33 protein-coding genes and 2 pseudogenes (1 of these 35 running past the window's edge) are annotated in these 43,645 nt (G+C 62.9%); 29 read left to right on the top strand and 6 right to left on the bottom strand.

Features of this window, described 5'->3' with window-relative positions:
* Nucleotides 1-74: 74 nt before the first annotated feature.
* The 3 genes from MHX66_RS03515 to MHX66_RS03505 all read left to right on the top strand — a co-directional run bounded on the left by MHX66_RS03515 (nucleotide 75) and on the right by MHX66_RS03505 (nucleotide 2,148).
* A complete protein-coding gene (locus MHX66_RS03515; protein WP_012360778.1) occupies nucleotides 75-443 on the top strand; it encodes a recombinase family protein in 369 nt (122 codons plus the stop codon).
* 65 nt (nucleotides 444-508) lie between these two features.
* Nucleotides 509-1,312 (top strand): aminoglycoside O-phosphotransferase APH(3'')-Ib, encoded by an 804-nt coding sequence (gene aph(3'')-Ib, locus MHX66_RS03510; RefSeq protein WP_001082319.1) that lies wholly within the window; start codon nucleotides 509-511, stop codon nucleotides 1,310-1,312.
* Nucleotides 1,312-2,148: an aminoglycoside O-phosphotransferase APH(6)-Id gene (locus tag MHX66_RS03505; protein ID WP_000480968.1), complete on the top strand. Its 837-nt coding sequence runs from the start codon at nucleotides 1,312-1,314 to the stop codon at nucleotides 2,146-2,148. Before aph(3'')-Ib ends, MHX66_RS03505 begins: the two co-directional genes overlap by 1 nt.
* Nucleotides 2,149-2,253: 105 nt before the next feature.
* On the opposite strand, the pseudogene MHX66_RS03500 reads toward MHX66_RS03505, so the two are convergent.
* From MHX66_RS03500 to MHX66_RS03490, 4 genes and pseudogenes are all read right to left on the bottom strand, one after another.
* Nucleotides 2,254-2,352, bottom strand: a pseudogene (locus tag MHX66_RS03500) (IS481 family transposase); the annotation flags it as partial.
* The gene (cmx, locus tag MHX66_RS03495; RefSeq protein ID WP_011113071.1) at nucleotides 2,352-3,527 is read right to left on the bottom strand and encodes a chloramphenicol efflux MFS transporter Cmx; all 1,176 of its coding nucleotides are present in this window, start codon (nucleotides 3,525-3,527) and stop codon (nucleotides 2,352-2,354) included. The pseudogene MHX66_RS03500 and the gene cmx, both read right to left, overlap by 1 nt.
* 21 nt (nucleotides 3,528-3,548) lie before the next feature.
* Nucleotides 3,549-3,602: a chloramphenicol resistance leader peptide gene (locus MHX66_RS10600; RefSeq protein WP_011113070.1), complete on the bottom strand. Its 54-nt coding sequence runs from the start codon at nucleotides 3,600-3,602 to the stop codon at nucleotides 3,549-3,551.
* Between the two features lie 162 nt (nucleotides 3,603-3,764).
* Nucleotides 3,765-4,981 (bottom strand): IS3 family transposase gene (locus tag MHX66_RS03490; protein WP_143111770.1). Its coding sequence is split into 2 segments (ribosomal slippage): nucleotides 3,765-4,720 and nucleotides 4,720-4,981, totalling 1,218 coding nucleotides; the frame shifts between segments, so codons are not numbered across the junction.
* A 196-nt stretch (nucleotides 4,982-5,177) separates the two neighbouring features.
* On the opposite strand from MHX66_RS03490, the gene MHX66_RS03485 reads away from it, so the two are divergent.
* The 11 genes from MHX66_RS03485 (at nucleotide 5,178) to lysX (ending at nucleotide 21,514) form a co-directional block, all read left to right on the top strand.
* Nucleotides 5,178-5,390, top strand: coding sequence for an acetyl-CoA carboxylase biotin carboxyl carrier protein subunit (locus tag MHX66_RS03485; protein ID WP_239199917.1), 213 nt, complete (start codon nucleotides 5,178-5,180; stop codon nucleotides 5,388-5,390).
* Nucleotides 5,391-5,443: 53 nt separating this feature from the next.
* The gene (locus MHX66_RS03480) at nucleotides 5,444-6,013 is read left to right on the top strand and encodes an RsmD family RNA methyltransferase (protein ID WP_239199914.1); all 570 of its coding nucleotides are present in this window, start codon (nucleotides 5,444-5,446) and stop codon (nucleotides 6,011-6,013) included.
* A gap of 10 nt (nucleotides 6,014-6,023) precedes the next feature.
* Nucleotides 6,024-6,509, top strand: a complete 486-nt coding sequence (gene coaD, locus MHX66_RS03475; protein ID WP_034986378.1) for a pantetheine-phosphate adenylyltransferase — start codon at nucleotides 6,024-6,026, stop codon at nucleotides 6,507-6,509.
* A 59-nt stretch (nucleotides 6,510-6,568) separates the two neighbouring features.
* Nucleotides 6,569-7,324, top strand: a complete 756-nt coding sequence (locus MHX66_RS03470) for a DivIVA domain-containing protein (protein WP_239199911.1) — start codon at nucleotides 6,569-6,571, stop codon at nucleotides 7,322-7,324.
* Between the two features lie 18 nt (nucleotides 7,325-7,342).
* A complete protein-coding gene (locus MHX66_RS03465) occupies nucleotides 7,343-7,885 on the top strand; it encodes a DUF177 domain-containing protein (protein WP_239199908.1) in 543 nt (180 codons plus the stop codon).
* Between the two features lie 24 nt (nucleotides 7,886-7,909).
* On the top strand, nucleotides 7,910-8,644 hold the full coding sequence (rnc, locus tag MHX66_RS03460) for a ribonuclease III (RefSeq protein ID WP_034986375.1): 735 nt from the start codon (nucleotides 7,910-7,912) through the stop codon (nucleotides 8,642-8,644).
* Complete coding sequence (gene mutM / locus MHX66_RS03455) at nucleotides 8,637-9,503, top strand: bifunctional DNA-formamidopyrimidine glycosylase/DNA-(apurinic or apyrimidinic site) lyase (RefSeq protein ID WP_239199905.1); 867 nt, start codon at nucleotides 8,637-8,639, stop codon at nucleotides 9,501-9,503. The genes rnc and mutM overlap by 8 nt, the downstream gene beginning before the upstream one ends.
* Before the next feature lie 98 nt (nucleotides 9,504-9,601).
* On the top strand, nucleotides 9,602-11,077 hold the full coding sequence (locus tag MHX66_RS03450; protein WP_239199902.1) for a sodium:alanine symporter family protein: 1,476 nt from the start codon (nucleotides 9,602-9,604) through the stop codon (nucleotides 11,075-11,077).
* 20 nt (nucleotides 11,078-11,097) lie between these two features.
* The gene (gene smc, locus MHX66_RS03445; RefSeq protein ID WP_239199899.1) at nucleotides 11,098-14,586 is read left to right on the top strand and encodes a chromosome segregation protein SMC; all 3,489 of its coding nucleotides are present in this window, start codon (nucleotides 11,098-11,100) and stop codon (nucleotides 14,584-14,586) included.
* A 21-nt stretch (nucleotides 14,587-14,607) separates the two neighbouring features.
* Entirely contained in the window at nucleotides 14,608-18,243 is a 3,636-nt protein-coding gene (locus tag MHX66_RS03440) for a hypothetical protein (RefSeq protein ID WP_239199896.1), read from the top strand.
* A gap of 22 nt (nucleotides 18,244-18,265) precedes the next feature.
* Complete coding sequence (lysX, locus tag MHX66_RS03435; protein ID WP_239199893.1) at nucleotides 18,266-21,514, top strand: bifunctional lysylphosphatidylglycerol synthetase/lysine--tRNA ligase LysX; 3,249 nt, start codon at nucleotides 18,266-18,268, stop codon at nucleotides 21,512-21,514.
* Here the strand turns inward: lysX and MHX66_RS03430 are convergent.
* Complete coding sequence (locus MHX66_RS03430; protein ID WP_239199890.1) at nucleotides 21,483-22,778, bottom strand: alpha/beta hydrolase-fold protein; 1,296 nt, start codon at nucleotides 22,776-22,778, stop codon at nucleotides 21,483-21,485. The two genes, lysX and MHX66_RS03430, sit on opposite strands and share 32 nt — an antisense overlap.
* A gap of 114 nt (nucleotides 22,779-22,892) precedes the next feature.
* Here MHX66_RS03430 and ftsY point away from each other — a divergent pair, with 114 nt between their 5' ends.
* From ftsY to trmD, 8 genes are all read left to right on the top strand, one after another.
* The gene (gene ftsY, locus MHX66_RS03425; RefSeq protein WP_239199887.1) at nucleotides 22,893-24,350 is read left to right on the top strand and encodes a signal recognition particle-docking protein FtsY; all 1,458 of its coding nucleotides are present in this window, start codon (nucleotides 22,893-22,895) and stop codon (nucleotides 24,348-24,350) included.
* A gap of 204 nt (nucleotides 24,351-24,554) precedes the next feature.
* Nucleotides 24,555-25,937 carry an ammonium transporter gene (locus MHX66_RS03420; RefSeq protein WP_239199884.1) on the top strand — a complete coding sequence of 461 codons (1,383 nt, stop codon included), beginning with the start codon at nucleotides 24,555-24,557 and terminating at the stop codon, nucleotides 25,935-25,937.
* A complete protein-coding gene (locus MHX66_RS03415; protein WP_005295327.1) occupies nucleotides 25,934-26,272 on the top strand; it encodes a P-II family nitrogen regulator in 339 nt (112 codons plus the stop codon). The genes MHX66_RS03420 and MHX66_RS03415 overlap by 4 nt, the downstream gene beginning before the upstream one ends.
* Nucleotides 26,273-26,387: 115 nt before the next feature.
* Complete coding sequence (ffh, locus tag MHX66_RS03410) at nucleotides 26,388-27,986, top strand: signal recognition particle protein (RefSeq protein WP_239199881.1); 1,599 nt, start codon at nucleotides 26,388-26,390, stop codon at nucleotides 27,984-27,986.
* A 231-nt stretch (nucleotides 27,987-28,217) separates the two neighbouring features.
* A complete protein-coding gene (gene rpsP, locus MHX66_RS03405) occupies nucleotides 28,218-28,742 on the top strand; it encodes a 30S ribosomal protein S16 (protein ID WP_005295323.1) in 525 nt (174 codons plus the stop codon).
* 250 nt (nucleotides 28,743-28,992) lie between these two features.
* Nucleotides 28,993-30,336, top strand: a complete 1,344-nt coding sequence (gdhA, locus tag MHX66_RS03400; RefSeq protein ID WP_239199878.1) for an NADP-specific glutamate dehydrogenase — start codon at nucleotides 28,993-28,995, stop codon at nucleotides 30,334-30,336.
* 3 nt (nucleotides 30,337-30,339) lie between these two features.
* A complete protein-coding gene (gene rimM, locus MHX66_RS03395; protein ID WP_239199875.1) occupies nucleotides 30,340-30,903 on the top strand; it encodes a ribosome maturation factor RimM in 564 nt (187 codons plus the stop codon).
* 2 nt (nucleotides 30,904-30,905) lie between these two features.
* On the top strand, nucleotides 30,906-31,754 hold the full coding sequence (gene trmD / locus MHX66_RS03390) for a tRNA (guanosine(37)-N1)-methyltransferase TrmD (RefSeq protein WP_239199856.1): 849 nt from the start codon (nucleotides 30,906-30,908) through the stop codon (nucleotides 31,752-31,754).
* 34 nt (nucleotides 31,755-31,788) lie between these two features.
* Here trmD and betA read toward each other — a convergent pair whose 3' ends face one another.
* Entirely contained in the window at nucleotides 31,789-33,573 is a 1,785-nt protein-coding gene (betA, locus tag MHX66_RS03385; protein ID WP_239199839.1) for a choline dehydrogenase, read from the bottom strand.
* Nucleotides 33,574-33,817: 244 nt separating this feature from the next.
* On the opposite strand from betA, the gene betT (MHX66_RS03380) reads away from it, so the two are divergent.
* The 7 genes and pseudogenes from betT (MHX66_RS03380) to MHX66_RS03350 all read left to right on the top strand — a co-directional run.
* Nucleotides 33,818-36,019: a choline BCCT transporter BetT gene (gene betT, locus MHX66_RS03380; RefSeq protein WP_239199836.1), complete on the top strand. Its 2,202-nt coding sequence runs from the start codon at nucleotides 33,818-33,820 to the stop codon at nucleotides 36,017-36,019.
* A gap of 52 nt (nucleotides 36,020-36,071) precedes the next feature.
* Nucleotides 36,072-37,643: an aldehyde dehydrogenase family protein gene (locus tag MHX66_RS03375; protein ID WP_239199833.1), complete on the top strand. Its 1,572-nt coding sequence runs from the start codon at nucleotides 36,072-36,074 to the stop codon at nucleotides 37,641-37,643.
* Between the two features lie 6 nt (nucleotides 37,644-37,649).
* The gene (betT, locus tag MHX66_RS03370) at nucleotides 37,650-39,827 is read left to right on the top strand and encodes a choline BCCT transporter BetT (protein ID WP_239199812.1); all 2,178 of its coding nucleotides are present in this window, start codon (nucleotides 37,650-37,652) and stop codon (nucleotides 39,825-39,827) included.
* Between the two features lie 19 nt (nucleotides 39,828-39,846).
* Entirely contained in the window at nucleotides 39,847-42,135 is a 2,289-nt protein-coding gene (locus MHX66_RS03365) for a Tex family protein (protein WP_239199809.1), read from the top strand.
* Nucleotides 42,136-42,248: 113 nt separating this feature from the next.
* Entirely contained in the window at nucleotides 42,249-42,590 is a 342-nt protein-coding gene (gene rplS, locus MHX66_RS03360) for a 50S ribosomal protein L19 (RefSeq protein WP_005295302.1), read from the top strand.
* Nucleotides 42,591-42,675: 85 nt separating this feature from the next.
* Nucleotides 42,676-43,473 (top strand): signal peptidase I, encoded by a 798-nt coding sequence (gene lepB / locus MHX66_RS03355; protein ID WP_239199806.1) that lies wholly within the window; start codon nucleotides 42,676-42,678, stop codon nucleotides 43,471-43,473.
* A pseudogene (locus tag MHX66_RS03350) lies at nucleotides 43,474-43,645 on the top strand (ribonuclease HII) (its annotated part continues 482 nt past the right edge of the window); the annotation flags it as partial.

Below are 43,645 nucleotides of genomic sequence, written 5' to 3'. Positions count from 1 at the left end.
GCCTCAGCATTTTATTATGGTGATCCCCTGGGCGAAATGCGCCTGGTAAGCAGAGTTTTTGAAATGTAAGGCCTTTGAATAAGACAAAAGGCTGCCTCATCGCTAACTTTGCAACAGTGCCCGCTCAGATCGACACCACGACTGCGTCCGGTCGCATGGTGTTCGGAATCTTCGCCACCTTGGCCGAGTTCGAGCGGGATCTGATCCGAGAGCGCACCATGGCGGGTCTCGCCTCCGCGAGAGCGCGCGGTCGCAAGGGCGGACGAAAATTCGCGCTCACCAAAGCTCAGGTGCGTCTCGCGCAAGCCGCCATGGCCCAGCGCGATACTTCAGTTTCCGATCTCTGCAAGGAACTCGGCATCGAGCGCGTCACTCTCTACCGATATGTCGGTCCCAAAGGCGAGCTCAGAGACCATGGAAAGCATGTTCTCGGACTTACGTAGCAACTCGTTTCTTTTCGCAGGTTGAGCCACCTCCGCGCTTCATCAGAAAACTGAAGGAACCTCCATTGAATCGAACTAATATTTTTTTTGGTGAATCGCATTCTGACTGGTTGCCTGTCAGAGGCGGAGAATCTGGTGATTTTGTTTTTCGACGTGGTGACGGGCATGCCTTCGCGAAAATCGCACCTGCTTCCCGCCGCGGTGAGCTCGCTGGAGAGCGTGACCGCCTCATTTGGCTCAAAGGTCGAGGTGTGGCTTGCCCCGAGGTGATCAACTGGCAGGAGGAACAGGAGGGTGCATGCTTGGTGATAACGGCAATTCCGGGAGTACCGGCGGCTGATCTGTCTGGAGCGGATTTGCTCAAAGCGTGGCCGTCAATGGGGCAGCAACTTGGCGCTGTTCACAGCCTATCGGTTGATCAATGTCCGTTTGAGCGCAGGCTGTCGCGAATGTTCGGACGCGCCGTTGATGTGGTGTCCCGCAATGCCGTCAATCCCGACTTCTTACCGGACGAGGACAAGAGTACGCCGCAGCTCGATCTTTTGGCTCGTGTCGAACGAGAGCTACCGGTGCGGCTCGACCAAGAGCGCACCGATATGGTTGTTTGCCATGGTGATCCCTGCATGCCGAACTTCATGGTGGACCCTAAAACTCTTCAATGCACGGGTCTGATCGACCTTGGGCGGCTCGGAACAGCAGATCGCTATGCCGATTTGGCACTCATGATTGCTAACGCCGAAGAGAACTGGGCAGCGCCAGATGAAGCAGAGCGCGCCTTCGCTGTCCTATTCAATGTATTGGGGATCGAAGCCCCCGACCGCGAACGCCTTGCCTTCTATCTGCGATTGGACCCTCTGACTTGGGGTTGATGTTCATGCCGCCTGTTTTTCCTGCTCATTGGCACGTTTCGCAACCTGTTCTCATTGCGGACACCTTTTCCAGCCTCGTTTGGAAAGTTTCATTGCCAGACGGGACTCCTGCAATCGTCAAGGGATTGAAACCTATAGAAGACATTGCTGATGAACTGCGCGGGGCCGACTATCTGGTATGGCGCAATGGGAGGGGAGCAGTCCGGTTGCTCGGTCGTGAGAACAATCTGATGTTGCTCGAATATGCCGGGGAGCGAATGCTCTCTCACATCGTTGCCGAGCACGGCGACTACCAGGCGACCGAAATTGCAGCGGAACTAATGGCGAAGCTGTATGCCGCATCTGAGGAACCCCTGCCTTCTGCCCTTCTCCCGATCCGGGATCGCTTTGCAGCTTTGTTTCAGCGGGCGCGCGATGATCAAAACGCAGGTTGTCAAACTGACTACGTCCACGCGGCGATTATAGCCGATCAAATGATGAGCAATGCCTCGGAACTGCGTGGGCTACATGGCGATCTGCATCATGAAAACATCATGTTCTCCAGTCGCGGCTGGCTGGTGATAGATCCCGTCGGTCTGGTCGGTGAAGTGGGCTTTGGCGCCGCCAATATGTTCTACGATCCGGCTGACAGAGACGACCTTTGTCTCGATCCTAGACGCATTGCACAGATGGCGGACGCATTCTCTCGTGCGCTGGACGTCGATCCGCGTCGCCTGCTCGACCAGGCGTACGCTTATGGGTGCCTTTCCGCAGCTTGGAACGCGGATGGAGAAGAGGAGCAACGCGATCTAGCTATCGCGGCCGCGATCAAGCAGGTGCGACAGACGTCATACTAGATATCAAGCGACTTCTCCTATCCCCTGGGAACACATCAATCTTACCGGAGAATATCGTTGGCCAAAGCCTTAGCGTAGGATTTCGCCCTCTCCCGCAAACGACCCCATCTTTGCGGCGATCGTGGCCGGATAGCCGTCTTCGACAATCAGCCGAGCTAACCGGAGACGGGCACGAGGAGTGAGAAGAGCGTTCGGATGGGTCATCAATTGGCCTCCGCCGCGGTCTTCGTAAGCGCGCGTCTGGTGAGAAGCATGATGACGAGAGCGATCGCTGTCAGCACCGAAGCGACCCAAACCGGCGCGAGCAGCCCCAGCCCGGTCGCGAGCCCGAGCGCACCAAGCACGGGCCCCGCTGCAGCTCCGATATTCAATGCTGCGGTTGCGTACGAACCGCCCATCGTTGGCGCACCCGATGCTGCATACAGCACACGCGTGATCAGAGTACTGCCGACGCCGAACGACAGGAATCCCTGAACGAGGACGAGGACGATAAGCGCAACGGGATGAGATGCGACCACTGCCAACACGATCCAGCCTGTCAGCAATAGCGGTCCGCCGACTGCGAGCACGAGGCCAGGTCGTTGATCTGATAGTCGTCCTGCGATCGTGACGCCAAGGAACGATCCGATGCCGAACATCACCAGCGCGACGGACACCCACGCTTCGGCCAAGCCCGCGGTCTCGGTCACGATGGGTGCCAGGAAGGTGAATGCCGCAAAGGTCCCTCCGTTGATCAGCGCTCCGAGTGCCATGGCCAGGATGAGCCGCGGCGTCGCCAACTGGCTGAGCTCGACACGGAGCCTTGGTGAGGTCGCGCTAGTCTCGCTCCGACCAACATTGTTCGTGACGCCACGAATGACTCCAACGGCCGCGGGAATACAGAGGATGGCGATCGCCCAGAACGTCGTTCGCCAGCCCAGCGCTGTGCCGAGCAGTGCCCCGGCGGGGACGCCCACGACGGTTGCGATCGTCGTGCCGGAGAGCAGGATCGACAGTGCACGCCCCTTCTGGTTCGCTGGCACGAGGGTAGTGGCCGTGCTCAGTGCTACGGCGAGGAATCCTGTGTTTGCGAGAGCGCTGAGCACCCGGGTGATGAGCAGGAGAGAGAACACTGGTGTCATCGCTCCGATGACGTGGCTTCCCGCGAACACGAGAAGGCAAACGATCAATGTGAGCCGCGGTGGCCAACGGCGAGCGAATGCCGCCATCACTGGCGCGCCGACGACCATACCGACTGCGAATGCGGAGGTCAGCAGGCCCGCAGTGCCGACCGAGACGTCAAGTTCGGTCGCGATCGCGGGGAGCAATCCCGCGAGCATGAATTCTGAAGTGCCCATGACGAAGACCGCCAGGGCAAGCATGTAAAGGGCAAAAGGCATCGAGTACTCCGAGGTGTGAGATCAAGAAATGGTTCTTCTTGTCACCACGGCCAGCGCCCCGGGTACGCCAGACATACGCCCACACAGATCGTGGGCGTCGTAACTAGTGGTTCAAGGGGCTGGCGGTGTGACCGACAACCCCTGACCTGTCTGATTCGGGACTCGACATGCCCCAAACTCTAACATGCCTTTGGGGTTGCCCGCAAATCGTGGACACGTAGTGGGGCTACCTAGTGTTTAGGCAGCTATTTCTTTTCTACTGGTGGTTAGACCAATGTGGTTTTCGAAGTCGACGGGGCTGACCATTCCTAGTGCAGAGTGCCGGCGCCGACGGTTGTAAACGACTTCCATCCAGTAGGCAACGGCCTTGCGCGCAGCATCGCGGGTAGGCCAACGCTTACGGTCGTAGAACTCGGTTTTAAGCGTCGACCAGAACGACTCAGCCATCGCGTTATCAAAGCACACACCAGTACGCCCCACAGACTGAGCAATGCCCAGGTTATGGCAGACTTCCCAGAGCTTCTCGCTGGTAAATTGCGTTCCGCGGTCAGCGTGGAACACCAGCCCATCAGGAACGTCACCGCGCAGTGTATATGCCATCCGCAGGGCCCGTTCGACCAGGCATGTATCTTGAACGCTATCCATCGCCCAGCCCAGCACCCTGCGGGAATGGCCGTCGCGGACCGCACACAAGTACAACCATCCCTCGCTGGTGCGTAGGTAGGTAATATCCGACATCCACACTCGGTTGAGCTCACCAGTATCAAACATGCGCTTGACCAGGTCAGGAAGAGCTGACTTACGCTTGGATTGAATCGTTGTCACCGGGACAAAGGCACGCGGTGAAATCCCTTCAATGCCCATCATGCGCATCCGCTTAGCCACAGTCTTGCGATTCAGGGTGATCTGGTAGCGCTCGGTAAGTTCTGCGGTGATCCGCGGAGCACCATAAACCTCATCGGAGTCTTTCCAAATCTGATGAATCTTTCGGTCAACGCCATCGTAAAATGCAGCACGATCATTTTCGCCAGATAGTCGCTTCTGCTGCGTATCAGCCCATTTGTAGTATCCAGACCGAGACACTTTTAATAGCCGTGCCATGCGTTTGATGCTGTAGTTTGCCTTCTCCTGCTGCATCAATTCGAACTTTTCTGCTCGCGTTGCTTCGCGGCGAAGAAGGCTGTCGCTTTTGACAAAAACTCATTATCCATCTTGGCTTCCGCCAACTCACGGCGCAGACGAGCATTCTCAGCACGAAGATCCGCCTCACTCATCCCATCCGAGGCCCCTCGGCGTTCACGCTCGAGTTTGACCCACCGGCCTAAAAGCCCGGCGGAGACGCCAATCTCCTTAGCCACATGAGCGATCGGGCGCTCTGACTCGATTACCAGGTTCGCGGCTTCACGCCGGTACTCCGGCGTGTACTTCTTGCGCTGTTGACTCACAATGAACATCCTCTCCTACGGACACAAGATCCGCACAAATAGGGTGTCCACTAAACGAGGGTAACCTCACCTTCAATGGCAAGCGGTCTGGACAGATACTTCTTGAATCGGCACGGTGTCATTACGGGCGGGGGCCAGAACAACGTCCCTGGACATCACAGCTAGGGGAGAAGAACTCGCCGACCCAATTGCTAGACTCTGGGGCATGGAAATCTGTGCCCCATTCGCGGGAGTTGTGCACTTCCTCGTCGCCGACGGAGATGCCGTAAACACCGGCGACGCGCTGTGCACGGTGGAATCGTTAAAGCTGGAAGCGCCCGTGCTCGCGCCGGGGCCCGGGGTGGTGCGCAGGACGAACTCGCAGGACTACGTGGATGTGCACGGCGGGGACGTGATTCTGCGGGTCGAGGCCCAATAAGGCCGGCACTAGTAACAACCACGAGTAACGACTAGGCAGGACTGCTAAGCACAATGACACGCATCATCTCCGGAACCGCCCGCGGCCGCAGCATCAAGGTGCCCAGCGAAGGCACCCGCCCCACCTCAGACCGCGCCCGCGAGGGGCTGTTCTCCTCTCTGCAAGTCCGCTTCGGCTTCGTCGACGAGGTCGTGCTGGACCTCTTCGCCGGCTCGGGTGCCTTGGGGCTGGAGGCCGCGAGCCGCGGAGCCAAGGAGGTCACCCTGGTGGACAACAGCGACGCGGCGGTGAAGACGATCAAGGACAACGCGCGCGTCGTGCCCGAGGCGAAAGTACAGGTGGTGGAGGCGAAGGCGTCATCCTTCCTGGCCGGAGCCCTGCGCAACCACTACACGATGGTGCTAGCCGACCCGCCTTATGAGCTCGCTGACGAGGCTGTCGCCGAAATGGTGGAGGCGCTGATTCCTGTTCTTACAAGTGACGCCGTCGTGGTGGTCGAACGCAATAGTGCTTCACCTGAAACCGCGTGGCCGGAGGGCTTTGAGCCCACCGGGCAGAAGCTAAAGAAGCGCACCTACGGAATCGCCCGCTTCGACATGGCGATTTGGCGAGGCGAGGGTTAGGTTAGGTGCCATGCGAGTAGTTTGCCCCGGATCTTTCGACCCCATCACGCTGGGTCACTTGGATATCTTCACCCGCGCCGCTGCCAACTGGGAGGAGGTCGTGGTTCTGGTGACCTATAACCCGAACAAGAACGGCCTGTTCACCGCCGAAGAGCGCATCGAGCTGATCGAGAAGTCCATCGCCGCCATCCCCAATGGGCCGAAGAACATCACGGTCGACACGTGGGACAAGCTGCTGGTGGACTACCTGAACGAGAACAATATTCAGGCGATGGTCAAGGGGCTGCGCAGCTCCCTGGACTACGAGTACGAGCTGCCGATGGCGCAGATGAACCAGCGCCTGTCGGGCGCGGAGACGTACTTCCTGCTGACCTCCCCGGAGTACGGCTACGTGTCTTCCACCCTGTGCAAGGAGGTCGCGAAGTACGGCGGCGACGTCTCCGGGCTGCTGCCGGAGCCGGTTGTCGCGGCGGTGGAGGAGAAGTTCCGCGGCTAGCGCCCGTCAAGGCGTGTCTAAACCTGTAGTTGAGGTCAAGTGATGGCACAGTGGAGGCCATGTACAAGACATTCCAGGGTATGGATGACCTTCAGCAAATGGTGGAGCAGGCCTATGGCGTGCCCATGACCTCCAACTGCATGGTTCCGCGGCGCGAGGTGCTAGACATCCTCGACGAGATGCGCAATGCGATCCCGATCGAGATGGACGACGCGCAGGACGTCCTCGACCACCGCGATGACATCGTCGCCGACGCTCAGGACCAGGCCGACGCAACCATCTCCAGCGCCAACTCCGAGGCGGACGCGATCGTGCAGGACGCGCAGGAACGCGCCAACCAGATCCTCCAGGATGCACAGGATCGTGCAACTAACACCGTCGCCCAGGCCGAGGATCAGGCCGACCGCCTGGTCAGCGACGCCCGCCGTGAGTACGAGCAGGTCACCAGCCGCGCCGCCGACGAAGCCGACCGCCTGGTCAGCGAAGGTAACGCCAGCTACCAGCGCTCCGTCGACGAAGGCCTGGCCGAGCAGCGCCGCCTGGTTTCCGATTCCGAGGTTGTCCGCAACGCCGAGGCTGAGGCCAACCGCATTATTGAATCCGCCCACGCGGACTCCGACCGCCTGCGCACCGAGTGCGACCGCTACGTCGATTCCACCCTGGCCGAGTTCGAGGACACCCTCACCACCACGCTGCGTACCGTGAACCGCGACCGCTCCGCCCTGCGCAAGGGTGCCGGTGCCTCCGGATACCAGAACGGCACTGCCGGATACCAGAACGATTCCGACCCCCACGGTTACCGTCAGCAGCGATAGACGGGTAGAAAGAAGGGTATGAGTAACCCCTTCGTTCTTGCAGTCGGCGACATCCCTACTGGACTCAGCGAGCCGGTCGACGCCCAGGGGGCGTCCCCCGTACCGTGGGGCGGCAACATGCTGGGCGTGGCAGAGGGAGCACCCGTCGAAGTTCATGGAACCCTGGCGAACTTGGGCGAGGCAATCATGGCGAACCTGCAGGTCAGCGGCGAGGCCAAGGGAACCTGCTCCCGCTGCCTGCAGGAGCTTTCCACCACCCTGGAGTACTCCATCAGCGACGTCTTTGGCCTGACCCCGGACTTCATCACCGATGACAGCGCCGAGGGCGACGATGCTGAGGACGAGGAAGAGCCGCTGCTGGTGCAGGACAACGCCATCGACATCACCCAGCTGGTCATCGACGAGGCCGGCCTGAACGCGCCGTTCAGCCCCGTGTGTGCGGATTTCGGCGCCGAATGCCGCGAGGACACCCCGGCGCCGGACGGCATCAGCGAGGAAATCGAGGAAGAGGATCGCCCGGACCCGCGCTGGGCCGGCCTGGAGAAGTTTAAGAACCTCTAAAAAAGAAAGGCATCCCGAAACACAATGGCTCGTAAACGCCGACTGACCGGCGAGGCCGCCCTCAACGCCGCCTATGGCAAGTCTGACCACGCACCGCTGCTGGAGGCGTGGGGCGTGGAGCTGCCCGATGACCTGCTGCGACTGGCGCTGACCCATCGCTCCTTCGCCAACGAGAACGGCCACTTGCCGAACAACGAGCGCCTGGAGTTCCTGGGCGACGCAGTGCTGGGCCTGGCCGTCGCGGAGCAGCTGTACCGCCAGTTCCCGGAGCGCGCGGAATCTGACATCTCCAAGATGCGCTCCGGAGTGGTGAATATGTACGCCCTGGCGGATGTCGCGCGTCGTCTCGGGATGGGGGAGTACATCCTGCTCGGCCGCGGCGAGATGCTGACCGGTGGCAAGGATAAGCACTCCATCCTGGCGGACTCCGTGGAGTCCATGCTCGGCGCGATCTACCTGCACCACGGCTTCGAGGTTGCCCGCGCCACGGTGCTACGCCTGTTCGCAGACAAGATCACCGAGGCTCCCACCACCGGCCTGACGATGGACTGGAAGACCGTGCTGCTGGAGAAGCTCTCCGACATGAAGCTGCCCCTGCCCACCTATGAGGTGCGCGGCGAAGGCCCGGAGCACGACAAGACCTTCTACGCCACCGTCACCATCGAGGACCTGGTGACCCACGGCGAAGGCCACACCAAGAAGGTCGCCGAACACGCCGCCGCCAAGCAGGCCGTGCAGAAGCTCAACGAACGTGCCTGAGCTCCCCGAGGTTGAGGTCGTCCGCCGTGGCCTCGAAGAACACCTGGTCGGCCGCCGCTTTTCCGACGTCGAGGTTTGTCACCCGCGCGCCGTCCGCTCCGGGGACCCGGAAGTTCTTGTTTCTTTTCTTCGTGACGCCACCGTCTCCGCCGTGAAACGCCGCGGAAAATTTTTGTGGTTGGATTTCGGCGAGGACTTCCTACTGCAAGTGCACCTGGGCATGAGCGGTCAGATGCTCGTGGCCGAACCCGGCCAGGTGCAATCCCCGCATGTGCGCATCCGGGCGGGCCTATCCGATGGGCGCGAACTGTGCTTCGTGGACCAGCGAACCTTCGGCGAGTGGCGGCTGGAAAAGTCCGTGCCGGATCCTTGGGCAGTGGGGGACGGGGTGGCGTCACCAAAAAATTTTTTACCCCAGAACGTCAGCCACATTGCTGCCGATCCGCTAGAGGCCGCCTTCGATGCGCAGGCGGTGGTGGAGCGGATAAAGTCCAAGCGCGCGGCGGTAAAGACGGTACTGCTGAACCAGGAGGTTGTCTCCGGTATTGGCAACATCTACGCCGACGAGGCGCTTTTTCTGGCTGGAGTGCGTCCGCGGCGCAGCGCGGCGCTGTTGAGCAGGCCTACTTTGCACCGAGTGTTGCAGTCGGCGGCGGAAGTGATGGAGCGCGCTCTGGAGCAGGGCGGCACCAGCTTCGACTCGCTGTATGTGAACGTTAACGGTGCGTCGGGGTACTTCTCGCGCTCGCTGAATGTGTACGGGCGCGGTGGCGAGCCGTGTAAGAAGTGCGGGGCGCCGATCAAGCGGGTGGTCGTCGGTGGGCGATCGACGCACTACTGCGCGACGTGCCAGAAGTGACGGCGAAAACTTAAAGCTTCCTGAGCTGCATCGATAGGTGGGGAAAGCAAACATGTCGCATTTATTTTCTGGCACTAGTTTCCGGTAAATTTCTGCACATGGAAACAATTGAAAATTTCGTGGCGAATACGCTGAACGAAAATATTTGGAAGGTCATCCCCGTCTTCCTGCTCGCAGCCGGCGCATACTTTGGCATTCGCACCCTGGTAGTGCAGATCCGCATGGTGCCGGACATGTTCCGCTCGGTGAAGGAACCGGCGGTCGGCAAGAGTGGAGAGAACATCTCCGCATTCCAGGCATTCAGCATTTCGGCAGCGTCCCGCGTGGGCACAGGCAACGTGGTGGGCGTGGCTATCGCCATCACCCTGGGTGGCCCGGGCGCGGTGTTTTGGATGTGGATTGTCGCCCTCGTCGGCGGCGCGACTGCCTTCGTGGAGGCCACGCTGGCGCAGCTGTGGAAGTCCCGCGACAAGGATGGCTACGTCGGCGGCCCGGCCTACTATATGACCAAGGGGCTGGGCGCGAAGCCGCTGGCGCTGATCTTCGGCATCGCCATCACTATCACCTATGGCTTTGTGTACAACGCCGTGCAGACAAACTCGATCGCGGAGGCCGCAGGTTCGTCTCTGCACTCCCTGAACCCCAACATCGCACCCGATGCGACCTGGCTGAAGATCGCTACGGGCCTGCTGGTGGCTGCGCTGACCGCGCTGGTGATCTTCGGTGGCGTGAAGCGTATCGCTAACGCTACTCAGGTGATCGTGCCCGTCATGGCCAGTGCTTACATTCTGTTGGGCGTTTTCGTGCTGGCCATCAACATCAGCGAGGTCCCGGCGATGTTCGGCACCATCGTGGAGCACGCTCTGGGTATCAAGGAGATCGCCGGTGCCACCCTGGGGGCGGCGTTCATGAACGGCATGCGTCGTGGCCTGTTCTCCAACGAGGCTGGCCAGGGCTCCGCCCCGAACGCCGCCGCCACCGCTGCGGTATCCCACCCGGTCAAGCAGGGCCTGGTGCAGACCCTGGGCGTATATTTTGACACCCTGGTGGTTTGTACCATCACGGCCTTCATCATCCTGCTGTCCAACCCGGCCTATGGCGAGGGCGTGCAGACTGCCAACCTGACCCAGAGTGCCTTGTCTGCACAGGTGGGCGAGTGGGGAACCCACTTCATCACGATCATCCTGTTCTTCCTGGCGTTCTCCTCCGTGCTGGGCAACTACTACCTGGCCCAGGCGAACGTGGAGTACTTCACCAAGTCCAAGGCCAAGCTGAACGTCTTCCGCGTGCTCGTCGTCCTCTGTGTATTCGGCGGCGCCATCGGCACCGTCCCGCTGGTCTGGTCCCTGGCCGATACCTTCGCGGCCACGATGGTTCTGATCAACCTCTGCGCCATCGTCCCGCTGGGTGGCGTGGCCATCAAGCTGCTGCGGGACTTCTCCCAGCAGAAGGCCGCGGGTAAGGATCCGATCTTCCACCGCGACAGCCTGCCGGAGCTGAAGAACGTCGAGTGCTGGGACGGTACGGACCCGGAGTGCCAGCGCCGCGAGGCTCCCACCGGGGCAACCGCCTAGCTGTTTGATAGCATCAGGCAATGCACTTAAAGTCGTTGACGCTCAAAGGATTCAAGTCCTTCGCGTCCGCGACGACCCTGAAATTAGAGCCAGGCATCTGCGCCGTGGTGGGGCCGAACGGTTCCGGAAAATCCAACGTCGTGGATGCCTTGGCCTGGGTCATGGGGGAGCAGGGCGCTAAGACTCTGCGCGGCGGGAAGATGGAAGACGTCATCTTCGCCGGAACGGGGGACCGCAAACCACTGGGGCGCGCGGAAGTCACGCTGACCATCGACAACTCTGATGGCAAGCTGCCCATCGAATACTCCGAGGTTTCCATCACCCGCCGCATGTTCCGCGACGGCGCCTCGGAATACGAGATCAACGGAGCCAAGGCCCGCCTGATGGACATCCAGGAGCTGCTGAGCGACTCCGGCATCGGCCGCGAAATGCACGTGATCGTCGGACAAGGCCGACTATCGCAGATCCTGGAATCCCGCCCCGAGGAGCGCCGCGCCTTCATCGAGGAGGCCGCTGGTGTGCTGAAGCATCGGCGTCGAAAAGAAAAGGCGCAACGCAAGCTCGTCAACATGCAGGCCAACCTCGACCGCCTGCACGACCTGACCGACGAACTGCGCAAACAGCTCGGACCGCTGGCCCGCCAGGCAGAGGCCGCGCAGAAGGCCTCCGCCGTGCAGGCCACCATCCGCAGCACGCGCGTGCAGCTGGCCGCGCACAAGGTCAAGCAGTTATCCGAGGAGCTGAACGACTCCACGCGGCGCAGCGAAATGCTGGCCGAACAGCGCGCCGAACTGCAGACCGAGCTGGAAGAACACAGCGAGACCCTGGCCGTCACAGAGGAAGAACTGCGCACCGCCCTGGAGGAAGCCGAGGCGGCGAAGAACCTCTGGTACCGGCTATCCGCGGTGCAGGAGAAGAACTCCGCCACCCTGCGCATCGCCAGCGACCGCGCTGAGCAGGCGCAGGTCGCCGAATGGTCCGGCCCCGACCCACAGGAGCTGCTGGAACGCGCCGAGCGCGCCGCCGAGGAACAGGCCGAGCTGGAAGAGAACGTGGAGATCGCCGCCGAGAAGCTGGAGACGATCGCCGAGCAAGTCGCCGAGGCCGAGGAAACCGCCCGCGCCGCCGAACAGGAGCACTTCGCCCAGGTTCGCGCCATCGCCGACCGTCGCGAGGGCGTTGTTCGCCTGCTGGCCCAGCACGAAGCCGCCGCCACCCAACGCGACAACGCCGCCGCGGAGGTCGAGCGCCTGCAAGAAAATGCCGCCGAACAGCAGGAAACCCTCGACGGCCTGATGGAAGACATCACCGAGGCGGAGGAAGCCCTGCGCAAGACTGAGGCCTCCGGCGGCGACCTGGAGGAAACTCGCGCCCAGGCCGACCGCGAGGCCGCCGGCGCGGAGGAGCGCGCCGAGCAGTTGCGCGCCGAGCAGCTACAGCTGGAGCGAGACATCGCCACCGCCGAGGCCACCATTGCCGCCTGGCAGGACCGGCTGACCCCCACCGACGGTGCTGCGGTGGTTGTCCGCGCCGCCGACAAGGAGGGCATCGCCACCCGCCGCCTGGCCGAGCAGCTGCACATTCACGACGGATGGGGTGCCGCCGCGGCCGCCGTTTTGGGCGATGCGGCGAGCTCGGGAATTGTTGCCCCTCTTTCTGACGCCCTCATCTCCGCCCTCACCGATGCCCGCGAAGGCCGCGCAGTGCTGCTAGACCCGGGAGCTCCGGAGGGGGAGGCGAGCGCGACGTTCCGCCTGGATACGGACGTCTCCACAGGCAAGTGGCTGCTGGACCTGATGGACGTGCCCGCCGACCTGCTGCGCCCCCTGACTGCCCTGCTGGTGGACGTAGTGGCCGTGGACAGTGCAGCGGAAGCCCGGAAGGTTGTAGCCGCGGATCCGCGCCTGCGTGCGGTGACGAAGGAAGGCTCCGTCTACGGCGCCGGGTGGGTCGCCAGCGGCTCCGGCGGGACCACCCCTGTCGAGTTGGCGGATAGGATCGCGGCGGAGACAGAGGGCGTCACAAAGAAAAAGAAGGAACTCGACGACCTGCAGGCCGCACTCTCCGGTGCACTCGACGCGGCCAGCGACCTGCGCACCGCGGCGGCTGCGGCGCGCGCGGCGGAGCAGGAGCACCGGGCGCTACGCGATGCGGCAGCTAAGCGCCTGAGCGCGCTACAGAAGCAGGGCGAGGCAGCGCAACGCCAGCTGGAGCGCAGCACCGCCGAGCAACAATCCGCCGAACAGCGCCTGGCGAAGGCCACTGAGGAACTCGACGAGCTGGCCGACCGCGTGTCGCGCGTGGACGATGAAGAGCACACGACCGAGCCGTCCTCGGCTGAACGAGATGCTGCCGCGCTGCACCTTTCGCAGATCAAGGCCATGGAGATGGAAGCCCGCCTGGCCCAGCGCACCGCCGAGGAACGCGCGCAATCTACCCGTGGCAAGGCGGAGAACCTGCGCCGGCAAGCCCGGGCGGAAGAAGCCGCGCGTAAACACCACCAGCAGCAACAGGCCCGTCGCGCCGCCGCCCGCGAGATGGCCACGTGCGTGCGCGAACAGGCCCAGCGCATCGCCGAACGCATCGCCGACGCGCTGGCCACCGCCGAGGCCAACCGCTCGCACACCGAGCAGGCGCACAAGCAGTGGCAGTCCACGATGGCGCAGCAGCGCGACAAGGTCTCCGCGCTGACCGCGCACCTGGGGCGCATGAACGACAATGCGCACTCCGCCGAGCTGGCGCGCACCCAGGCACAGGTCAAGATCGAGCAGGCGGTGGCCGGCGCGATGGAGCAGCTGGGACTCACCGCCGAGCAGCTGCTGGCCGAGGAGCTGCCGGAGGACTTCGACGCGGCCGCTACCAAGGCCGAGCTGAAGAAGGCCGAGAAGGCGCTGAACTCCCTGGGCAAGGTGAACCCGCTAGCGCTGGAGGAGTTCAAAGCGCTGGAGGAGCGATACAACTTCCTGGCCCAGCAGCTGGACGACGTCGAGCGGGCGCGCAACGACCTGCACGAGGTCATCGCGGACGTGGATGCCACGATCCTGCAACTGTTCACCGAGGCGTGGCAGGACGTCGAGGTCGCCTTCCCGCAGGTCTTCAGCACCCTGTTCCCGGGTGGCGCGGGCCGGCTGGTGCTCACTGACCCGGACGACATGCTGACCACCGGCATCGAAGTCGAGGCTCGCCCGCCGGGCAAGAAGGTCAAGCGCCTGTCGCTGCTGTCCGGTGGCGAGAAGTCCCTGACCGCCCTGGCGATGCTGGTGGCGATATTCAAGGCCCGCCCGAGCCCGTTCTACGTGATGGACGAGGTCGAGGCCGCGCTGGATGATGTGAACCTGCGGCGCCTGATTGCCCTGTTTGAGGAGCTGCGGAAGGATTCCCAGCTGATCGTTATCACCCACCAGAAGCCCACCATGGACGTAGCCAATGTGCTGTACGGCGTGACAATGCGCGGCGATGGCGTGACCAGGGTGATTTCGCAGAGGATGGCTCCCGAGAAGACCGCCTGACCGGTGACGTAGGATGGTCGCGTGAGTTCTAGCGAGAAGATCCCAGCCAGCGCAGCACCTACCACCAGCCCGATCTCCGACATGCAGGATTCGCTCCTGCCGTGGGCCTCGTCCACCGAGGCGGCTCTGGCCGGAAAGCTGGCCGACGTGGAACTTTTCGTAGAGCTAGACATCGACGGCGACGAGTTGGAGCGCACCAGCCGATTCTTCGGCACCTTTATCGCCCGCCAGGTCGCCGCCGGTTCCACCGAGGAGGCCTTGCTGCAGGCCTGTCCCGCGCTGACGATCGCCACGTTGCTCTCCCGCGCCGCGCGGTTCCATGAGGTCTCGGAACTGCCAGCCGAGTACTGGTACGGCCTTGGTTTGGAGCCGACGCCCACACGTACCCAGCTGATCGAGGGGCGCTTTGGGGAGCTGCTCTCCGCTGCTGGGCTTGATCCCATGGACGCGGTATCCGGTGGGCCGGATGGGGAGCTCGGGCGCCTATTTGCACACGTGGGCATTGCCTCTGACTGGGTGCCGGAGCTGATCGAGCTGGTGGATAACCGCCGGGCGGACAGTGAAGCCAGTGAGGACAGTGGGGAGGGAGCCGACGCCGCCGACATTGCGCGGGCAGTCGTGGCCGAGCTGGCCTATGAACCGCGCCAGGTAGGTCCGCTGTGTGCCACCTTGCCGGAGGCGGCGGTGAAGCTGATCGCCCCGATCGTGGAGATCGTCGCCCACGCCGCCGCGCACCCGGACTCCTGGGAGTACACGCTTCCCGCCGTGGAGCTGCCCGCACTCATCCTGGAGGATGTGATTGAAGAGCTGCGGGAGAGGCCGGTGGGCACGCAGGATCGGCGTCACAGCGTGGGCGTGGCACACCGCGAAGACCAGCCGCGCCTGCAGCTAGATACGCTGCGCCAGCGCGTGGTTCTGCGCCTGCCCTCGCAGCCCCTGGAGAGTGAGGGGAAGGTACACACCGAGGTGCGCTGGCGGGTGGACTTCGACGGCGAACCCGCCGCCTTCCGCACCATGCATGCGGATAACGCGGGCCGGGCCGTGACCGAGATCCTGGACATTCCCGTGCGCCAGCCGCTGCGCAAGGTCAGCGTGCGCAACGCCAACGACGGCCAGCACTGGCAGCTACCGCTGGTGGATACCGAGGACCCCGTGCTGGTGTTCACCATCCGCGGCACGGACCTTACCGACCGGGTTTCCCTGCACCACGAGCAGGTGTATGTGGTGGTTCCCTCCGAGACTGCCGCCGTGGACCCGGTGACCGGGGCGGACATCCCGGTGCTGGAAGAACAGCCGATGAAGAGCTGGAACGGTTGGGTCATTCGTCTGTTGGACTTAAGCGAATCCTTGAGTCTGCACATTGCCAAGCCGGGCGAGCGCAGCCCGTCCATGGCCGGAGTGCGTGCCGTGGACCCGCGCCAGCGCGCCCAGTTCGTAGAGCCCGACGACGTGGTGGGTGGCGTGGAAACCACTTCCGGCAAGGTGATCCACTCCCAGAGCCTGCAGGTGGAATTCCCGCCGACGATTTCCGGCGCGGACGAGATCTGGTACCTTTCCGTCTCCGCCTATGCGGGGCCCGGCGAGACCGGCGAGGCCGTCTCCGACGAGGAACCGCTGGAGGTTCCCGCCGAAGGCGGCGTGTTCGACGTATTCGACCCCGAGGCGTGGGATAGCCCGTGGGTGGGCGAGTACCTGGTGCGCCTACGCGGCCCCCGCAACGAATCCTTCCGGCATGAATACGCCCTGGTAGAGGGGCTTTCCCTGGAGATGGAATTCGGCGGGCCCAGCAATCAAACGCGCCTGCCGATGGCTGGCGGTCTAAGCCCCGTGACGGTGCGCCTGCTGCCGGGGGAGAAGCCCTTCGAGAAGATCCCGCCGCAGAAGCTCGGACCCACCGACCGCTTCAGCACCACCGTCGTGCAGACCGATGCGGGCGACGCCCTGCCCGTCATCGTCAAACCCTCCCGCCTGCGCTACCAGCTGACGATGCAGGGGGAGGATCCGATGTGGCGCACCGACCCCATCGAAGTCTCCGCCCGTGCCATCGACACGCAGACCCGCTTCCGCGTACGCCCCGGCTTCCGCCCCGGCATGGGCTCCAAGGCGGAGAACCTGGCGCTGATGGACGACGCCCGCGTGGTGATCCGCAACCACCACGGCTCGCCCGTGCGCACCCTGAAGCTGGAAACGATAGACGAGGTCACCTGGTTCGTGGACCTCGCCAGCGCCGCCGGGTCCCTGGCCACACTGACCTCCGGAGCCATCGAGCTGGAGTTCGTGGAGGACCGCCGCGTAAGCGTGCGCCTTGCCCGTATCGGCCCCGGGTTCGACTACATTGCCTCAGTCGATGGGGATGCCCTGTTCATCCACGGCGGGGACGAATCTGAAGAGACGCCGGTACAGTTCGGCGCGCCGGGTGCCGGAGCGTGGGTTTGGCCCATCACCGCGCCCTGGCAGCCCGCATACTTCGTGGAGCTGCAGGCTACGCCCAGTGCAGCAGGCACCCTAGAGAAGAGTGCTCTAGCCCAGGGCACACTGCCCGCCGAGCTCGAGGGCGCTGGCCCCTTGAGCGTGCAGCTGTTCGGCCGCGACCGCTTCAACTACCTGCGGGCTCCCGTCGCCGCCGGCCAGCACGCCGCCGTCGCACAGGCCGAGGGCTACTTCGGGGCCAACAAGGAAGACGCCGACACCGACCCGTGGGTGCAGCTGGCCGCCTTCCTGGCGGGCGAATCCGAAGAACTCCCCAGCGATACTGCAACGCTTTCCACCCTCTGGGACGTGCAGGCCGGTTGGCTACGCGGACGCTTCGACGTACTGGACAACCTGCGCACCGCGCTGACGAACAACCCGCGGGAATCCGTGCACGCCATGTCGCAGTCCCTGGTCCCCGCTGCCGACCGCCCCGCGCAGTTCATCCTCTCCGGACTGGTGCACTCCACCCTGGTGGGAGCCGAAGCCGAGCGCTCGAATCCCCCGTGGATCGCAGCCCTCGAGATCCTGGGGGATATGTCGCTGGTTGACCCCGAAGGGGCGTCAGAAGAAAAAGAACAAGACAAGCGCCTGCGGCAGGAGCTCAAGAAGGTCGCCGGGCAACCCGCAGTGCAGACGGTCGATACCGGCCGCGACGTGTCCCTGGATACCGCGTGCATCGACAGCACTACCGTGCAGATCGCGCACATGGACCCCGCACAGCAGAAGGCCGTGCTGGACATGTTCTTCGGCAAGGCCGGAGTGGTGCCGGGCGCGCTGAGCGAGGAAAACAGTCGCCTCATCGCCGTGTTCGAGACCTTCAACAAGCGCGCCGAGCTCTCCGAACTGCTGGGCGACCCGGAGCTGATGAAGACCGCAGTTACGCTGCTGCGCAAGGTGAAGGCCGCCAACCGTCAGCTGTACCTCTCCGCGCGCGTGCGCTTCGACCGCCTGGAGGGTGTGGATACCGACACTCCGGAAAACCGCTGGGCGCTGACGCCCGTGATCTCCATGGTGTTCGCCCTGGCCACCCGCATGTACGCGCACAAGAAGATGTCCAGCCTGGGCAAACTGCTCAGCGCCTACCCGGGATGGGCGGCCATGGCGCGGCTGGTGCCGGACCTCGTGACCGGAGACATCGTCATGGCAGACGCCATGGTGCGCGGCGTGTTCGGGCCGACTGTCTGACGGAAGGTGCATAATTCGTGGAGTGAATGTTGATCGCAAAAACACTCTGCGTCCGCTGGCGGGATCGCGTGGTTTCTTTCCCCGCTTCATCGGAACCATCCTGTGCGCCTATGCTCTGATGGCGCTGGCGCTGAGCATCTCCACCGCAGCACGTGTGCATGTTCTCCAACTGCTAGTGGTGATGGATAACGTCTTCCTGCCGGTCCCCGTGCCCTCCGTCGCGTGGTCCGCCGCGTTGCTGGTGCTGGGCATAGGTCTCTATCGGGCCAAACGTGCAGCCTGGGTGGTAGCCGTGGCCGCGCTGCTGATCCTTAACTGCAGCAATGTGCTGCTGCTTTTGCTACCGCAATACTTCTACGTCGGCCCTGAGTGGGCGCACTCGCTGTTTGTAGCGGGAATGGTTGTACAACTCCTCTTGCTGCTCCTGATGCTTCGGCAGCGCAAAGATTTCTACACGCACACAGTGAAAGGTGCGATCCTGGCGGCCTTCCTGCTCTGGCTGGGCGGCACCGTCGCGGTGTTCCTGCTTGCCTTGGTGCTGGTGCACTTCTTCCACGGCAACCTGGCGCCGGAATGGCGAGCGCTGTGGGCGCTGAACCACTCCGCCGGATTCTCCCTGTTCACCCACGTACACACAGGCGGCCACCCGCCGAAGCTCATCACCTTCCTGGTTTCCGCTCTGTCGGCGCTGGTGCTCCTCGCCGCGGGGCTGATGCTGCTGCGCTCCCACCGCGACGAATATGGCATCAGTGCAGAGGACGAAACCGCCTTGCGCGCCCTGATCCGGCGCTTCAACACGAACGACTCGTTGGCATACTTCGCCACCCGTCGCGATAAGTCCGTGGTCTACGAACCCAAGGGGCGGGCAGCGGTGACATACCGCATCGAGGCCGGCGTGTGCTTGGCGTCCGCAGACCCCATTGGCGACCCGCGGTTCTGGGACCAGGCAATCACCGCTTGGCTGAATCGTGCACGGGAATTCGGGTGGGTGCCGGCGGTGATGGGGGCGTCCGAACAAGGAGCAAGGGCCTACGAAAAGCAGGGGCTAAGCTCTATCCACTTGGGCGACGAAGCAGTGATTGATACGCAGAGCTTCCACCTTTCCGAACTACGAGAAGTGCGTCAGGCGCGGGCCCATGCGCAGAAGGCAGGAGTGCGGGTGCGTATCCGGCGCCACGGCGAGTTGAACATCGAAGAGATGCAGCGCGTAGAGGAATTGGCAGAAAAGTGGCGCGATACAACCGACGAACGTGGCTTCTCTATGGCGCTTGGAAGGCTCGGCGATCCGCAGGACAAGGACTGCCTCTTGGCAGAGGCCCTGGTGGGGGACGAGATTGTGGCAGTGCTGTCGTTTATCCCCTGGGGGCTAAGCGGCACCTCGCTGGACCTTATGCGTCGCAGCCCGGAGGCTCCTAACGGCACGGTCGAAACTATGATCGTGGCGCTGTGCACTGAAGCGAACCTGCACAAGCTCTCTCTGAACTTCGCAGTTTTCCGCGAACTGTTCGCCAGCGAGGATGCCGTGGCCGTGGGGCCTATTCGCAGGCAGACACGCCGGGTGCTGACATATCTGTCGAAGTGGTGGCAGATGGAGACGCTCTATCGCTCCAACCAGAAGTACAAGCCGGTGTGGATCCCACGGTATGTCTGTTACCCGGATTCCTTGTCGATGGCGCGCGTGGGCATTGCATCTGGCATTGCGGAGGGCTTCGTACCCACTTTCGGCAGCACGTTCGGTAGTTTGTTTGGGCGGGGAACCGAGGAGCATCGTGAATACGCCACCAGTGGGCAGCCCGAAGCAGCACAGGCGCTGAACTACGTTGAACAGCTAACGGATGCCCACAAGAAAACCGCCAGCGAGCAGACCGCCGTGCGAATCAAAAAGGCACTGGCATTGCGCGAAGCTGGGGTAGAGCCGTGGCCGGTCGCGGCGCGTGGTGCCGGAGAACGCTCGGACGTTGCTGTGGTGCAGTGTATTGAGATTGCCGAAGGTAGTGACGCCACCACTTCCGGCCCGCTGCGCATTTCAGGTCGCATCGTGGCCAAGCGCGAGTTCGGGGCAGTGTCCTTTATCGACCTGCGGGATGCCTCCGGCAAATGCCAAGTTCTAGTCGAGGCGCCGGGGGAAGAACTGGCCTCGAGACTGCGTGCCCTGGATCTGGGCGACCTGATTGCAGTGGTAGGAACGCGCGGGCATTCACGGACTGGCGAGCCTTCTCTGCTGGCAGAGGCCATCGAATTGGAGGCGAAGGATCTGCACCCCCTGACGCGCCGTGGCGCGGGGATCGGGGAGGTCAACGCCCGACTGCGTGCCAGGTCGGTGGTGAACGCCGCGATCCGCCGCACGCTTGGGGACCTGGGGTTCATGGAAGTGGAAACCCCGATTCTGCAGCGTGTTCACGGTGGTGCGAATGCGCGCCCATTTAGAACGCGGAGTAACGCTGCGAATCAGGACCTCTACCTGCGCATCGCCCCGGAGCTGTACCTGAAGCGCCTGCTGACCCAGGGGGCGGAAAAGGTTTACGAGCTGGGACGTGTGTTCCGTAACGAGGGCGTGGACGCTACCCACAACCCGGAATTTACAACTGTGGAAGCCTACGAAGCGCACAGCGACTACGAATCGATGCGCTGGGTAGCTCAGCGGATCATTCAGGCGGCCGCCACTGCTTACCACGGGGAGCCGCTGGTGCTGGACCCGGAAGGCAACCTGGTGAGCATCGCCGAGAACTTCCCGGTGAAGACCGTCTACGAGGCCATCAGCGAGAAAGTGGGGCAATCGATCACCCCGGAGACGAATTTCGAGACGCTGTTAGAGCTGTGTGCTGTACATGGGATTGCTACCCAGCCAGGGTGGGATTCCGGTGAGGTAGTGCAGGAGATGTACGAGGCTCTGGTCGAATGCACCACCACTATGCCGACGTTCTACACGGACTTTCCCACTAGTGTCTCGCCGCTGACCCGCCAGCACCGAAGCCAGCCGGGCGTGGCCGAGCGCTGGGACCTCGTTGCCTGGGGAGTAGAGCTCGGAACAGCGTATTCGGAGCTTACCGACCCACTGGAACAACGTGACCGCCTGGAGGCGCAGTCGCTGAAGGCAGCGGGTGGCGACCCGGAAGCGATGGAAGTTGATGAGGCGTTTCTGCGTGCCTTGGAAGACGGCATGCCGCCGACTGGCGGGTTGGGGCTTGGCGTCGACCGCCTCATTATGCTGCTCACGGGCCGTTCAATCCGCGAGGTCCTCAGTTTCCCAGCCCACCCCGGCGGGCAATAAACGGGAAAGCCAAGGCTAGGCCGGAGCGCCAAGTCCGGAAGTTGTGTCCGCCGTCGACCTCGTTATAGCTGGCCTCCATTTTCGCCTTCACAGCCAGTTGGTGAAGGTGCTTGAGGTCTTTGGCGGCCTGACTGTCGTCGCGTCCGGCGATAAACATGCCTGCAGTATGGGGATAAGTGCGGGTCTTCAGCAGGTCCTCGGGGTTATGCGCTTTGAATTTATCTTCCGATCCGCCGAAGAAGTTCCGTACTGTTGATTCGTGGCTATTGCCATCGTCGGGTGTGCGCTCCCCGGAGATATTCACGAAGCTGCCGTAGGCATCGGGATGGTTCGTGACGACCTGAAGCGTGCAGGTTCCGCCGTAGGAAAGCCCGCCGATGGTCCATGTGCGTTGGTCAGGGTTGGGGGAGAGGTGGTGCTGCACCCAGGAAGGCAGATCCTCTGTCAGGAAGGTCTGTACTTTACCCTTGTTGGAGTCCGTACACACCGGGTTATTCCATGTACCGCCGGTTGCGTCGGCGGAAACAATAATAGGGGCGACCCCGCCGTGTGCCTTCTGGTACTTGCGGGCTACGTCGGTAGCGTCACCGGTATCGAACCATTGGTCGGGGTCTCCGGGGATACCTGCCAGCAGAACCAGTACCGGTAGCTGGGGACGGGGAGAGGTAAACCACGCCGGTGGCAGGTATATGCGTAGGTCGCGTGCTTGGAAGCCTGACTCCTTCTTCGGAGCCGAAGCTTTCAGAATGCTTCCCTCGGCCGGGATGTTATCGTGCGTTGTCTTACGCCATTCCTTGAGGGGTACCGATTGCGCTTTCGGTAGTTCGTCCACATTGTTGAAGGTTCGCAGCTTGACGGGATCGATCTGCCCGACATCCGGAAATAGGTCATAGGATTGGTTCGCTACTGCTGCGCTGCCGACCGCTAGTACGGCCACCAGCAGGATCGTCCAAATCTTCTTTAATGACGCCCCTACGCACCAACCCGCCAAGTTTGCGGCGAGGAATAGCGCGGCGGTGCCCGCTACCAGTCTGAATCCGAGCTCCGACCAAGGTGTGGTGGTGCCCCACATGAGGAGGACGAGTCCGCCACAAGTGAGAATGGCGGTGACACCTGTTGACCAGATCATTGCCCTTTTCCGACGGCCTGCAGGCTCGGTGGGCAGTGAGTAAAACAGGGCGGTCAGGGTGGCAAAAATGAGCACCCAGGTGATTACCTCCGGCCAGGTGCCGGTGAGGGGAATGTTGCGGACAAACTCAGTCACGAAGGTTTATATTAGGCCGGAAGATGCGAGAACCTACTTTGCTGTGCTGAGACACGGTATTGCAGTTGGCGTTGGACTCGGCATTGTGGACGAAGTTCTGATTCACTGGAGGCTATGAATAGTGTTTTGATGTGGGTCCTTATTGGCCTTTTGATTCTTGCCATTGTCGTGGCGATTCTTGTTGTTCTGGGTCTGCGCCGGAACAAGGCGAAGCAGGTTTCCTTCGAGAAGAAGGATGAGATCGAGCAGAAGAAGCCCAGCAGTGGTGATTACAAGGCCCAGGGCGGATTTAGCTTCACCGCCGGTGGTGGTGCCGGAGCCGGTGCCGCGACTGCCGAGAAGCAGCCGGAGTTGCGTTCCGACCAGGAGCTGAAGAAGCCCGAAGCAACCCAGGAGCCCAAGGCCGCTCCGGAGCCGGAGCCGACGCCGGAACCGGAAGCTACCCCCGAACCTAAATCAGCTCCCGAGCCGGAGGCTCCGAAGTCCGCTCCAGCCCCGGCTCCTTCTCCAGAGCCGGAGCCGGTTGAGGAGCCCAAGCCGGTCGCTGAGCCCGAGCCCGAACCGGAACCCGAGCCGACGCCCGAGCCGGAAGTTGAGCCCGAGCCGGAACCCGAACCAGAGCCAGCCCCCGCGGAACAGCGCGAGGAGATCGCGCCCGTCCAGGGCCGCCTGGGCAAGCTGCGCGGCCGCATGTCCAAGTCTCAGAATGTCATCGGCCGTGGCGTGCTCGGCATCCTGAGTGCCGGCGACCTCGACGAGGACGCGTGGGAGGAGATCGAAGACACCCTCCTGATGGCCGACCTGGGCACCCCAACCACGATGAAGGTCGTCGATGACCTGCGTGAGCGCATCGCCATCAATGGCGTATCCAGCGAGGAAGAAGCCCGCGGCATGCTCCGCGAGGCGCTGATCGACGCCTGCAAGCCGGACATGGATCGCTCCATCAAGGCCATGCCCTACGAGGGCAAGCCAGCCGTAATCATGGTGGTGGGCGTCAACGGAACCGGTAAGACAACCACCACCGGTAAGCTGTCCCGCGTGCTCATCGGCATGGGTCACAAGGTTCTGCTCGGCGCGGCGGATACGTTCCGTGCGGCCGCGGCTGACCAGCTGGAGACGTGGGGGCGTCGAGTGGGGGCAGAAACCGTACGCGGTGCAGAGGGCGCAGACCCGGCTTCCGTTGCCTTCGACGCGGTGGCGAAGGGCATCGACTCCGGCGTGGACGTCGTCCTGGTCGATACCGCCGGCCGCCTACACACCAGTGTGGGCCTGATGGACCAGTTGGGCAAGGTCAAGCGCGTGGTGGAGAAGAAGGCGAAGGTCGACGAAGTGCTGCTGGTGCTGGACGCGACCGTCGGCCAGAACGGCCTCATGCAGGCACGCACGTTCCGCGAGGTCGTGGACATTTCTGGCGTGGTGCTGACCAAGCTCGACGGCACCGCAAAGGGCGGCATCGTCTTCCAGGTGCAGGAAGAACTCGGCGTGCCAGTGAAGATGGTGGGCCTCGGCGAAGGTGCGGACGACCTGGCACCGTTTGAGGTCGAGAGCTTCGTCGATGCTCTGCTGGGGTAGAGAATAAGCCCCATCGGACAGTAAAAATTTAAAAAATTTACGTAAATAACCCCGTATGTGTGCAGCGTACGGGGTTATTCGCGTTGTCCGGCCGAGATCCTAGTGATCTGCGTCTCAAAAAATTTTTTCTTTCCGGAAAGTGCATTCTCAGCATCTTATTCTTTGCAGCACAAGTGCTGAGACTCACAGATATGGATGTGAAAAATGACCCCAGATCAACTTGTACTGACCTCCGGAAATTCGGCTTGGATGCTCATCAGCGCGTCGCTGGTGCTGCTCATGACCCCAGGCCTTGCACTGTTCTACGGCGGCATGACTGGCCGCCGCCAAGTGCTCAACATGATGATGATGTCCTTCGGCGTGATGGCCATCGTCCCCGTCCTCTACGTGCTGTGGGGCTGGTCGATGTCCTACGCCGGCACGGACATCGCAGGGTTGTTCGGTAACCCCTTCACCGCATTCGGTCTTTCTGGCGAAATTACTGACGCCGCGGGCCAGCCGATCGAAGGTGCCAACGGATACCCCAACGCCATCGACATCGGCTTCCAGGTGACCTTCGCGATCATTTCGACCGCCATCATCTCCGGCGCACTGGCCGGGCGCGTGAAGTTCGCAGCCTGGTTCGCCTTCGCCGGCGCGTGGGTGACCCTGGCGTACTTCCCACTGGCCCACATGGTGTGGGGCGGCGGCCTGCTCGGCGACGGTGAGAACTCCATCGCTGCTTGGATGTTCGGCTCCACCGACGGGGAAGCCAACATCACGCCCATCGACTTCGCAGGTGGCACCGTGGTGCACATCTCCGCCGGCACGGCGGCGCTGGTTCTGGCTCTACTCGTTGGCAAGCGCGCAGGCTTCCCCTCCAAGGTGGGGCGCCCGCACAACCTGCCGATGGTGATGCTCGGTGCCGCTCTGCTGTGGTTCGGTTGGTACGGGTTCAACGGCGGCTCCGCCTTCGCCGCCGACGGAATGGCTGGTCTGGCCTGGATCAACACTACGGTCGCTACCGCGGCCGCGATGCTTGGCTGGATGCTCTGTGAAACTATCCGCGACCGCGCCGCTACCTCTCTGGGTGCCGCGTCTGGCGCCGTGGCAGGTCTGGTTACGATCACCCCGGCGGCTGGAACGTTGACGCCCCTAACTTCCATCGTCATTGGATTTATTGGTGGCGTCATCGCTTGCATGGCAATCGGCCTCAAGTACCGTTTCGGCTACGACGATTCCCTCGACGTCGTGGGTGTGCACCTGGCCGCAGGGCTGTGGGGCACGGTGGGCCTGGCGCTGCTGTCGAAGGACAACGGTGTGTTCACCGGTGGCGGGGTAGATGGCCTCAAACTGCTGGTGGTGCAGATCGTGATCGCAGTGGTGGCAACGATCCTCTCCGGTGTGGCTACCTACCTGATCGCGCTGGTGATCAAGGTCACGATCAGCTGGAGGGTCGACGACGAAGGCGAGGATACGGGCATCGACCTGGTGGAACACCGCGAGTCCGCCTACGATCTTAACGTCACCTCGAGCTCGCATATCCGCAGTATGTACAGCGCCGAGAACCCCCAGAACAGCGCCCAGAACAAGGGAGAAGAATCGTGAAACTCATCACCGCAGTAATCAAGCCCTTCACACTGCCAGATATTCGCCAGGCCCTCGAGGCCATCGAGATCCACGGCTTGACCGTCAGCGAGACCCAAGGTTTCGGCCGCCAGCGCGGCCACAGCGAGGTGTACCGCGGCGCCGAGTTCGCGGCGGACTTCGTGCCGAAGGTAAAGCTAGAGATCGTGGCGGCGGACGCCTCGGTAGATAGCGTCGTAGACGCGATTGTCGGCGCCGCCTGCACCGGAAAGATCGGCGACGGAAAGATCTGGATCACCCCGGTGGACGAGGTGATCCGCGTGCGCACCGGCGAGCGCGGAGAGGATGCGCTGTAAAACGGCGCTCTAAAACGCGCTAAAACACCTGTGAAATGTGACTGTCGTGTAGGCCACTGGCTAAGCTAGGGGAGTTATAAGCCAACCTCCGATACCTACAAGGGAGCACTAAGTAGTGTTTGAGTCTTTGTCAGACCGCCTGCAATCTGCCATGAAGGGCCTTCGTGGCAAGGGCAAGCTGTCCGAGGCTGATATTAATGCCACCGCGCGCGAGATCCGCCTCGCGCTGCTGGAGGCAGACGTATCCCTCCCGGTGGTGCGCGCCTTTATTAAGCGCATCAAGGAGCGCGCCGCCGGGGCAGAGGTATCCGAGGCGCTGAACCCAGCCCAGCAGGTCATCAAGATCGTCAACGAGGAGCTCAAGGAGATCCTCGGCGGTGAGACCCGCCGGCTGAACCTGGCTAAGCACCCGCCGACAGTCATCATGCTGGCCGGTCTGCAGGGTGCCGGTAAGACCACCCTGGCCGGCAAGCTGGCCCTGCACCTGGCCAAGCAGGGCCACACTCCCATGCTCGTGGCCTGTGACCTGCAGCGCCCGGGTGCGGTGCAGCAGCTGCAGATCGTCGGCGAGCGCGCCGGCGTAAAGACTTTCGCCCCGGACCCGGGTACCAGCCTGGATTCCCACGACCACGAGATGGGCACCAGCCACGGTGACCCGGTCGACGTCGCGCAGCGCGGTATCGAGGAGGCTTACCGCAGCCAGCACGACATCGTCATTATCGATACCGCGGGTCGCTTGGGCATCGACGAGGAGCTCATGCGTCAGGCGCGCAACATTCGCGATGCGGTGGAGCCCGACGAGGTGCTCTTTGTTATTGACGCCATGATCGGCCAGGATGCCGTTACTACGGCCGAGGCGTTCCGCGATGGCGTGGACTTCACGGGTGTCGTCCTGACGAAGCTGGATGGTGACGCCCGCGGTGGTGCCGCACTGTCGATCCGTGAGGTCACCGGCAAGCCGATCCTGTTCGCCTCCACCGGCGAGAAGCAGGAGGACTTCGACGTCTTCCACCCGGATCGCATGGCCAACCGCATCCTCGGCATGGGTGACGTGCTCACCCTGATTGAGCAGGCCGAGCAGGTTCTGGACGCCGAGAAGGCCGAAGATTCCGCCATGCGCATGGCCTCTGGTGACCTGACGCTGGAGGACTTCCTCGAGCAGATGCTGATGATCCGCAAGATGGGCCCCTTGGGCAACATCCTGAAGATGATGCCCGGTGGGTCCCAGATGTCGAAGATGGCCGACATGGTGGATGAAAAGGAACTGGACCGCATCCAGGCCATCATCCGCGGCATGACGCCGGCCGAACGCCAGAGCCCGAAGATCCTGAACGCCTCCCGCCGCAAGCGCATCGCCAACGGTTCTGGCGTGAGCGTTTCCGACGTGAACAAGCTGGTCGACCGCTTCTTCGAGGCAAAGAAGATGATGGGCAAGATGGCCGGCCAGTTCGGCATGGGCGGCCGCTCTGCGACTAAGAAGCAGAAGGTGCACCGCAAGGGCAAGAAGGGCAAGAACGCCAAGAACAAGAACCGCAAGAACATGCGTAAGGGCATGGGCGGCGGCCAGGGTATGCCGGGAATGCCTGGCATGCCGGGGATGCCGGGCATGGGCGGCGGAATGCCCAGCATGAAGGACCTGGAGAAGATGCAGGAGCAGCTTCCCCCGGGCTTCGAGGGCATTGACCTGTCGAAGATGAACTTCCCGAAGAAGTAGCGGGCACTGCCAGCAGAGGATTTGGTTCCCGCGGGTGCCGGCTACTACACTTATGCAGGTTGTCTGTGTAACACCGTCCCCGACCACGGTCGGCCGGTGGTCACGCGCAGCAAAAATACGAAGGGTTGAACCGGCTCTGGCCAGAAAAATTTTTTAGCGGGTTTTCCGCAGAGATTCTTCGCAGAGTGTCTGAACTGCCCAGTGACCAACTAGAAGAAAAGGAGCCATCACATGGCCGTCAAGATTAAACTGCAGCGCCTGGGTAAGATCCGTACCCCGGAGTACCGCGTCGTCGTTCAGGACGCTCGCACCAAGCGTTCCGGAAAGATTATCGAGAACCTGGGCATCTACCAGCCCACCCAGGAGCCGTCCCTCATCCAGATCGACTCTGAGCGCGCACAGTACTGGCTGGGTGTCGGCGCACAGCCGACCGAGCCGGTTCTGGCTCTGCTGAAGGTCACCGGCGATTGGCAGAAGCACAAGGGTATCGAGGGCGCCGAGGGCACCCTGAAGGTGGCCGAGGAGAAGAAGTCCAAGCTGGACCTGTTCAACGAGGCTCTGGCTGAGGCTGCCGACGGCCCGACCGCTGAGGCCATCACCGAGAAGAAGCGCAAGGCCAAGGAAGAGGCAGAGGCTAAGGCCGCTGCTGAGGCTGCCGCTGAGGAAGAGGCTGCTGCCAAGGCAGCCGAGGAGGCCGAGAAGGCTGAGGCTGACTCCGAAGGCGAGGCAGAAGCTGAGGCCGAGTCCGCAGAGTAAAAGCAGCGGCGGTGCGCACCGCCACCAGCTTTCCAACCCCAGGTTGAGTATTTACTGCTCACCTGGGGTTTTCTTTGTTTGTAAGGTGGCTTCCAGGGTGTCCTTCAAGCTATCCATTGTGGCAATTGCCCACGGAACGCACCACTTGAATGTGTTGTCGGTCATGGGGAGTAGACTAAATGACTGTCATCACAGGCCGGCCGTGCGCCGACCATTGAGTTTTTCGCGAGAGGCAAAGAAGGCATCCTCAATGAACGTCGAAGAAACCGTCAGCGGTTACTACCAGCAGATCATTCAACGCAACGCGGGGGAGCCAGAGTTCCACCAGGCCGTTTCAGAGGTGCTGGACAGCCTGACGTACGTCCTGAAGAAGGACGACCACTACGCAAACTACGCACTCATCGAGCGCATGTGCGAGCCGGAACGGCAGGTCATCTTCCGCGTCCCGTGGATCACCGACGAGGGCGAAGTGCGTGTAAACCGCGGTTTCCGCGTGCAGTTCAACTCCGTGCTCGGCCCCTACAAGGGCGGCCTGCGCTTCCACCCCTCGGTGAACCTGGGCATTATCAAGTTCCTGGGGTTCGAACAGATCTTTAAGAACTCCCTGACCGGCCTGCCGATCGGCGGCGCCAAGGGTGGCTCGGACTTTGACCCGAAGGGCAAGTCGAACCGAGAGATTATGTCCTTCTGCCAGTCGTTCATGACGGAGCTGCACACCCACATCGGCGAAGAGGTCGACGTCCCCGCTGGTGACATCGGTGTGGGTGGCCGCGAGATTGGCTACCTATTCGGCCAGTACCGCCGTATGACGAATCGCCACGAGTCCGGCGTGCTCACCGGCAAGGGCCTGACCTGGGGTGGCTCCCTGGTCCGCACCGAGGCCACCGGCTTTGGCACCGTCTACTTCACCCAGGAAATGATGGGTGCCCACGACGATCGCTTCGACGGTGCCAAGGTCATCGTCTCCGGTTCCGGTAACGTCGCCATCTACGCTGCTCAAAAGGCTCAAGAGCTCGGGGCAACTGTCGTTGCCATGTCCGATTCCTCCGGCTACGTATTCACCCCCGAGGGCGTGGACATCGAGCTGCTGAAAGACATCAAGGAGGTGCGCCGGGCTCGCCTTTCTGACTACGCCAAGGAGACCGACGGGGTGACCTACCACGAGGGCGGCAACATCTGGGAGGTCGAGGCCGACGTGGCTCTGCCGTGCGCCACCCAGAACGAGCTGAATGGCGAGTCAGCAATCCTGCTCGCCGACAATGGCTGCCGCTACGTCGCCGAGGGTGCCAACATGCCGTGCACCCCGGAGGCCATCGAGGTCTTCCGCAAGCGCAAGATCTTCTTCGCCCCCGGCAAGGCCGCCAACGCCGGTGGCGTGGCTACCTCTGCGCTGGAGATGCAGCAGAACGCCTCCCGCGATTCCTGGACCTTCGACTACACGGATAGGCGCCTGCGCGACATTATGCGGGGAATCTTCAAGCGTTGCGATAGGACGGCCCGGGAATATGACCGCGAAGACGATTACGTCCTCGGCGCCAACATCGCCGGCTTCCGCAAGGTGGCCGATGCAATGCTGGCACAGGGTGTTATCTAGCCTATGGAGTTGCAGATCGGCCGGGTGATCAAGCCCCACGGCGTGCGGGGAGAGGTGGTCGTCGATCCCACGACGGACACCCCCGAACTGCGTTTCGCCACCGGCGAGGTTTTGAAGGGTAGGCAGGCGGGCAAGGAGCTGTCCTTGACCGTTCGTTCCTTCCGCCCGCACCAGGGGCGCCTGTTGGTCACCTTCGAGGAGGTCGCCGACCGTACGGCCGCTGAGTCCCTGCGCGGCGTGCGCTTCTTCGCCGCCCCTGTGCACGATGGGGACGACGACGGTTTCTACGACCACGAGCTCGAAGGCCTCACCGCCTACCTGCTCGCCCCCGGCACGGATCTGGAGGGCGACGAGATTCAGCTCGGGGATCTGGTCGGGGAGGTCGTCGCCGTTGAGCACACTCCGGCCGGGCAGTTGCTCGTTATTCTTATTGACGCCGAGTCCCAGCTGCCGACCGCCGGCAAGGAAGTGCTCGTTCCCTTCCGTCACCAGATTGTCCCGGTGGTGGACTTGGAAGAGGAGATCCTCGTGCTCACCCCGCCCGAGGGGCTTTTGGAGCTGAGCTAGTTTTGCGCCTAGACGTAGTAACGATCTTCCCCGAATACCTAGAACCGCTGCGCCACGCCCTTCTAGGCAAGGCCATTGAGCAGGGAATTCTAAGTGTCGGCGTGCATAATCTGCGCGCCTGGACCAGTGATGTCCACCAGTCGGTGGATTCCACCCCGTGCGGCGGTGGCCCGGGCATGGTGATGAAGCCCGAGGTCTGGGGACCGGCTCTCGATGACGTCGCGGCGGGCACCGGCCCGGCGGCCAGGGTCAGCGACCTGGAGAGCTCCGCGGAGCACAAGCGCAACCTTCTGCCTGCCACAGGCGACAGCGATGCTGAGCGTTTAGGGGAGGAGGCGGGTGGCGTCACAAAACCGCTGCTTATCGTCCCCACACCCGCAGGAAAACCGTTCACCCAAGACATGGCAGAACGGTGGAGCACCGAAGAACATGTCGTGTTTGCCTGCGGCCGCTACGAGGGCATCGACCAGCGAGCGGTGGAGGACGCACAGAACCGTTACCGCGTGGAAGAAGTCAGCATTGGCGACTACGTGCTGATCGGCGGGGAGGTCGCCGTGCTGGTCATGGCCGAGGCGATGGTGCGGCTGATCCCCGGTGTGCTGGGCAACCAGGCCAGCCACCAAGAGGATTCCTTCCAGGACGGGCTGCTGGAAGGCCCCAGCTACACGCGCCCCCGGCAGTGGCGCGGACTGGACGTGCCGGACGTGTTATTCAGCGGCAACCACGCGAAGATCGCGCAGTGGCGGCGCGAGCAATCCCTCGCCAGGACCAAAAAAGTACGCCCGGATCTGCTGGACAACGTGGAGCTATCCAAGGCAGATCGGGCGTATCTGGACGGGCTGGAGCCCTAGAAACTTAGAGCCCTAGAAACTAGAGCTCTAGCAACTAGTGGTCAGCGCCCGGGATGGCGTTGACGTGATCGCGGGGCTCTTCGCCCTCCGCGTACAGCGGCATGTCCTGCTTAGCGTGGTAGAAGGGGATGTCGATCGGATCGAGGGGCTTGTCGCCCTTGATCAGGTCGGCGGCCTTCTCTGCCAGCATGACGACCGGCGCGTAGATGTTGCCGTTGGTGATGATCGGCATGACCGATGCATCGGCGATGTACAGGCCCTCAACACCGTGGACCTGCATGGTCTCCGGGTCGACAACGGCCATCTCGTCGTCCGCCGGGCCCATCTTGGCGGTGCAGGACGGGTGCAGAGCGGTCTCGGCATCGTTGCGTACCCACTCCAGGATCTCCTCGTCGGTCTCCACGGCAGCGCCGGGGGAGATCTCGCCGTCGGTGAATTCCTTCATCGCCGGGGTGTCCAGCAGCTTGCGGGAGGTGCGCACGGCCTCGACCCACTCGCGGCGGTCCTGGTCGGTGGCCAGGTAGTTGAACAGGATCTCCGGCTTGTCCTTCGGGTCGTTCGACCTGATGTGAACGTGGCCCTTGGTGTCGGAGTACATTGGGCCGACGTGGAACTGGAAGCCGTGCTCGCCCTCCGGCTGGGAACCGTCGTAACGGATCGCCATCGGCAGGAAGTGGAACATCAGGTTCGGGTAGTCCTCGTTCTCGTTGGAACGGGCGAAGCCGCCGGCCTCGAAGTGGGAGGACGCAACCGGACCGCGGCGGGTCAGCAGCCACTGCAGACCGATGAACGGGCGGTTGATCATCTTGTAGTACGGCTGGGAGCTCACCGGCTGGGTGCAGTTGTACTGCACGTAGACCTCGAGGTGGTCCTGCAGGTTGTTGCCCACGCCGGGCAGGTGCTTCTTGACCTCGACGCCAGCCTTTTCCAGCACCTTGCGGTCACCGATACCGGACAGCTCCAGCAGCTGGGGTGTGTTGAAGGCGCCGCCACAGAGGATGACCTTGTCCGCGAAGACGCGGTGAGTCTGACCCTTCCACTGGTACTCCACACCCACGGCCTTGCCGTTTTCAACGATGACCTGCGTGGTGTAGGCGCGGGTGCGCACGTCCAGGTTCTTGCGGTTCATGACCGGGTGCAGGTAGGCGCGGGCGGCGGACAGGCGCTTGCCGCCCAGGATGTTGCGGTCGAAGGGGGCGAAGCCCTCCTGGCGGTAGCCGTTGACGTCGTTGGTGAGGTTGTAGCCGGCCTGCTGGACGGACTTGAAGAAGGCCTGGAACAGCGGGCTGGTGGCCGGGCCGCGGGTCAGCTTCAGCGGGCCGTTGTGGCCGCGGCGCGGGTCGTTAGCGTCGGCGCCCAGGGCGGTTTCCATCTTGTTGAAGTAGGGCAGGACGTGGCTCCAGCCCCAGTTGGACATGCCGGGCAGCTTGCCCCACTTCTCGTAGTCCATCGGGTTGCCGCGCTGGAAGATCATGCCGTTGATGGAGGAGGAGCCACCCAGCACCTTGCCGCGGGCGTGGTAGATACGACGGCCGTTCATCTCCGGTTCCGGCTCGGATTCGTACTGCCAGTCGTAGTGCTTGTCGCCGATGGGGAAGGAGAACGCAGCTGGCATGTGGATGAACAGATCCCACAGGGAGTCCGGGCGGCCGGCCTCCAGGACCATGACGTCCTTGGTGGAGTCTTCGGAGAGTCGGTTGGCCAATACGGAACCTGCGGAACCGCCGCCGACGATGACGATATCCCGACGACGGTCTTCGACTACCTGGCCTTTGGTGTCGTTCTTCTTTCCTGGAATCAGCTTGTCAATGAAGCTCATCTATTCACTCGCCTCCTAGTTAAATGACTGAACGTTTACCAGTATGCCATTTTCTTTATTAATTCGCTAGATGGCAGGTAAAGGACATGATTAAACTACCTCACTAGTGAGGTAGTAATTAACACCTATGTGAGGGGGAATGCTGGCAAATTAGAAAGACCTGTGTACTCTAGGAAATTGTATTTCTGAGAAAATGAACTCCCTTTGGCGAGGAAGCGATCGAGGAGAACAAGAGGAGAACTACATGACAAATCCCGAAAACGACCATCAGCCGGAGGCGGCCGAAAGCGCCTCCCGGCGCATCGTGAGCAGGAAAAAAGCCTCTGCTCCGCGAGTGATCGTCGGCTCTTTTGATGTTAACGACCGCGAGAGCTATTCGCCGGGTGAAGTAACGGACCCCGAGACCAACTGGCCCGTGTTCATCGTCTCGGCACTCGGCATCCTGGCCGTTGCCCTCTACGCTTTCTTCGGCCGCGAGCAGGCCAAGGACACCCTGGGCACCGTCACCGGCTGGATCTCCACGAACCTCGGCTGGTTCTACATCGTCACCGCGACGGTCGCTGTGATCTTCGTCCTAGTGGTCGCCTTCTCGAAATCGGGCAACATCCGCTTGGGGCCGGACCACTCCCGCCCGCAGTTCCGCCTCTTTTCTTGGTCGGCAATGCTCTTCGCCGCCGGCATCGGCGTAGACCTGATGTTCTTCGCCGTCGCGGAGCCCGTCACCCAGTACATGGCACCGCCGGTAGGTGAGGGGCAGACCCGCGAGGCTGCAGAACAGGCCGTCGTGTGGGCACTGTTCCACTACGGCATCACAGGTTGGGCTCTGTATGCCCTGATGGGCATGGCCTTCGGCTACTACGCCTACCGACTGAACATGCCGCTGGCCATCCGCAGCGCCCTGTACCCGCTGATCGGTAAGCGCATCCATGGCCCCATCGGCGGTGCAGTGGACATCGCCGCCGTGCTGGGCACCGTCTTCGGCATCGCAGCTTCCCTGGGTATCGGCGTGGTGCAGCTGACCTACGGCCTGCACCTCATCTTCGGCTGGGACCAGGGTGTGGCTGTCCAGTCCGGCCTGATCATTTTCGCCGTCGGTATCGCCACCCTGTCCGCCGTCTCCGGCGTGGACAAGGGCATTAAGCGCCTGAGTGAGATCAACGTGTTGCTGGCCATCGGCCTGGTGCTCTATGTGACCGTTACTGGCCAGACTGCCTTCCTTCTTGACGCCCTCGTGATGAACATTGGCGACTATGTCTCATCCTTCCCGGGCATGACGATGGATACGTTTGCCTTCTCCGAGGACCCGGAGGCAACCAAGGCATGGATGGGCGCCTGGACGCTGTTCTTCTGGGCTTGGTGGGTAGCTTGGGCGCCTTTCGTCGGCCTGTTCCTGGCCCGCATTTCCCGCGGCCGCACTCTGCGCCAGTTCGTTGTCGGCGTGCTGACCATTCCGTTCCTGTTCATCCTCCTGTGGATGAGCCTATTCGGAAACACCGCCCTCAAGCGTGTGGTTAGTGGCGACATGGACTTCGCCAACAACACTATGGACGCCCCGGAGCAGGGCTTCTATGCACTACTGCAGGACATGAATGGTGGCGGGGTGCTGATCATCCTGTGCACCCTGATCGGTCTGCTGCTGTACATCACCTCCGCCGACTCCGGTGCGCTGGTGACCGCTAACTTCACCTCCAAGATCGAGGATTCCCGTCAGGACGGTGCCAAGTGGTCCCGCATCTTCTGGGCCGTCCTGGTCGGCGTGCTGACGCTGGTCATGCTGCAAGTTAACGGCGTCGAAACAGTGCAGCTGGCAACTATCGTGATGGGCCTGCCGTTCACGATCGTGATCTACCTCATCATGTTCGGACTGTGGCGCTCCCTGCGCCTGGAGAGCTACGCGACCGAGGCCCGCAGCATCTCGCTGCACAGCGCCATGTCCGGCCGCTCTGGTGCAGGCGGGGACAAGCAGTCTTGGCGCAAGCGCCTGTCGCGTGCCTCCACCTGGCCGAGCCAGGCCAAGGCCAACGAGTACCTCACCAAGGTGGCGCAGCCTGCGCTGGAGGCCGTCGCACGCGAGCTGAATGACGAAGGCATCGACACTACGCTGGTGGCTGCCGACGTGCCGAACCTGCCGGTAAACCAGTTGGACCTCACCATCCACCTGGGTGAAGAGCAGGACTTCCGCTACCAGATCTACCCCTTGGAGCACCCGGTGCCGAGCTTCACCCGCAGCACCAGCGATGGGGAGCTCTACTACCGCCTCGAGGTCTTCGACAACACCGGCTCGCTGGGCTACGACATCTACGGCTACACCACGGAGCAGCTGATCGATAACGTCCTGGATCTCTACGAGCGCCACCTGGAGTTCCTGCACATGCAGCGCGACCTGCCGGGCACCTCCGACATGTCCGACGGCGCGGACCCAGTGCGCACCTGGACCGAAGACTAGAACCTGGACAAACTGGACCAAAAGGCCAAACACAGAAAGCGAGAATCCAACCATGAACGCTGTACTGTTCGACCCCACCACCTGCGAACTGCTGGCCGGGGTGCACAAGAATGAGGGCGCTCCCGCCTCGCTGTTCATCAACGGCGAGTGGGTAGCGGCCGAAAAGGGCGAGACCCGCACGATCACCAACCCTGCCGATAACTCCACCGTGGGCCTGGTGTCCGAGGCCTCCGACGAGGACACGAACAAGGCCATCGCCGCCGCCCGCGCCTCCTTCGACTCCGGCGTGTGGGCCGACGTGCCCGCCGCCGAGCGCGGCAAGCTGCTGCTGCAGGTTGCAGACAAGATCCGCGAGAACAAGGATGCCTTCGCCCGCGCCGAGTCCGCCGACACGGGCAAGCGCCTGGCCGAGTCCGAGATCGACATGGACGACATCGCCAACTCCTTCGAGTACTTCGGCACGCTCGCCCAGCACCAGGCCGGTCGCGTTGTGGACCCGGGCGATGCGAACGTTCGCTCTCGTATTGACGCCGAACCGGTCGGCGTATGCGGCCTGATTACCCCGTGGAACTACCCGCTGCTGCAGGTGGCCTGGAAGGTCGCCCCGGCCCTGGCTGCCGGCAACTCCTTTGTGCTGAAGCAGGCGGAGCTCACCCCGCACACCGCCATGATGCTGATGACGGTCCTGGACCAGCTGGGCCTGCCGGCCGGCGTGGCTAACCTGATCACCGGCGCGGGCGCCAACTGCGGCAACCCGCTGTCACAGAGCCCGGATGTGGATATGGTCAGCTTCACCGGCGGCCTGGTCACCGGCAAGCTGATCGCCCGCAACGCGGCGGAGACCGTCAAGCGCGTGGCCCTGGAGCTGGGCGGCAAGAACCCGAACGTCATCTTCGCGGACGCCGACTTCGACGCTGCGGTGGATAACGCTCTGAACGGCGCGTTCGTCCACTCCGGCCAGGTGTGCTCCGCGGGCTCACGCATCGTGGTGGAGAAGTCCATCCACGATCAGTTCGTCGAGGCTTTGGTGGCCAAGGCCGAGAAGATCAAGGTCGGCGGCCCGCTGGACGAAGCCGCCGAGACCGGCGCCCTGATCTCCGCGGAGCACCGCGACAAGGTTGCGGCCTACGTCGACCGCGCCCGCGAGCAGGGCGCGAAGATCCTCTGCGGCGGTCGCATCCCGACGGCCGAGGACAACCAGGGCTCCCACGCCACGGGCAACACGGACCTGACCCGGGGCGTGTTCTACCTGCCGACGATCATCGATGGCTGTACCCAGGAGATGGACTGCGTGCACGACGAGGCCTTCGGCCCGGTCGTGACCATCGAGACCTTCGCCACGGAGGACGAGGCCGTGGCTATCGCCAACGACACCGAGTACGGCCTGGCCGGAGCCGTGTGGACCACTGACGCCGGAAAGGCGGAAAGGGTCGCACGTAAGCTGCGTCACGGTACCATTTGGATTAATGACTTCCACCCCTACCTGCCGCAGGCGGAGTGGGGCGGAATGAAGCAGTCCGGCAACGGTCGCGAGCTCGGCCCCACCGGACTGGCCGAGTACCAAGAGCACAAGCACGTCTACACCAACATCGCGCCAGCGGTGACGGGGTGGTTTAAGGAATAGGAAAAGTTGGCGGACAAGAAGCGATCCAGACTGTCAGCTGGCCCTCGGGCCATCGTCGGTACGTACTCTGCGGGGGCGGACCGCTCACGCAGTGGGGAGCCTCCCAAGGCCAACTGGCCCGTGGTGGTCGTCACCGCGGTCATTACCCTGCTGGTCGCTATCTGGGCCGCCGTCGCCAGCGATAACTTCGATTCCGTCGTCGGGGGAATCACCGGGTGGCTGACAGAGAGCCTGGGGTGGCTCTATATTGCCACCGTCGCCATCGCGCTGATCTTCATGATCTGGATCGCCTTGTCCAAGGCGGGCGCTATCCGCTTGGGACCCGACCACTCCAAGCCCCAGTACAGCCTTTTCTCCTGGTCGGCGATGCTCTTCGCCGCCGGTATCGGCATTGGCGTGATGTTCTACTCCGTGGCCGAGCCGCTGGCGCAGTACTCCACCCCGCCGGTGGGCGAGGGGATGACGGAGCAGGCTTACAACGAGGCCATCGCCTGGACTCTTTTCCACTGGGGCGTGTCCGGCTGGGCGCTGTACGCGCTGATGGGCCTGGCCTTTGGCTACTACGCCTACCGCCTAAACATGCCCCTGGCCATCCGCAGCGCCCTGTACCCGCTGATCGGCAAGCGGGTCAACGGGCCGATCGGCGACGCGGTAGATGTCGCCGCCCTGCTCGGCACGATCTTCGGCGTGGCGGCCTCCCTGGGCATCGGCGTGGTGCAGCTGAACTTCGGTCTGAACATGGTGTTCGGCCTGCCCGAGGGCCGTGGCATGCAGATCGCCCTGGTGGCGCTGGCAGTGGGCGTCGCAGCGATCTCCGCAGTATCCGGTGTGGACAAGGGCATTAAGCGCCTCAGTGAGGCGAACGTCTACCTCGCCACCGCACTGCTGCTGTTCGTCCTGTTCACCGGCCGCACTGGCTGGCTGCTGAACTCCGTGGTGAAGAACATGGGCGACTACCTCGCCTGGCTGCCGCGCTGGACCTTCGAGACCTTCTCTTATTCCCAGGACCCGGCCGCCACAGCGGACTGGATGGCCAACTGGACCCTGTTCTTCTGGGCCTGGTGGGTGGCCTGGGCGCCGTTCGTGGGTCTGTTCCTGGCCCGCATTTCCCGTGGCCGCACCTTCCGTCAATTCGTCATCGGCACCCTGTGCGTGCCCTTCCTCTTCGTCGCGCTGTGGGCCTCCATCTTGGGTAACACCGCGCTGGACCGTGCGGTGAACAACGACGATCACGACTTCCTGCAGACCGCTGTGGACTCTCCGGAGCGTGGCTTCTACACCCTGCTCGATGGCCTGCCCGGCGGCACGATCGTGGTGTTTATCGCCATCCTCGTGGGTCTGCTGTTCTTCGTCACCTCCGCGGACTCCGGTGCGCTGGTTATGGCGAAGTTCTCTTCTATTTCTAAGGACCCCCAACAGGACGGCGCGCCGTGGATGCGCCTGATGTGGTCGGGTGCCGTCGCCGTGCTGACGATCGCCATGCTGCAGGTCGGCGGCATCGCCACGCTGCAGATGGCCACGCTGATCATGGGCTTGCCCTTCATGGTGGTGGTGTACCTGATCATCGTGGGCTTGATGCGTTCTATACGTATGGAGACCGCCCAGGTGGATTCCCGCGCCATCGCCCTGCACTCCGCGATCTCCGGGCGCACCCTGCCCTCCGGCAACGACCTGGACTGGGAGAACCGCCTCGACCGCACCTCCACTTGGCCGTCGGAGCAGACCGCGTATCGCTATGTGGTGCAGATCGCCAAGCCCGCCCTCGAATCGGTCGCTACGGCGCTGCGGGCTAGGGATTATGACGCCACGTTGTTGGTCGCCGACAGTAAGGACACCAAGGTTCCCCAGTTGGACCTGTCCGTGATCTTCGGGGAGGATCCGGTCTTCCGCTATCAGCTCTACCCGGTCATCTCCACCACCCCGGAGTTCGCCGTCCGCGAGGGTGCGTCGGACAAGCTCGACAACGGCAAGAACTACGTCCGCCTCGAGGTCTTCGGCATGAACGGCTCCCTGGGCTTCGACGTGTTCGGCTATACCCGCGCGCAGCTGATCAACAACGTGCTGGATCTTTTCGACCGCCACCTGGAGTACCTGCACATGCAGCAGGGCTTCAGCGGCGAGCGCGATCTGACGGAGTTCACCAGCGATGCGCCCGAGTGGGGCGAGGACTTCGGCAAGCAGTAGCCCCTCTAGAATGTGGGGAATGACCGATAGCATCGCTAGCATCATTGCCCACGAACTCGAGGTGGATCAGCCCCGAGTTCAGGCCACCATCGACCTGCTGGACGGCGGAGCGACCGTTCCGTTTATCGCCCGCTACCGCAAGGAAATCACCGGTGGTATGGACGACGGCCAGCTGCGCCAGCTCGAGCAGCGCCTCGACTACCTGCGCGAGCTTGCCGCCCGCAAGGAGACCATCCTCAAGAGCATCGAGGAGCAGGGCAAGCTCACCGACGAGCTGCGCCAGAAGATCCTGGCCGTGGACACGAAGGCCCGCCTCGAGGACCTGTACCTGCCGTTTAAGAAGTCCCGCCGCACCAAGGCCGCCATCGCACGCGAGGCCGGCTTGGGCGAGCTGGTTGAGAAGCTGCTCGCCGGTGGCAGCCCGGAGCTGGCCGAGGGCTACGTCCAGGAAGGTTTTGCTGACGCCGCCTCGGTGATGGCCGGCGCCAGAGCCATCGTGGTCGAGGATATTTCCACCGACGCAGATCTGGTGGGGGAGATCCGCGAGGAATACTTCAAGCGCGGCCGTGCCGAATCCGCCGTGATCGAGGGCAAGGAGGAAGAAGGCCAGAAGTACCGTGATTACTTTGAGTTCGATGAGCCCTTCGGGGATCTACCGAGCCACCGCGTGCTGGCGCTGCTGCGCGGCGAGAACGAAGGCGTGCTGCGCGTGAACTTTGCGCCGGGGGAGGACGACGAGTTCTACCAGGGCATCATCGCCGATCGCACCGGGCTGCAGGCTCAGGGCGACCCGGCGGATAAGTTCCGCGCCGAATGCGTGCGCTTCGGCTGGCGCACGAAGCTGGCGGTCAGCTCCGCGGTGGACGTGCGCATGCGCCTGAAGGAGAGAGCCGACGAGGCCGCTGTGAGTGTGTTCTCGAAGAACCTGAAGGATCTGCTGCTGGCGGCCCCCGCCGGCCACCGGGCGACCTTGGGCATGGACCCGGGCTACCGCAATGGTGTGAAGTGTGCAGTGGTAGACGGCACGGGCAAGGTGCTGGACACGGTCGTGGTCTACCCGCATTCCGGCCAGTGGGATAAGGCCCGCACGATCCTGAGCGCCCTGGTGAATAAGCACGGTGTGGAGCTGCTGGCAGTGGGCAACGGCACCGCCAGCCGCGAGACGGAGAAGCTGGCAAAGGAGATTGCCGGGCTGGCGGAGGGCACCAAGCCCCAGACCGTCGTGATCTCCGAGGCGGGTGCGTCGGTCTACTCCGCCTCGGAGGTGGCCGCCCAGGAGTTCCCGGACATGGACGTCTCGCTGCGCGGAGCCGTTTCGATTGCCCGCCGCCTGCAGGATCCGCTGGCGGAGCTGGTGAAGATCGACCCGAAGTCCATCGGCGTGGGTCAGTACCAGCACGACGTCAACCAGTCACTGCTGGCCGCCGGGCTGGACACCGTGGTGGAGGATGCGGTGAACTCCGTCGGTGTGGACGTGAACCTGGCCAGTGCGCCGCTGCTGAATCGCGTGGCGGGCGTTACTCCGACCCTGGCGGAGAACATCGTGGCCTACCGCGATGAGAACGGCGCTTTCAAGTCCCGCAAGGAGCTGCTGAAGGTGCCGCGCCTGGGGCCGAAGGCATTCGAGCAGGCCGCGGGCTTCCTGCGCATCAACGGAGCTGCCGACCCGTTGGACGGCTCAGCCGTACACCCGGAGGCCTATCCGCTGGTGCGCCGCATCGTGGACGCCACCGGCGTGGAGGTTGCGCAGCTCGTGGGCAACTCCGCCGTGCTGGGCAAGCTGCGTGCGGGGGACTTCGCCGACGAGAAGTTCGGAATCCCCACCGTCACGGACGTGCTGGCGGAGCTGGACAAGCCGGGGCGCGACCCGCGCCCGACGTTCAAGACCGCCACGCTCGCCGAGGGGATCGAGACCATCAAGGACCTCAAGCCGGGCATGGTGCTAGAGGGCACGGTCACGAACGTTGCAGCCTTCGGAGCCTTCGTGGATATCGGCGTGCACCAGGATGGCCTGGTTCACGTCTCCGCCATGAGCGAGCAATTCGTCAAGGACCCGCACGACGTAGTCAGTTCCGGCGAGGTGGTGAAGGTGCGCGTCGTCGACGTGGACGTGCCGCGCAACCGCATTGGCCTTTCCCTGCGCCTGCAGGACGAACCCAAGGGCTCCATAGCCAACGGCAAGTCCAAGCCGAAGAAGGGGGCGGGGCAGAAGCGCAATGCGCGGAGGAAGCCCAACCACCGCAATCAGGCTCCGCAGGGCAGTATGGCCGCCGCGCTGAAGAACGCGGGATTTGGACAAAACCACTAGTCGGTGTCATACTACTCAAGTTAATTTCTGTTGTGGGTACGAACCCGTAGGCGCGCAGGTAACGCGAAAAGCCGCGAGGATCCTCTATCCAGACGAGCAAAAGGATTTCATCCATGCACATTCTTGATAAGGTTGACGCAGCTCAGCTGCGCGACGACATTCCCGAGTTCCGTGCCGGCGATACCCTGGACGTTCACGTCAAGGTTATCGAGGGCTCCAAGTCCCGTCTGCAGGTTTTCCGTGGCGTTGTGATCCGCCGCCAGAACTCCGGCATCCGCGAGACCTTCACCATCCGCAAGGTCTCCTTCGGCATCGGTGTGGAGCGTACCTTCCCGGTTCACTCCCCGAACATCGACCGCATCGACGTCCTGTCCCGCGGTAAGGTCCGCCGTGCGAAGCTGTACTACCTGCGCGAGCGTCGCGGCAAGGCAGCCCGCATCAAGGAGCGCATCTAGTACTTACCCCCTAAGTGCTATCAACCCAGTCACACTTTCGTGGCTGGGTTTTTTGCTGTTCGCCCCACTGGTATCCTCGTTCCTTGTGACTCATCGACAGGAACCCAACGACCCTAACGCGCCCGATGAGGCTGCAGCGCAGCCGGAGCAGGGGGCGTCACCAAAAAAGAAGAAGGAGAAAAAGACCTACCCTTGGTGGGTCGAGATGCCGATCATCATCCTGGTGACGATGCTGGTGCTGGGCGCTTTCAATAACTTTGTGGGCCGCATGTACCTGATTCCTTCCGAGTCGATGGAGCCGACGCTGCACGGCTGTGTGGGCTGCACGCCCGACCGCATCTTCGTGAACAAACTGGCCTACCGCGGCGACAAGATGCCCGACCCGGGCGATGTCGTCGTTTTCGTCGGAACTGAGTCTTGGAACGAGGAATACACCTCCCGCCGCAGCTCCAACGACGTGGTGCGTGGGCTGCAGAACCTTGGCGCCACCATCGGCATCGTCGCGCCGGACGAAAACACCCTGGTCAAGCGCGTGATCGCCACCGGTGGCCAGACCGTGCAGTGCCAGGAGGGAGACCCGGGCATCATGGTCAACGGCAAGAAGGTCGACGATTCCTACACGATGAACCCACCGGCGAACCCGATCGACCCGACCACGGGCTCCAAGGAGTGCCAGGGCGACTACTTCGGGCCCGTCACCGTGCCGGACGACGCTGTCTGGGTGATGGGCGACAATCGCACCAACTCGCTGGATTCCCGCGCGCACATGGGCGACGAGCACCAGGGAACCATCCCTGTGGAGAACATCGTCGGCGAGGTCGAGACCATTCTGCTGCCGTTCAGCCGCATCGGCGGCGTGGACTCCCTGCCCATCCAGGGCTAGAGCCGCCAGAGCCGCTCAAGAGTTAAGGTGGAACGCGAGCTAGAGGCCGCGGGGCTGGGGCCTGTCGCGGGGGTGGACGAGGCTGGGCGTGGTGCGTGCTGCGGGCCGATCTCGATTGCAGCGTGCATCCTTCCTGCCGACCTGGACGGAGCTGGGCTGGACCGCCTGACCG

The sequence above is a fragment of the Corynebacterium sp. ACRPH genome, from assembly GCF_022347285.1.
Classification (GTDB): domain Bacteria; phylum Actinomycetota; class Actinomycetes; order Mycobacteriales; family Mycobacteriaceae; genus Corynebacterium.
The sequence above is the reverse complement of the archived record's forward strand: the minus strand, read 5'-3'. Positions and strand labels throughout refer to the sequence as shown.

Coding starts and splice junctions, on each gene's coding strand:
- MHX66_RS03505 (WP_000480968.1), top strand. CDS start 1,312: ATGTTCATGCCGCCTGTTTTTCCTGCTCATTGGCACGTTTCGCAACCT.
- cmx (WP_011113071.1), bottom strand. CDS start 3,527: ATGCCTTTTGCCCTTTACATGCTTGCCCTGGCGGTCTTCGTCATGGGC.
- MHX66_RS03485 (WP_239199917.1), top strand. CDS start 5,178: ATGGAAATCTGTGCCCCATTCGCGGGAGTTGTGCACTTCCTCGTCGCC.
- MHX66_RS03480 (WP_239199914.1), top strand. CDS start 5,444: ATGACACGCATCATCTCCGGAACCGCCCGCGGCCGCAGCATCAAGGTG.
- coaD (WP_034986378.1), top strand. CDS start 6,024: ATGCGAGTAGTTTGCCCCGGATCTTTCGACCCCATCACGCTGGGTCAC.
- MHX66_RS03470 (WP_239199911.1), top strand. CDS start 6,569: ATGTACAAGACATTCCAGGGTATGGATGACCTTCAGCAAATGGTGGAG.
- MHX66_RS03465 (WP_239199908.1), top strand. CDS start 7,343: ATGAGTAACCCCTTCGTTCTTGCAGTCGGCGACATCCCTACTGGACTC.
- rnc (WP_034986375.1), top strand. CDS start 7,910: ATGGCTCGTAAACGCCGACTGACCGGCGAGGCCGCCCTCAACGCCGCC.
- MHX66_RS03450 (WP_239199902.1), top strand. CDS start 9,602: ATGGAAACAATTGAAAATTTCGTGGCGAATACGCTGAACGAAAATATT.
- smc (WP_239199899.1), top strand. CDS start 11,098: ATGCACTTAAAGTCGTTGACGCTCAAAGGATTCAAGTCCTTCGCGTCC.
- ftsY (WP_239199887.1), top strand. CDS start 22,893: ATGAATAGTGTTTTGATGTGGGTCCTTATTGGCCTTTTGATTCTTGCC.
- MHX66_RS03420 (WP_239199884.1), top strand. CDS start 24,555: ATGACCCCAGATCAACTTGTACTGACCTCCGGAAATTCGGCTTGGATG.
- rpsP (WP_005295323.1), top strand. CDS start 28,218: ATGGCCGTCAAGATTAAACTGCAGCGCCTGGGTAAGATCCGTACCCCG.
- gdhA (WP_239199878.1), top strand. CDS start 28,993: ATGAACGTCGAAGAAACCGTCAGCGGTTACTACCAGCAGATCATTCAA.
- rimM (WP_239199875.1), top strand. CDS start 30,340: ATGGAGTTGCAGATCGGCCGGGTGATCAAGCCCCACGGCGTGCGGGGA.
- betA (WP_239199839.1), bottom strand. CDS start 33,573: ATGAGCTTCATTGACAAGCTGATTCCAGGAAAGAAGAACGACACCAAA.
- betT (WP_239199836.1), top strand. CDS start 33,818: ATGACAAATCCCGAAAACGACCATCAGCCGGAGGCGGCCGAAAGCGCC.
- MHX66_RS03375 (WP_239199833.1), top strand. CDS start 36,072: ATGAACGCTGTACTGTTCGACCCCACCACCTGCGAACTGCTGGCCGGG.
- MHX66_RS03365 (WP_239199809.1), top strand. CDS start 39,847: ATGACCGATAGCATCGCTAGCATCATTGCCCACGAACTCGAGGTGGAT.
- rplS (WP_005295302.1), top strand. CDS start 42,249: ATGCACATTCTTGATAAGGTTGACGCAGCTCAGCTGCGCGACGACATT.